At 70.8% G+C, this 56,595-nt stretch carries 55 protein-coding genes (2 of these 55 running past the window's edge); 27 read left to right on the forward strand and 28 right to left on the reverse strand.

Annotated features, from left to right (window positions below; genetic code table 11):
• Both ACQEVI_RS02645 and ACQEVI_RS02650 read left to right on the forward strand, forming a co-directional pair.
• Nucleotides 1–410 carry the 3' portion of a hypothetical protein gene (locus ACQEVI_RS02645; RefSeq protein ID WP_432894360.1) on the forward strand. The gene continues 193 nt to the left of window position 1, outside the view, so only the last 410 of its 603 coding nucleotides appear in the window; the start codon falls outside the window, past its left edge; the stop codon is at nt 408–410.
• 9 nt (nt 411–419) lie between these two features.
• A complete protein-coding gene (locus tag ACQEVI_RS02650; RefSeq protein ID WP_432894361.1) occupies nt 420–1,577 on the forward strand; it encodes a polyprenyl synthetase family protein in 1,158 nt (385 codons plus the stop codon).
• A gap of 48 nt (nt 1,578–1,625) precedes the next feature.
• Here the strand turns inward: ACQEVI_RS02650 and pknB are convergent, their stop codons facing one another.
• The gene (gene pknB, locus ACQEVI_RS02655; RefSeq protein ID WP_432894363.1) at nt 1,626–3,515 is read right to left on the reverse strand and encodes a Stk1 family PASTA domain-containing Ser/Thr kinase; all 1,890 of its coding nucleotides are present in this window, start codon (nt 3,513–3,515) and stop codon (nt 1,626–1,628) included.
• Nucleotides 3,516–3,631: 116 nt separating this feature from the next.
• On the opposite strand from pknB, the gene ACQEVI_RS02660 reads away from it, so the two are divergent.
• Nucleotides 3,632–3,997, forward strand: a complete 366-nt coding sequence (locus ACQEVI_RS02660; protein WP_432894365.1) for an Rv2175c family DNA-binding protein — start codon at nt 3,632–3,634, stop codon at nt 3,995–3,997.
• Nucleotides 3,998–4,005: 8 nt separating this feature from the next.
• On the opposite strand, the gene ACQEVI_RS02665 is transcribed toward ACQEVI_RS02660, so the two are convergent.
• Together ACQEVI_RS02665 and ACQEVI_RS02670 are read right to left on the reverse strand one after the other, a co-directional pair.
• Nucleotides 4,006–5,367 (reverse strand): class II 3-deoxy-7-phosphoheptulonate synthase, encoded by a 1,362-nt coding sequence (locus tag ACQEVI_RS02665; protein ID WP_432894367.1) that lies wholly within the window; start codon nt 5,365–5,367, stop codon nt 4,006–4,008.
• Between the two features lie 67 nt (nt 5,368–5,434).
• A complete protein-coding gene (locus ACQEVI_RS02670) occupies nt 5,435–6,661 on the reverse strand; it encodes a pyrophosphate--fructose-6-phosphate 1-phosphotransferase (RefSeq protein ID WP_432894369.1) in 1,227 nt (408 codons plus the stop codon).
• Between the two features lie 294 nt (nt 6,662–6,955).
• On the opposite strand from ACQEVI_RS02670, the gene ACQEVI_RS02675 reads away from it, so the two are divergent.
• The gene (locus tag ACQEVI_RS02675; protein WP_432894371.1) at nt 6,956–7,441 is read left to right on the forward strand and encodes a GNAT family N-acetyltransferase; all 486 of its coding nucleotides are present in this window, start codon (nt 6,956–6,958) and stop codon (nt 7,439–7,441) included.
• Nucleotides 7,442–7,544: 103 nt separating this feature from the next.
• On the opposite strand, the gene ACQEVI_RS02680 is transcribed toward ACQEVI_RS02675, so the two are convergent.
• Nucleotides 7,545–9,374 (reverse strand): AMP-dependent synthetase/ligase, encoded by a 1,830-nt coding sequence (locus ACQEVI_RS02680; RefSeq protein ID WP_432894373.1) that lies wholly within the window; start codon nt 9,372–9,374, stop codon nt 7,545–7,547.
• Nucleotides 9,375–9,539: 165 nt separating this feature from the next.
• On the opposite strand from ACQEVI_RS02680, the gene ACQEVI_RS02685 reads away from it, so the two are divergent.
• Nucleotides 9,540–10,484, forward strand: coding sequence for an ROK family glucokinase (locus ACQEVI_RS02685; RefSeq protein ID WP_116676022.1), 945 nt, complete (start codon nt 9,540–9,542; stop codon nt 10,482–10,484).
• Nucleotides 10,485–10,563: 79 nt separating this feature from the next.
• Here the strand turns inward: ACQEVI_RS02685 and ACQEVI_RS02690 are convergent, their stop codons facing one another.
• Nucleotides 10,564–11,217, reverse strand: a complete 654-nt coding sequence (locus tag ACQEVI_RS02690; RefSeq protein ID WP_432894375.1) for a hypothetical protein — start codon at nt 11,215–11,217, stop codon at nt 10,564–10,566.
• Nucleotides 11,218–11,274: 57 nt separating this feature from the next.
• Between ACQEVI_RS02690 and ACQEVI_RS02695 the strand changes: the two genes are divergently transcribed.
• Entirely contained in the window at nt 11,275–12,039 is a 765-nt protein-coding gene (locus ACQEVI_RS02695) for a lysophospholipid acyltransferase family protein (protein ID WP_432894377.1), read from the forward strand.
• Between the two features lie 22 nt (nt 12,040–12,061).
• Here ACQEVI_RS02695 and ACQEVI_RS02700 read toward each other — a convergent pair whose 3' ends face one another.
• Entirely contained in the window at nt 12,062–13,069 is a 1,008-nt protein-coding gene (locus ACQEVI_RS02700) for a LacI family DNA-binding transcriptional regulator (RefSeq protein WP_432894379.1), read from the reverse strand.
• A gap of 186 nt (nt 13,070–13,255) precedes the next feature.
• Here ACQEVI_RS02700 and ACQEVI_RS02705 point away from each other — a divergent pair, with 186 nt between their 5' ends.
• From ACQEVI_RS02705 to ACQEVI_RS02745, 9 genes are all read left to right on the forward strand, one after another.
• Nucleotides 13,256–14,533, forward strand: coding sequence for an extracellular solute-binding protein (locus ACQEVI_RS02705; protein ID WP_432894381.1), 1,278 nt, complete (start codon nt 13,256–13,258; stop codon nt 14,531–14,533).
• Nucleotides 14,534–14,535: 2 nt separating this feature from the next.
• Entirely contained in the window at nt 14,536–15,426 is an 891-nt protein-coding gene (locus ACQEVI_RS02710; RefSeq protein WP_432894383.1) for a carbohydrate ABC transporter permease, read from the forward strand.
• Nucleotides 15,427–15,440: 14 nt separating this feature from the next.
• Nucleotides 15,441–16,304 carry a carbohydrate ABC transporter permease gene (locus ACQEVI_RS02715; protein WP_432894385.1) on the forward strand — a complete coding sequence of 288 codons (864 nt, stop codon included), beginning with the start codon at nt 15,441–15,443 and terminating at the stop codon, nt 16,302–16,304.
• Nucleotides 16,305–16,327: 23 nt separating this feature from the next.
• Complete coding sequence (locus ACQEVI_RS02720; RefSeq protein WP_432894387.1) at nt 16,328–17,515, forward strand: glycoside hydrolase family 1 protein; 1,188 nt, start codon at nt 16,328–16,330, stop codon at nt 17,513–17,515.
• 36 nt (nt 17,516–17,551) lie between these two features.
• Nucleotides 17,552–19,096, forward strand: a complete 1,545-nt coding sequence (locus tag ACQEVI_RS02725) for a glucoamylase family protein (RefSeq protein WP_432894389.1) — start codon at nt 17,552–17,554, stop codon at nt 19,094–19,096.
• A complete protein-coding gene (locus ACQEVI_RS02730; RefSeq protein ID WP_432894391.1) occupies nt 19,093–20,727 on the forward strand; it encodes an alpha-amylase family glycosyl hydrolase in 1,635 nt (544 codons plus the stop codon). The genes ACQEVI_RS02725 and ACQEVI_RS02730 overlap by 4 nt, the downstream gene beginning before the upstream one ends.
• A 10-nt stretch (nt 20,728–20,737) precedes the next feature.
• Nucleotides 20,738–21,568, forward strand: coding sequence for a phosphoribosylaminoimidazolesuccinocarboxamide synthase (locus tag ACQEVI_RS02735; protein ID WP_432894393.1), 831 nt, complete (start codon nt 20,738–20,740; stop codon nt 21,566–21,568).
• A gap of 82 nt (nt 21,569–21,650) precedes the next feature.
• A complete protein-coding gene (locus ACQEVI_RS02740) occupies nt 21,651–23,441 on the forward strand; it encodes a DEDD exonuclease domain-containing protein (RefSeq protein WP_432894395.1) in 1,791 nt (596 codons plus the stop codon).
• Complete coding sequence (locus tag ACQEVI_RS02745) at nt 23,435–23,716, forward strand: Lrp/AsnC family transcriptional regulator (protein WP_116676031.1); 282 nt, start codon at nt 23,435–23,437, stop codon at nt 23,714–23,716. The genes ACQEVI_RS02740 and ACQEVI_RS02745 overlap by 7 nt, the downstream gene beginning before the upstream one ends.
• 11 nt (nt 23,717–23,727) lie before the next feature.
• Here ACQEVI_RS02745 and qcrB (ACQEVI_RS02750) read toward each other — a convergent pair whose 3' ends face one another.
• The 6 genes from qcrB (ACQEVI_RS02750) to ctaE all read right to left on the reverse strand — a co-directional run bounded on the left by qcrB (ACQEVI_RS02750) (nt 23,728) and on the right by ctaE (nt 30,735).
• Nucleotides 23,728–25,434, reverse strand: a complete 1,707-nt coding sequence (gene qcrB / locus ACQEVI_RS02750; protein WP_432894397.1) for a cytochrome bc1 complex cytochrome b subunit — start codon at nt 25,432–25,434, stop codon at nt 23,728–23,730.
• 191 nt (nt 25,435–25,625) lie between these two features.
• The gene (locus ACQEVI_RS02755; RefSeq protein ID WP_357507418.1) at nt 25,626–26,255 is read right to left on the reverse strand and encodes a superoxide dismutase; all 630 of its coding nucleotides are present in this window, start codon (nt 26,253–26,255) and stop codon (nt 25,626–25,628) included.
• A 165-nt stretch (nt 26,256–26,420) separates the two neighbouring features.
• Nucleotides 26,421–28,133: a cytochrome bc1 complex cytochrome b subunit gene (gene qcrB, locus ACQEVI_RS02760; RefSeq protein ID WP_432894400.1), complete on the reverse strand. Its 1,713-nt coding sequence runs from the start codon at nt 28,131–28,133 to the stop codon at nt 26,421–26,423.
• Nucleotides 28,130–29,200 carry a cytochrome bc1 complex Rieske iron-sulfur subunit gene (gene qcrA / locus ACQEVI_RS02765; RefSeq protein WP_432894401.1) on the reverse strand — a complete coding sequence of 357 codons (1,071 nt, stop codon included), beginning with the start codon at nt 29,198–29,200 and terminating at the stop codon, nt 28,130–28,132. Before qcrA ends, qcrB (ACQEVI_RS02760) begins: the two co-directional genes overlap by 4 nt.
• On the reverse strand, nt 29,197–29,976 hold the full coding sequence (qcrC, locus tag ACQEVI_RS02770; protein ID WP_432894403.1) for a cytochrome bc1 complex diheme cytochrome c subunit: 780 nt from the start codon (nt 29,974–29,976) through the stop codon (nt 29,197–29,199). Before qcrC ends, qcrA begins: the two co-directional genes overlap by 4 nt.
• Nucleotides 29,977–30,081: 105 nt before the next feature.
• Nucleotides 30,082–30,735 carry an aa3-type cytochrome oxidase subunit III gene (gene ctaE, locus ACQEVI_RS02775; protein ID WP_432894405.1) on the reverse strand — a complete coding sequence of 218 codons (654 nt, stop codon included), beginning with the start codon at nt 30,733–30,735 and terminating at the stop codon, nt 30,082–30,084.
• A gap of 178 nt (nt 30,736–30,913) precedes the next feature.
• Here ctaE and ACQEVI_RS02780 point away from each other — a divergent pair, with 178 nt between their 5' ends.
• The gene (locus tag ACQEVI_RS02780) at nt 30,914–31,399 is read left to right on the forward strand and encodes a hypothetical protein (protein ID WP_432894407.1); all 486 of its coding nucleotides are present in this window, start codon (nt 30,914–30,916) and stop codon (nt 31,397–31,399) included.
• A complete protein-coding gene (trpD, locus tag ACQEVI_RS02785; protein ID WP_432894409.1) occupies nt 31,396–32,451 on the forward strand; it encodes an anthranilate phosphoribosyltransferase in 1,056 nt (351 codons plus the stop codon). Before ACQEVI_RS02780 ends, trpD begins: the two co-directional genes overlap by 4 nt.
• A 110-nt stretch (nt 32,452–32,561) precedes the next feature.
• Here trpD and ACQEVI_RS02790 read toward each other — a convergent pair whose 3' ends face one another.
• From ACQEVI_RS02790 to ctaC, 3 genes are read right to left on the reverse strand one after another with little or no spacing between them, the layout of a single operon-like run.
• Nucleotides 32,562–32,963: a cytochrome c oxidase subunit 4 gene (locus ACQEVI_RS02790; RefSeq protein ID WP_432894411.1), complete on the reverse strand. Its 402-nt coding sequence runs from the start codon at nt 32,961–32,963 to the stop codon at nt 32,562–32,564.
• Nucleotides 32,960–34,777 carry an aa3-type cytochrome oxidase subunit I gene (gene ctaD / locus ACQEVI_RS02795; protein WP_432894413.1) on the reverse strand — a complete coding sequence of 606 codons (1,818 nt, stop codon included), beginning with the start codon at nt 34,775–34,777 and terminating at the stop codon, nt 32,960–32,962. The genes ACQEVI_RS02790 and ctaD overlap by 4 nt, the downstream gene beginning before the upstream one ends.
• A complete protein-coding gene (ctaC, locus tag ACQEVI_RS02800) occupies nt 34,777–35,688 on the reverse strand; it encodes an aa3-type cytochrome oxidase subunit II (protein ID WP_432894415.1) in 912 nt (303 codons plus the stop codon). Before ctaC ends, ctaD begins: the two co-directional genes overlap by 1 nt.
• Nucleotides 35,689–35,958: 270 nt before the next feature.
• Here ctaC and ACQEVI_RS02805 point away from each other — a divergent pair, with 270 nt between their 5' ends.
• Nucleotides 35,959–37,119, forward strand: a complete 1,161-nt coding sequence (locus tag ACQEVI_RS02805; protein WP_432894417.1) for a cysteine desulfurase family protein — start codon at nt 35,959–35,961, stop codon at nt 37,117–37,119.
• Entirely contained in the window at nt 37,119–37,352 is a 234-nt protein-coding gene (locus ACQEVI_RS02810) for a sulfurtransferase TusA family protein (RefSeq protein ID WP_432894419.1), read from the forward strand. The genes ACQEVI_RS02805 and ACQEVI_RS02810 overlap by 1 nt, the downstream gene beginning before the upstream one ends.
• A gap of 78 nt (nt 37,353–37,430) precedes the next feature.
• Here ACQEVI_RS02810 and erpA read toward each other — a convergent pair whose 3' ends face one another.
• Nucleotides 37,431–37,784 carry an iron-sulfur cluster insertion protein ErpA gene (gene erpA, locus ACQEVI_RS02815; RefSeq protein ID WP_108495706.1) on the reverse strand — a complete coding sequence of 118 codons (354 nt, stop codon included), beginning with the start codon at nt 37,782–37,784 and terminating at the stop codon, nt 37,431–37,433.
• 142 nt (nt 37,785–37,926) lie between these two features.
• Nucleotides 37,927–38,514, reverse strand: a complete 588-nt coding sequence (locus tag ACQEVI_RS02820; protein ID WP_432894421.1) for a hypothetical protein — start codon at nt 38,512–38,514, stop codon at nt 37,927–37,929.
• A 49-nt stretch (nt 38,515–38,563) separates the two neighbouring features.
• On the opposite strand from ACQEVI_RS02820, the gene nadA reads away from it, so the two are divergent.
• The 3 genes from nadA (at nt 38,564) to ACQEVI_RS02835 (ending at nt 41,016) form a co-directional block, all read left to right on the forward strand.
• Nucleotides 38,564–39,778, forward strand: coding sequence for a quinolinate synthase NadA (gene nadA, locus ACQEVI_RS02825; RefSeq protein WP_432905772.1), 1,215 nt, complete (start codon nt 38,564–38,566; stop codon nt 39,776–39,778).
• A 14-nt stretch (nt 39,779–39,792) separates the two neighbouring features.
• Complete coding sequence (locus tag ACQEVI_RS02830) at nt 39,793–40,386, forward strand: DJ-1/PfpI family protein (protein ID WP_432894423.1); 594 nt, start codon at nt 39,793–39,795, stop codon at nt 40,384–40,386.
• An 84-nt stretch (nt 40,387–40,470) separates the two neighbouring features.
• Nucleotides 40,471–41,016: an acyl-CoA thioesterase gene (locus ACQEVI_RS02835; RefSeq protein ID WP_432894425.1), complete on the forward strand. Its 546-nt coding sequence runs from the start codon at nt 40,471–40,473 to the stop codon at nt 41,014–41,016.
• Nucleotides 41,017–41,030: 14 nt separating this feature from the next.
• Here ACQEVI_RS02835 and ACQEVI_RS02840 read toward each other — a convergent pair whose 3' ends face one another.
• Nucleotides 41,031–42,410 (reverse strand): dipeptidase, encoded by a 1,380-nt coding sequence (locus ACQEVI_RS02840; protein WP_432894426.1) that lies wholly within the window; start codon nt 42,408–42,410, stop codon nt 41,031–41,033.
• A 56-nt stretch (nt 42,411–42,466) separates the two neighbouring features.
• Here ACQEVI_RS02840 and ACQEVI_RS02845 point away from each other — a divergent pair, with 56 nt between their 5' ends.
• Nucleotides 42,467–43,087, forward strand: coding sequence for a DUF3043 domain-containing protein (locus ACQEVI_RS02845; protein WP_432894428.1), 621 nt, complete (start codon nt 42,467–42,469; stop codon nt 43,085–43,087).
• A 98-nt stretch (nt 43,088–43,185) separates the two neighbouring features.
• Here ACQEVI_RS02845 and ACQEVI_RS02850 read toward each other — a convergent pair whose 3' ends face one another.
• From ACQEVI_RS02850 to ACQEVI_RS02865, 4 genes are all read right to left on the reverse strand, one after another.
• Nucleotides 43,186–44,199, reverse strand: coding sequence for an aldo/keto reductase family protein (locus tag ACQEVI_RS02850; protein ID WP_432894430.1), 1,014 nt, complete (start codon nt 44,197–44,199; stop codon nt 43,186–43,188).
• A gap of 47 nt (nt 44,200–44,246) precedes the next feature.
• Complete coding sequence (locus tag ACQEVI_RS02855) at nt 44,247–46,139, reverse strand: SigE family RNA polymerase sigma factor (RefSeq protein WP_432894432.1); 1,893 nt, start codon at nt 46,137–46,139, stop codon at nt 44,247–44,249.
• A gap of 70 nt (nt 46,140–46,209) precedes the next feature.
• Nucleotides 46,210–47,070, reverse strand: a complete 861-nt coding sequence (locus tag ACQEVI_RS02860) for a hypothetical protein (RefSeq protein WP_432894434.1) — start codon at nt 47,068–47,070, stop codon at nt 46,210–46,212.
• A 53-nt stretch (nt 47,071–47,123) separates the two neighbouring features.
• Complete coding sequence (locus ACQEVI_RS02865; RefSeq protein ID WP_432894436.1) at nt 47,124–47,813, reverse strand: YczE/YyaS/YitT family protein; 690 nt, start codon at nt 47,811–47,813, stop codon at nt 47,124–47,126.
• A 60-nt stretch (nt 47,814–47,873) separates the two neighbouring features.
• Between ACQEVI_RS02865 and ACQEVI_RS02870 the strand changes: the two genes are divergently transcribed.
• Nucleotides 47,874–49,391, forward strand: coding sequence for a PLP-dependent aminotransferase family protein (locus ACQEVI_RS02870; protein ID WP_432894438.1), 1,518 nt, complete (start codon nt 47,874–47,876; stop codon nt 49,389–49,391).
• Here the strand turns inward: ACQEVI_RS02870 and ACQEVI_RS02875 are convergent.
• The 5 genes from ACQEVI_RS02875 to ACQEVI_RS02895 all read right to left on the reverse strand — a co-directional run bounded on the left by ACQEVI_RS02875 (nt 49,376) and on the right by ACQEVI_RS02895 (nt 52,312).
• A complete protein-coding gene (locus tag ACQEVI_RS02875) occupies nt 49,376–50,161 on the reverse strand; it encodes a putative hydro-lyase (protein WP_432894440.1) in 786 nt (261 codons plus the stop codon). The genes ACQEVI_RS02870 and ACQEVI_RS02875 overlap by 16 nt on opposite strands.
• Nucleotides 50,162–50,230: 69 nt before the next feature.
• Entirely contained in the window at nt 50,231–50,440 is a 210-nt protein-coding gene (locus ACQEVI_RS02880) for a hypothetical protein (RefSeq protein ID WP_432894442.1), read from the reverse strand.
• Complete coding sequence (locus tag ACQEVI_RS02885) at nt 50,437–51,528, reverse strand: quinone-dependent dihydroorotate dehydrogenase (RefSeq protein WP_432894444.1); 1,092 nt, start codon at nt 51,526–51,528, stop codon at nt 50,437–50,439. The genes ACQEVI_RS02880 and ACQEVI_RS02885 overlap by 4 nt, the downstream gene beginning before the upstream one ends.
• The gene (locus ACQEVI_RS02890; RefSeq protein WP_432894446.1) at nt 51,525–51,956 is read right to left on the reverse strand and encodes a hypothetical protein; all 432 of its coding nucleotides are present in this window, start codon (nt 51,954–51,956) and stop codon (nt 51,525–51,527) included. The genes ACQEVI_RS02885 and ACQEVI_RS02890 overlap by 4 nt, the downstream gene beginning before the upstream one ends.
• Entirely contained in the window at nt 51,953–52,312 is a 360-nt protein-coding gene (locus ACQEVI_RS02895; protein ID WP_357456120.1) for a hypothetical protein, read from the reverse strand. Before ACQEVI_RS02895 ends, ACQEVI_RS02890 begins: the two co-directional genes overlap by 4 nt.
• Nucleotides 52,313–52,479: 167 nt before the next feature.
• Here ACQEVI_RS02895 and ACQEVI_RS02900 point away from each other — a divergent pair, with 167 nt between their 5' ends.
• On the forward strand, nt 52,480–54,042 hold the full coding sequence (locus tag ACQEVI_RS02900; RefSeq protein ID WP_432894448.1) for a leucyl aminopeptidase: 1,563 nt from the start codon (nt 52,480–52,482) through the stop codon (nt 54,040–54,042).
• Between the two features lie 84 nt (nt 54,043–54,126).
• Here ACQEVI_RS02900 and ACQEVI_RS02905 read toward each other — a convergent pair whose 3' ends face one another.
• Entirely contained in the window at nt 54,127–54,483 is a 357-nt protein-coding gene (locus ACQEVI_RS02905; protein ID WP_116676058.1) for an oxidoreductase, read from the reverse strand.
• 224 nt (nt 54,484–54,707) lie between these two features.
• Here ACQEVI_RS02905 and lpdA point away from each other — a divergent pair, with 224 nt between their 5' ends.
• Entirely contained in the window at nt 54,708–56,174 is a 1,467-nt protein-coding gene (lpdA, locus tag ACQEVI_RS02910; RefSeq protein ID WP_432894451.1) for a dihydrolipoyl dehydrogenase, read from the forward strand.
• 31 nt (nt 56,175–56,205) lie between these two features.
• Nucleotides 56,206–56,595, forward strand: partial view of a 2-oxoglutarate dehydrogenase, E2 component, dihydrolipoamide succinyltransferase gene (gene sucB / locus ACQEVI_RS02915; protein WP_432894453.1) — the 5' portion only. 1,440 nt of this gene lie beyond the right edge of the window; the window shows 390 of its 1,830 coding nt (coding positions 1–390); its start codon is at nt 56,206–56,208; its stop codon lies off the right edge, out of view.

Here is a 56,595-nt window from a genome sequence, read left to right on the forward strand (position 1 = left end):
CGTCGGCGGTCGCGACCTACGCCGAGGGATTCCCGAAGGACCTGTTCCCGATGCCGGAGGGCGCCACCCTGCTCGCCTCCTCGGCGAGTCCCGCACCTGCCCCGGCGAGCCCTGCTCCGAAGAGCACCGCGGGCTCGAAGGCCAAGCCGGTCCCGATGACGCAGGTGACGCTCAACCTGGCGTCGCGCCTGTCGACCGACAAGGTGGTCGCCCAGGCCGAGAAGATCCTGGTCGAGCAGGGTTTCAAGCAGATCGCGGCCCCGGAGTCGAGCGGCCTGACCGCTCAGACCGCCTTCCGGCGGGTCTCCAGCACGAAGGCGGGCGAGATCCAGGAGTCGCTGGTCGTGGGCGTGCTGGACGACGGGAATCGGCGCCTCGCCTCGATCAGCGGCACGGTCCGTACCCCATAGGCTGGTGCCGTGTCCGTATCACCCGCCCGTACCGGTGCCCTGAACCCCGCAGCCCTGCTCGACACGGAGAACCTCCGTGCCGACGTCGACGCCGCCGTGACCGCCCACCTCGGCCGGCTGGCTGCCGAGGTCAGCGCGATCAGCCCGAGCGCCGAGGCGATCGTCGAGGAAGCGGCGGGGCTGCTGATGGGCGGCAAGCGGCTGCGGGCGGCGTTCTGCTACTGGTCCTTCCGTGCCCATGGCGGCTCCGCCGATCCCGCCGACCTGGCCAGGGTCGCCACGGTCCGGGTGGGCGCCGCGCTCGAGCTCTTCCAGGCCGCGGCGCTGCTGCACGACGACGTGATGGACAACTCCGACACCCGCCGCGGCCGCCCGACCACGCACCGCGCGTTCGCCGCCAGGCATGCCTCCGCCGGCTGGTCCGGCGAGCCGGTGCGGTTCGGCGACGCCACGGCGATCCTGCTCGGGGACCTCGTGCTCCTCGCCGCGCAGCGCGAGCTCTCCGCGGCGCTCGCGCCGCTTCCGGCCGACGTCGCCGAGGCGGCCCGTGCCCGGTTCGACACCATGCAGAGCGAGGTGGTCGTGGGCCAGTACCTCGACGTGCTGGTCCAGGCGGAACCCTGGGGCGACGACCCCGCCTCGGACGAGGAGCGCGCCCGGAAGGTGCTGCGGGCCAAGTCCGCCAGCTACTCGGTGGCCGCGCCGCTCGCGCTGGGCGCGCTGCTGGCCGGCCGGGGAGCGCAGGCCGCGGCCGAGATCGAGGCGGCCGGCCTGCCCCTGGGCGAGGCCTTCCAGCTCCGTGACGACGTGCTCGGTGTCTTCGGCGACCCCGCGGTCACGGGCAAGCCCGCCGGTGACGACCTGCGCGAGGGCAAGCGCACGGTGATCGTGGCACGCACCCTCGCCCTGCTGCCCGACCCGGACGGGTCGGACGGGTCGGACGCCGCGACGCTGACCGCAGCGCTCGGCGACCCCGACCTCGCCGAGGGGGACGTCACCAGGGTCCGCGAGGTGATCGTCAGCTCGGGCGCGCTGGACGCCGTCGAGCACCTCATCGACGACCTCGCCGTCCGGGCACACGCCCTGCTGGGCCTCGCGGACCTGAGCGAGCCCGGCCGGAGCGTGCTGACCGACCTGGCCCACGCCGCCGTCGACCGGGCTGCGTGAACCGGGCTGGGCGAACCGATTGGGCGAACCGGCCTCCCCCGGGTCAGGTCACAGGGTCCAGATCGTGACCACGCCGCCCTGCTCCAGCTGCTCCCCCGCGGCCGGGTCGGACTCCAGGACGCCGCCGAACAGCTCGCCGAAGCCGCGCACCTCCACCTCGTAGCCGGCCTTCTCGAGCAGTCCCTCCGCCTCCTCGACCGTCATGCCGACGACGTCGGGGACGGTGCCCTCCGGGCCCATGCTGACGAACAGCGTGATGGTCGCGCCCTTCTCGGCGCCCTTGCCCTCGCCGGGGTCGGACCGGATCACCGTGCCGGCCGGCACCGTCTCGTCGAAGGCGTCCTCCCGTACGGCCTTGAACCCCTCGGCGCTCAGCGTGTCGGTGGCGTCGTCGATCTCCAGCCCCGCGACGTCGGGCACGGTGACCGGTGGTGGGCCGTCGGAGACGGTGAGCCGGACGCGCTCGTCCGTCGGCACCATGTCGCCGTCGCGGACCGAGGCCCAGATGACCTCGTTCCGCGGGCCGTCGTTCGTGTACTCGCGCGAGACCTCGACGTCGGTGAGGCCCACGCCCTTCAGGGCGGACCGCGCGTCGTCCTCCAGCATGCCGACGAGGCCCTCCGGCACCTCGGCGAGCTCCTGCCCGAGCGAGACCACCAGGCGTACCGGCTGGTCGCGGTGCCAGCGCTGCCCCTCGTCGGGCATCACCGAGATGACCTCACCCTCCGGCACGTCGGAGTCGTGCTGCTCGACGCTCGACGACTCCAGCCCGGCCGCGGTGAGTGCCTCCTCGGCAGCCTGCGCGCTGGCGCCCACCACGCCGTCGGGCACCACCGAATAGGCGCCCGGGCCGCTCTCCGTGTACCACCAGGCGCCCGCGAGGACGGCTACCAGCGCGAGGGCCAGCAGGATCTTGCCGCCTCGCCGGGGCTTCTCCACGGACGGCGGCGGAGGAGGCGGGGGCGACTGCTGGGCGACCCAGCGCCCGGCCGCCGGCCGCTCCACCACAGCGGTCCGCGCCGCCTTCACGGCGGCCGACGACGGCGGCGGCGCGGCGCTGGCGGGGATGTCCAGCACCTCGTTCGGGATCTGCTGGAACGTGTTCCGGAGGGCGTCGAGCGCGATCGCGGCGTCGCGCGGGCGGCGGTCCGGGTCGCGGGCGGTGAGCGCACGGACGAGCAGGTCCAGCGGGCGGCCCAGATGGCCCGCGAACGCGCTCACGGGCGGCACGTCGCTGTTGACGTGCGCGTACGCGACCTGGATGGGCCCCTCCCCCGCGTGCGGCAGCCGGCCGGTGAACATCTCGAAGGCGAGGATGCCCACGGCGTACACGTCGGCGCGCATGTCGACGTGCCCGGTCGAGATCGTCTCGGGAGCGAGGTAGGCGACGGTGCCCAGCACGGTGCCCGTCGTGGTGTTGGACACCTCGGAGATGGCGCGGGCCAGGCCGAAGTCCGCGACCTTCGGGCGGCCGGTGCCCGCCTCCAGCAGCACGTTCTCGGGCTTGATGTCCCGGTGCACTATCCCCTTGGTGTGCGCGGCGGCCAGCGCGGAGAGCACCACGTCGAGGACCGCGAACGAGCGGCGCAGCGTGAGCTCTCCGCTGCTGATCAGGTGGCGCAGGTTGGTACCCGGCACGTACTCCATGGTCAGGTAGCGCATGTCGCCGTCGGTGCCCTGGTCGTAGACCGCCACCACGCCGTGGTGCTGCAGGCCCGCCGCAGAGCGGGCCTCACGCTCGAAACGCTCCCGGAAGCTCGCGGCCTGCTCGCCGTCGGCCAGGTGGGGGTGCATCACCTTCAGAGCGATCTCACGGTTCAGGCGGCCGTCGTGCGCGCGGTACACCGTGGCCATGCCGCCACGCGCCACGCGCGCGACTATCTGGTACCGCCCGTCGACCAGGCGGCCGATGAGAGGGTCTGCCGTCACCTGAGCCACGGTGGGAGTGTACGGGTGACCACCCACGCCCGGACTGAAACTCTCATTGTGGACACCAGGCCGTTGCCGGATCGTTGCGGCGCCCCGGCCCGTGCCCCGTCGCATACCCTTCTACCGTGACAGATCTCGACGCCCTCGTTGGCGAATGGCTGAACCTTCCCGACCTCTCCGAGATCCTCGGCATCGAGGTCGGCAAGGCCCGCGGCCTGGTCCGTGACCGGCACGTCGTCGGTATCAAGCGTGGCGAGCGCACCATCTTCCAGGTGCCCGCCAAGTTCGTGCTGCCGGAGGTCGACGGCCGCCCCGGCGTCATCCCGACGCTGCGCGGCACCGTGATCGTGCTGGCCGACGCCGGGTTCACCGACGAGGAGATCCTCGAGTGGCTGTTCACACCGAACGACGAGCTCGGTGAGCAGCCGGTGGACGCCCTGATCAGCGGCAAGCGCGCAGCGGTGCGCCGGGTGGCACAGACCCTGCTCTGACCGTCTGGTCAGCCGCGCAGCATCTCCGCCACCTGGAACGCCAGCTCCAGCGACTGCTGGTGGTTCAGGCGCGGGTCCACGAGGGTCTCGTAGCGCAGCGCCAGGCCCGCGTCGGAGATCTCCTCGGCTCCGCCCAGCACCTCGGTGACGTCGTCGCCCGTGAGCTCCATGTGCAGCCCGCCCGGCACGGTGCCCAGCGTCTTGTGCACCTCGAAGAACCCGGCGACCTCGTCGAGCACGTCCGTCAGCCGGCGGGTCTTGTACCCACTGTCCGAGGTGATGGTGTTGCCGTGCATCGGGTCCGTCACCCACGTGACGTTCGCGCCGGACCAGGTCACAGCCTCGACGATGGTCGGCAGCACGTCGCGGACCCGCCCGGCGCCCATGCGCGTGATGAACGTGAGCCGTCCCGGCACGTTGTCCGGGTTCAGCCGTTCGGTGAGCGCCAGGGCGTCGTGCGGCGTCGTCCCCGGGCCGAGCTTCACGCCTATCGGGTTGGCGATGCGGGACATGAAGTCGACGTGGGCGCCGTCGAGCTGGCGGGTGCGTTCCCCGATCCAGAGGAAGTGCGCGCTGGTGTCGTAGGACCGTCCGGTGCGCTGGTCGGTGCGGGTCAGCGCGCGTTCGTAGTCGAGCACGAGGGCCTCGTGGCTCAGGAAGAACTCGACGGAGCGCAGAGCGTCGAAGTCAGCACCGCACGCGTGCATGAACCGGATGGCACGGTCGATCTCGTCCGCCGTCTTCTCGTACCGCGCGTAGGCGGGGTTGCGCATGAAGCCGCGGTTCCACTCGTGCACCTGGCGCAGGTCGGCGAAGCCACCCTGCGTGAAGGCCCGCACGACATTGGCCGTGGCGGCCGAGATCCGGTAGGCCTGCTCGAGCCGTTCCGGGTCGGGGATGCGGGCCTCCGGTGTGAACGGGAACCCGTTGATCATGTCGCCGCGGTAGGCGGGCAGGGTCACACCGTCGCGCGTCTCGGTGTCGCTGGAGCGCGGCTTGGCGTACTGCCCCGCCATGCGGCCCATCTTCACGACCGGCGTGCTCGCCCCGTGGGTGAGCACCACCGCCATCTGCAGGATGGTGCGGATCTTGTTGCGGATGCGGTCGGCGTTCGCCTCGGCGAACGTCTCCGCGCAGTCCCCACCCTGGAGCAGGAACGCCTCACCCCGACCGGCGGCGGCGAGCCGCTCGGTCAGGATGTCGGCCTGTGCGGGCACCACTATCGGCGCGGCCTGCGCCAGGCGGCCGGTGGCGGCCGCGAGCGCCGCCAGGTCCGGCCACGTGGGCTGCTGGAGCGCCGTGAGCGTGCGGTAGTGGTCGAGACCTGCCGGGTCTGCCGACCGTTCGGCCGGATCTGTGACAGTGCTCATCGGTTCGCCGGTCCGTTCGCTACCGAGTCCGCTACCAAGTCCGCTGCAAGGGGTGCCCGCACGGTGCTCAGTGCTCCGCCGGGGCGGCCGGCACGAGGGGCTGGCCGATGTCCGCGAGGAGCTCGCCGAACCACTCCTGCGAGACGTCGAACGCCTTGCCGCCGGCGATCCGCGGGAACGCGATCGCCTTGAGGCGGTCGCCGTCCTCCTCGTCGTGACCGATGACGCCGGACTCCCCGCGCAGCGCGCACTCCACCGCGTAGTCGGTCATCGACTTGATCAGGCGCAGGTCGTCGCTGTTCGCGGCCGCGGCGCGCGAGTAGTAGCCCGACTTCTGCACCATGGTCTTCTCGGCGCCCAGCTTCTCCGCGAACTGCTTCGCGAACCACTGGCCGGGGTTGATCGTGTCCAGCTTGACGTGGCCGAACGGGTCGCGCTCCACGGTCTCGCCCGCGGCCTCGAGCTGGGCCACGATCTCGTGCATGCCCGCACCCTCCGACAGGAAGATGTTGACGTTGCCGATCTCGTCCATGACGCCGCGCAGGCGCTTGGCCTCGCCCTCGAGGTCGATCTCCAGCTCGGGCAGGAACACGGCGTGCACGTCCCAGCGCTCGCGCGACAGGCCGAGGGCGGGCGCCCACTCCTGCTCGTCGAGCCACTCGCGGTACTTGCCGGCCGTCGCGGCCGTCAGCCAGCCGCAGTGGCGGCCCATGACCTCGTGCACGATCAGCATGCGCGGGCCCACACGGTTCTCACCGATGATGTTGGCCGCGAACTTCGCGCCCTCCTCGGCGGCGGTCCACGCGCCCAGCGACTGCTTGATCGGCACGACGTCGTTGTCGATCGTCTTCGGCAGGCCGACGACGGTGAGCTCGTAGCCGTTGTCGTGCAGGTAGGCGGCGAGGTCCGCGGCCGTCGTGTTGGTGTCGTCGCCACCGATGGTGTGCAGCACGTCCACGCCGTCGGCCTTGAGCTGCTCCGCGGCGACGTGCAGCGGGTCCTGCCCCTCCTTGACGAGGCCGCGCTTGACGGCGTCCTTGACGTTGGTGAGCTTGACGCGCGAGTTGCCGATCGGCGAACCGCCGAACCGGTGCAGGACGTGCGCCTGCTTGCGGGCCTCCTCGCCGATCTCGATCTTGTTGCCCGTCAGCAGGCCGTGGTAGCCGTGCAGGTAGGCGATGATCTCGATCTCGGGGTCGAGCTCGGTGTAACGCTCGATCAGGCCACCGACCGAGGACGACAGGCAGGGCGCGAAGCCGCCGGCGGTCAGCAGAGCCACACGACGAACAGCCATCTTCAGGAGCACCTCTCATCGGGAAAAGTTCACGGGCGCCGCTGCCGGCGATCGCCCGCGCGGCACCCTTCGTCGTCATCCTACTGACGGCTGCCGACAGTGCCCGGCACGTCCGGTGAATGAGCACGCCGCCCGAGGGACGGTCCCCCTGCCGCCGACCGACTTGCGTCTCGACTCGGGCCCGTAGTACATGAGAGAATTGTCCTGAGCCTCCCGGTTGCCTAATGGCCCGGGAGGCTTTCTGTTATGACGAACTCTCCTGAATCCGTGCCCGCACGGCTGACGATCCGGCCCGTGACTCCCGCCGATCGCCCGGTGCTGGAGCGGCTCTGGCTGCTGTTCCGGCACGACATGTCGGAGATCACCGGGGCGCTCCCCGACCCGACCGGCCAGTTCCGGCGCGAACGGCTTGACGTGACGTTCACCGACCCGGGTCGCAGCGGGATCCTCGCCCACCTGGAGTCCGACGACGCTCCACCGTCACCCGTCGGCTTCGCTCTGGTCCGGGGGCTGGACGGCCCGACCCGCGTGCTCAGCTCGTTCTTCGTGGTCCGCGGAGCACGAAGGAGCGGCGTCGGGCGGGAGCTCGCGGCGCACGCCCTGGCGAGCTTCCCGGGGCACTGGGAGATCGCGTTCCAGGACGCCAACCCGCCGGCGGTGCGGTTCTGGCGGGCGGTGGCCACCGACGCCGTCGGGCACGTGTGGACCGAGGAACACCGCGCGGTGCCCGGCCGGCCGGAGCTGCCGCCGGACACCTGGATCTCGTTCACCAGCGGCTGACGGAGAGGATGCGCCGAACCAGAGCGGGTGTCCGAGTGCACGCGGGATGACCACGCGCGCACTCGGACACCCGCTCTGGTTCGGCGCGACCGGCCGAGGAGCCTCAGCCGATGAGGTGCAGGCTCTCCTTGTTCTTGTCCGCGTACAGGCGCTCGACGTCCGCGTCGAAGTCCTTCAGGAACACCGACCGCTTCACGCTCTGCTTCGGCGTGAGGTACCCGTTCTCGATGGTCAGGTCGTCCGCCAGCACCGTGTACTTACGGATCGACTCGGCCTTCGAGACCGCCTTGTTGGCGCGCTGCACCGCCTCGTCCAGCGCGGCCAGGACGTCGGGGTCCTTGCGGGCCTCGTCCACGGACAGCGCGGGCTTGCCGTGCATCTTCAGCCAGCCCGGCAGTCCTTCCGCGTCGAGCGTCACGAGCGCACCGATGTACGGCTTGTTGTCTCCGACCACCACGCACTGGCTGACCAGGGCGTGCGACCGGATCCGGTCCTCGAGGTTCGAGGGCGCGACGTTCTTGCCGCCCGCGGTGACGATGATCTCCTTCTTGCGACCGGTGATCGTGAGGAAGCCGTCGTCGTCCAGCACCCCGAGGTCACCGGTGAGGAACCAGCCGTCCTCGGTGAACGACTCCGCGGTCGCGGCCTCGTTGTTGTGGTACCCGCGGAAGATGTGGTGGCCCTTGAGCAGGATCTCGCCGTCCGCCGCGATCTTGGCCCCGCAGCCCGGAAGCTGCTGGCCCACCGAGCCGATCTTCGTCGCCGTCGGACGGTTCACGCTGGTCGGTGCGGTGGACTCGGTGAGGCCGTAGCCCTCGAGCACCTTCAGGCCCAGGCCACGGTAGAAGTGGCCGAGGCGCTCGCCGAGCGGCCCGCCGCCCGAGACCGCGAACTTCGCCTGGCCGCCCAGCTTGGCCCGCAGCTTGGAGTACACCAGCGCGCTGGCGACCGAGTGCTGGAGCTTCAGGCCCAGGCTCGGGCCCGACGGCGTGTCGAGCGCCCGCGACCACGCGATACCCGTCGCGGTGGCCCAGTGGAAGATCTTCGCCTTGCCGCCGGCCGCGGCCGTCTGCTCGGCGGTGTTGTAGACCTTCTCGAAGACGCGCGGCACCGCGAGGATGAACGTCGGCCTGAACTCGCCGAGCCCGTCGACCAGCGTCGTCGTGTCACCCCAGTGCCCGGTGACCACGCCGCCCGCGACGGCGAGCACGTGGATGTAGCGCGCGAACACGTGCGCCATCGGGATGAACAGCAGGGTGCGTCCGCCCTGCGCAAACACCTCCGGCACCGACTCGACGGCGTTCACGGCGAGCGACGCGAAGTTGCGGTGCGTCAGCTCGGCGCCCTTGGGGCGGCCCGTGGTGCCCGACGTGTAGATGATCGTGGCGAGGTCGTCGAGGTCCGCGAGGGCCCGGCGACGGGCGATCTCGGTGTCGGGCACGTCTGCTCCGGCGGCCTCGAGTGCGTCCAGCGCGCCGTCGTCGATGACGAGCACGTCGGTCACGTGGGGGCAGTCGGCGCGCACCTCTTCGACGGTGGCCGCGTTGGCCGCGGTCTCCGTGAGGACGAGCTTCACGTCGGCGTCGGACAGGATCCACTCGACCTGTTCGGCCGACGAGGTCTCGTAGACCGGTACGGGCACCGCGCCGGCGGCCCAGGCCGCGAAGTCCAGCACGGCCCACTCGTACCGGGTGCGGGACATGATCCCGACCTTGTCACCGGGCTCGATACCGCGGGCCACGAGGCCCTTCGCCACCGCGACCACCTGGGCGTCGAACTGGCCGGCCGTGACGACGCGCCAGGGCTCGCCCTTGCCTGCGGGGACCTCCATCATCGGCTTGTCGGCACCGGCGCCGACACGATCCGCGAGTACATCGTTGAGGTTGGAGGTGGGGGGCAGCTCGATGAGAATCGGGCTGAAGATCTCGTCCATTCTGACTCCAGTGGCAGTACTGACCGTGCCTGCAAAGATACCGGGAAACGGACGCCGCGTGTTGCACTCCGGGCGGTCGCTACCCTGGTTCTGTGCACCTTTCGGTGCAGTCCCCTTCTCGACGGCCCGGGTGGCCGTCGTGCAAACGAGAGAACGTGAGGACGAATGCACGCCATCGGGGTCGACATCGGCGGCACGAAGATCGCTGTGGGAGTCGTCGACGAGGAGGGCAAGATCCTCGCCCAGGTACGCCGGGAGACCGACGCCGACGACGTCGCGCACATCGACAAGGCGATCGCCGACGCCTGCAACGAGCTCGTCCGCGAGCACGAGGTCGGCGCGATCGGGCTCGCCGCGGCGGGCTTCGTCAGCCCGGACCGGACGTCCGTGAACTTCGCCCCCAACATCGCGTGGCGGGAGTACCCGCTGGCCGCGAAGGTCGCCGAGCTGGTCGACGCCGACCTGCCCATCGTCGTGGAGAACGACGCGAACGCCGCGGGCTGGGCCGAGTTCCGGTTCGGCGCGGGCCGGGACGCCACCGACATGCTCATGCTCACGGTCGGCACCGGACTCGGCGGCGCCGTGATCTCCGAGCGGGAGCTCGTGCGCGGAAAATGGGGCATGGCCGCCGAGGTCGGGCACATGCGCGTGGTGCCGGAGGGGCACTACTGCGGCTGTGGACACGAGGGCTGCTGGGAGCAGTACGCATCGGGCAGCGCGCTGGAGCGCGACGCCCAGCACGCCGCGGTGGCGCGCGACGGACAGGCGAAGCGGCTGCTGGAGCTCGCGGGCGGCGACCCTGCGGGGATCCGCGGCAAGATGGTGACGCAGGCCGCCCAGGAGGGCGACGAGCTCGCGATCGAGCTGCTCGCCACGCTCGGGCGCTGGATCGGTGAGGGCTCGGCGTCGGTGGCGGCTCTGCTCGACCCGGAGCTCATCGTCATCGGCGGTGGCGTGGGCGCGGCCGGCGAGCTGCTGCTCGGTCCGGTCCGGCGGGGCTTCGAGGCCCAGCTGTCCGCGATGGGCCACCGGCCCGTGGCGAAGATCGAGCTGGCCGAGCACGGCAACGAGGCCGGCATCGTCGGCGCGGCGGACCTCGCCCGCCGCTGAGACCACCAGCCGACGTGTCAGAAGCTCAGTTCACCCGGGTGAACTGAGCTTCTGACACGTTCTACGGCGTGTTGCGCCGTCAGACGACGGCGCCCGGCCCGTCGTCGTCGGGGTCCCGCTGGTGAGGCATGCGCCAGATCAGCACGCCGAGCCCGGCCACGAACAGACCGAGGCCGATCTGCCCGGCCAGCGGCGGGATCGACACTGATGACATCGCCGCCGACACGATCATGCCGATCAGGGCCAGCACCGGAACACCCACGACGAAGCTCCAGGCCATCGTGAGCAGCGGGTCGCGCGACATCAGCGGCGGCGGCTCCGGCGGCGTGAAGTGGGACTCCGCCTCCTCGAGCGCCTCGATCTCCGGCGTCAGCGGCCAGTCGCGCGGGCCGGCGGGCAGGATCACGCGCGACCCGGTCGCCGGCTCGTCGGAGCGGTCGCCCGCACGATCGCCCGCACGATCCCCGGCGCCGTCGTCGGCGGTGCTCTCGTCATCCGGCCGCTCGCCAGCCGGCCGCTCGCTACCCGGCCGCTCGTCATCCGGCCGCGAAGTCTGAGAGGATTCGGCGGGCCTCGTAGGGTCGTCGGCCGCGCCGTCTGCCCGCGAGGCACCCAGGTCGCCGAGGGTTGCGACGATGTCGGCCCAGCGCGAGGCCACGTCGTCGTCGCCCAGCTCGCGTGGGGTCTCGCCGGGCACGTCGTCGTCTCGGTCGTCGGTGTTCGATGCGGCCATGCGCACACTCTATTGTCGTCGGGGGGCCCGCGGGGCCGGGTCTGGAGGAGGAAGATCTTGTTCTACTGGGTGATGCGGAACCTGCTGGTCGGCCCGTGGCTGCGCCTCGCGTACAAGCCGTGGGTCATCGGCGCCAAGAACGTGCCGCGAACAGGCCCGGCGATCATGGCGAGCAACCACCTCGCGGTGATCGACTCGTTCATCCTGCCGCTCCTGGTCCCGCGCCGGGTGACCTTCCTCGCCAAGTCCGACTACTTCACGGGCAAGGGCGTCAAGGGCAAGATCGTGGCCTGGTTCATGACGGGCATCGGCATGATCCCCGTGGACCGCTCCGGCGGCGCCGCGAGCGAGGCCGCACTGCGCACGGGGCTGCGCGTGCTGCGCGAGGGCAACCTGTTCGGCATCTACCCCGAGGGCACCCGCAGCCCCGACGGCCGCCTCTACAAGGCGAAGACCGGTGTCGCCCGGATGGCGCTGGAGTCGGGTGCCCCGGTCATCCCGGTCGCCATGGTCGACACCGACGTCGCCCAGCCGCCCGGCCGGGGCCTGCCCACGTTCATGCCGCTCGGCGCGGTGATCGGCGAGCCGCTCGACTTCAGCCGGTACAAGGGCATGGAGACCGACAAGTTCGTGCTGCGCGCGGTCGCCGACGAGATCGAGTACGCGATCCTGGCGCTGTCCGGCCAGGAGTACGTCGACGCGTACGCGGCCAGCGCCAAGGAGCGCATGGCCCGCGGCGAACCGCTGCCCCCCGCGTCCGAGGAGGGCCCCGGCGGCCTGCCCCTCCCGGAGGTCGAGAAGCCGCAGCGCCCCCAGCGCTGAACCTCTCTCTGTCGGGAGAGGGTCAGCGGGGTGGCGGAGCCGTCGACGAGCGCTCCACCAGGGTGGTGGCCAGCTCGGTGCGGAGCGTGTGGCCACTGGCCGTGCGGGCCCGGTGCACCAGGTCGACGGCAGTGGCGCCCATCTCCGCGAGCGGCTGGCGCACGGTGGTGAGCGCCGGGTCGATCCACGGCGCGATCGGCAGGTCGTCGAAGCCGACGAGCGAGACGTCGCGCGGCACCGAGAGCCCGGCCTCGCGCAGCGCGCGCAGCGCGCCGAGGGCCGTGTCGTCGCTGCTGGCGAAGATCGCCGTGGGCGGCTCGTCCAGGGCCATGAGCCGCTGGGCGCCCTCGTACCCCGACGTCACGCCGTAGGCACCGACGTACACGAGCTCGTCGTCCGTGGGGGCGCCGGCCCGGATCATCGCTGCGCGGTAGCCCGCGAGCCGCGCGATGGCGTTGTCCTGCTCGAGCGCGCCGGTGATCGTGGCGATGCGCCGGTGGCCGAGCCCCAGCAGGTGCGCCGTCGCCTCGAGCCCGCCCTGGAAGTTGGTGGCCCCGACACTGAGCATGCCCTCGGGCGGCCGCTGCCGCGGGTCGACGACGACGAGCGGCGTGCCCGTGTCCTCCAGCGCGCGGCGCGCGTCGGCGTCGGGCACCGCGACGATGCTGACCAGGCCGTCGGTGCCGCGCTCCAGCGCGTGCCGCACCCAGGCGCTGCAGTCGTCGGGGTCCGGCTCGACCGCCAGGACGACGTCGAGCCCGAACCGCCGGGCGCCCGCGACGGCGCCGCGGACCACCGCCTCGGACCACGTGCCCTCGAAGTCGACGATCCGCACGTCGATCATGCCCGTGGGCTTCGCCGACGGCGGGCGAACGACGTACCCGTGACGCTCCAGCACCTCCGTGACCCGCGCGCGGGTGGCGCCCGCGACGTCGGGCCGCGTGTTGAGGACCTTCGAGACCGTCGGGACCGACACGCCCGCCTCGGCCGCGACGACCGCGAGCGGGATGCGGGACTGGTCCTGTGCCATGGGTCCTCCGTCGGCCTGGGCGAGATCGAGTTTCCGAAATCAGGATCGTAGCCGACGTCGGGACATGCGCTGATATCCCGGCAGGCGCTGCCATTGACAGCGCAGCGACCCACGTCTAACCTCCCGTGGTCTTTCCGAGATTGAGCTTCGAAATTTCGGAACAGCGAGATCAACAAAGGAGTGATCGTGAACAGGACACCTCGCCTCGTCGCAGCGGCGACGGCGTCGACCCTCACGCTGGCCCTCGCCCTCACCGGGTGCGGCCGCAGCGACGAGGCCGGCACCACTGCAGACAGTGCCAGCAGCATCTCGGACGGTCCCGCCACCGGCACCGTCGAGGTCTGGGCGATGGGCACGGAGGGCGAGCTGCTGCCCGAGCTCGCCGAGCGGTTCGAGGCCGACAACCCCGACGTCACGGTGAACGTGACGCCCGTGCCGTGGGAGTCGTCGACCGAGAAGATCAACACCGCCATCGCGACCGGTGAGGTGCCCGACGTCATGCAGGTCGGCACCACCCTCGTGAGCGGCTTCGTGGAGCTCGGCGGGCTCGCGCCCACGCCGGACGACATCGACTCCGAGGCCTTCTTCCCGGGCGCGTGGGACACCACCGTCGTCGACGGGACGTCCTACGGCGTGCCCTGGTACGTCGAGTCGCGCGTCCTGTACTACCGCAAGGACCTCGCGGAGCAGGACGGCCTGGAGGCGCCGAAGACCTGGGCGGACCTCACGGACTTCGCCGCCGGGCTGCAGGACGCCGGTGCCGAGCACGGCATCGCGCTCCAGACGCGCGGCAACTCCACCGCCCTGATGTACCTGCCGTTCTACTGGCAGGCGGGCGGCGAGATCCTGGACGACGCGGGCGAGTTCACGCTCGACGACGACGCCCAGGTCAAGGCCCTGGAGTACTACTCCTCCTTCATGCGCGACGGGCTCGCCCCGCCGGTGCTCGTCGAGGAGGAGAAGGTGCAGAACTTCATCGACGGCGACCTCGGCTCGTTCGTCTCCGGGCCCTGGGAGCGCGCCAACCTGCTGACGACGGCGGGCGACGACTTCGCCGACTCGTTCGGCGTGGTGCCGCTGCCCGCGGACGAGGCGACCGGTTCGTTCATCGGTGGCTCCAACCTCGGCGTCCTGGCCGACGCCGCCAACCCCGACGCGGCCTGGAAGTTCGTCCAGTTCGCCACCGACCCCGCCACCCAGGTCGACTGGTTCGAGATCTCCAACGACCTGCCTGCCGTGCAGGAGTCGTGGGACGACCCGGCGCTGGCCGACGACGGGGCGGTCGCCGTCTACCAGGACGTGCTCGAGACCGCTCGCTCGACCCCGGCGATCCCGACCTGGGCCGAGATCGAGCACGAGCTCGACCTGATCATCGAGCAGGTCATCGCCGGCGACATCAGCCCCCAGGACGCGGCCACGCAGATGCAGGACGCCGCGACCACTATCGGGACGGGTCTGGACTGACCGTGGCCGTCTCCGCACGCCGCCGCCGCACGGGCCTCGCCGCCTGGGGCTTCGCGCTGCCGTTCACCGCGCTGTTCGCCGTGTTCATGCTGGTCCCGGTCGCATCGTCCCTGTACATGGCGTTCACCGACATGCAGGGCGCCGACCTCCGGACGCCGTGGGCCGTGAACTTCGTGGGGTTCGACAACTTCGCCGAGGCCCTCACGGACCCGAAGTTCCAGCAGGCTGCCGGCAACACGCTCTACTTCGTGGGCGTGGCCATGCCGCTGACCCTCGGGATCGCGCTGCTGCTGGCGGTCCTGCTCAACTCGGGCCTGGTGTGGTTCCGGTCGGTGTTCCGCGTCGGCTTCTACGCCCCCGTGGTGACCTCGATCGTCGCGGTGGCGGTCGTGTGGCGGTTCCTGCTGCAGCCCGACTTCGGGCTGGTGAACTCGGCGCTCGGCGTGGTCGGGATCGAGGGGCCGCGCTGGCTCACCGACGAGACCTGGGCCATGCCTGCCCTCATCGTGATGGCCACCTGGCGCAACGTCGGGTACTCGATGGTGATCCTGCTGGCCGGGCTGCAGGGCATCCCGCGTGACGTGTACGAGGCGTCGGCCATCGACGGCGCCGGCGCGGTGCGCCAGTTCCGGTCCATCACGGTCCCGCTGCTGCGCCCCACGCTGCTGTTCTGCGCGGTCATCACCGGCATCGGCTACCTGCAGTTCTTCGAGGAGCCGTTCGTGATGACGCAGGGCGGGCCGCTGGGCGCCACCAACTCGGTGGCCTACGAGGTCTTCAACCAGTTCGGGTTCGGCAACTACGGCCTGTCGGCCGCGATGAGCTACGTGCTGTTCGTGGCGATCGTCATCCTGTCGTACCTCCAGTTCCGCCTGCTCAGGACTGAGAAGTGATGAACGGAGAAGTGATGGCCGCAGCAGCGCTGGCACCCGATGCCCCGACCCGGCGCCGCCGTCCCACCCCGCGCGCCATGGTCCTCAACGTCGTGCTCCTGCTCGGCCTCGCCGCCTCGCTCGGGCCGCTGCTCTGGATGGTCGTGTCGTCGGTCAAGCCGGAGGGCGAGATCCGGCAGTTCCCGCCCACCCTGATCCCCGACCAGGTCACGTGGTCCAACTACACCGAGCTGTTCTCCTCGCTGAACTTCCCGCGGTACTTCCTCAACTCGGTGGTCGTCGCGCTGGTCGTGACGATCGGGTCCGTGTTGTTCAGCGCGATGGTGGGCTACGCCCTGGCCAAGCTCGACTTCCCCGGCAAGCGAACCCTGTTCGCGCTGGTGATGGGCACGCTGATGGTGCCGGGCATGGTCACGTTCGTGCCGCTGTTCGTACTCGTGGCCAACCTGGACCTCATCAACACGTACGCGGCGCTGATCCTGCCGTTCCTGGCGGCCCCGTTCGGGGTGTTCCTCATGCGGCAGTTCATGCTCGACGTCCCGGACGAGTTGCTCGACGCCGCGCGCGTCGACGGCGCGGGCGAGTTCCGCACCTTCTTCCGGATCGTGCTGCCGCAGGCCCGCCCGGCGCTGGCGACGCTCGGCATCCTCACGTTCCTCGGGTCCTGGAACAACTTCCTGTGGCCCCTGGTCGCCGTGCAGTCGGCCGACCGGTACACGCTGCCCGTCGCGCTGGCCCTCTACTCGACGGGCCAGAACACCGTGCAGTACGGCCTGCTGGTGGCCGGCGCGACCGTCATCGTGTTGCCCATCCTCATCGTCTTCCTGGTCCTGCAGCGGCACATCGTGCAGGGCATCTCCACCACCGGCCTCAAGTAGTCGTACCAGCAAGGAGTTTCTCCGTGACCGAAGAGAGCACGCTGCCCACCGCACCCGGCTTCCTGTGGGGCGCGTCGACCGCCGCGCACCAGATCGAGGGCGGCAACGTCAACAGCGACTGGTGGGCCAAGGAGCACGTCGCGGGGACCCTGTGCGCGGAGAGCTCCGGCGACGCCGTCGACAGCTACCACCGCTACCCCGAGGACGTCCGGCTGCTCGCGGACGCCGGTCTGAACGCGTACCGGTTCTCGATCGAGTGGGCGCGCATCGAGCCCGCCGAGGGCGAGATCTCGCGCGCCCAGCTCGCGCACTACCGGCGCATGATCGACACGTGCCTGGAGGCCGGCGTGACGCCGGTCGTGACGCTGCTGCACTTCACGCTGCCGCGCTGGTTCGCCGAGCGCGGCGGGTGGTTCGCGCCGGACGCCGTCGACACGTTCAGCCGCTACGTCGAGACGGCCACCTCGATCCTGGCCGACGTCGGGCACGTGGTCACGATCAACGAGCCCAACATCACCTCGATGATGCTCGGCGCCAGCCGCCGCACCAACCTCGACGCCGCGGGCCTGGCCGCCCCCGACGAGGCCGCCTCCGAGATCCAGGCCACCGCGCACCGGCGGGCCGTCGAGATCCTGCACGGCCTGGGGCACGTGCGGGCGGGCTGGACCATCGCCAACCAGGTGTTCCAGGCGGCGCCCGGCGCCGAGGCCGCGCGGGACGCCTACGCCTACCCGCGCGAGGACTTCTTCCTGGAGGTCGCGCGCGGCGACGACTTCGTGGGCGTGCAGAGCTACCTGCGCACCATCATCGGGGCCGACGGCGAGCCGGTGCCGTTCGGCGACGACGTCGAGAAGACGCTGACCGGCTGGGAGTACTACCCGCAGGCACTCGGCGAGGCGCTGGAGTACACGCACCGCATCACCGGCGGCGTGCCGATGATCATCACCGAGAACGGCATGGCCACCGCCGACGACGCCCGCCGCATCGACTACACCCGCGGCGCCCTGGAGGGCATGGCCCGCGCCATGGCCGACGGCAGCCGCGTCGAGGGCTACCTGCACTGGTCCCTGCTCGACAACTACGAGTGGATGAGCGGCTTCGCGCCGACGTTCGGCCTGATCGCCGTGGACCGCACGACGTTCGAGCGCACGCCCAAGCCGAGCCTCGCGTGGCTCGGCGACGTCGCGCGCACCGGAAAGCTGCCTGCCTGACCTGTCACGACTACGACGACGTAGAGGAGACACACCATGAAGCGATACCCCCGGAGACACAGCACCGTGATCGCGACGACCGCCGTCGCCGCACTGGCGTTCACCGCACTCCCGGCGAGCGCCACGGGCGTAGCGCCGGACCAGGGCTCGGACCGGCGCACGCTGCGCACCTGGGCCGCCGACACCTGGCGCTCGTTCGACGCGCTGGTGGTCGAGGAGACCGGTCTGCCCGACGACAACATCGACGGCGACCTCGACCCCGCCAGCCGCGGCGGGTACACCTCGCCCACGAACATCGGCGCCTACCTGTGGAGCACCGTGGTGGCGCGGGACCTCGGGCTCATCAGCCGCAGCGAGGCACGCGGCCGGATGGCGACCACGCTGGACACCGTCGCCGGGCTGGAGCAGCACGAGCCCAGCGGCATGTTCTACAACTGGTACGACCCGGCCACGGGCGCCAAGCTCACGACGTTCCCCACGAGCGGTGACCCGGTCAAGCCGTTCCTGTCCAGCGTGGACAACGGCTGGCTGGCCACCGGCCTGCTGCTGGCGAGCCGCGCCGAACCGTCGCTGGCCGAGAAGGCGGACGCCGTCCGCGAGCGCATGGACTTCGGCTGCTACTACGACCCGGCGCAGAACCAGATCCGTGGCGGGTTCTGGGACGCCGACCCGCAGGAGACGGCGCCGGTCACCGGTGACTACTGCGGGATGGGCGCCGACGTCTGGTACACGGGCCACCACTACGGCGCGTTCAACACCGAGCCGCGCATCGCGTCGTACCTCGGAATCGCCGAGGGGCAGATCCCGGCGAAGCACTACTTCGGCACGTACCGCACGTTCCCCGACAGCTGCGACTGGGACTGGACCGAGACGCGGCCGGTCGGCGAGTGGGCGCGGTACCTGGGGGTCGACGTCTTCGAGGGCGCGCTGCCCTACCGCGGCATGCGGGTGGTCCCGACCTGGGGCGGCAGCATGTTCGAGGCGCTGATGGTGCCGCTCTTCGTGCCCGAGGAGACGTGGGGGCCGCGCTCGTGGGGTCGCAACCACCCGCTGTACGTGCGCGGGCAGATCGAGCACGGGATGCGGGAGGCGGACTACGGGTACTGGGGCTTCTCGCCATCGAACGACCCGGCCGGCGGGTACCGCGAGTACGGCGTGGACCAGCTCGGACTCGACGGGCCGGGCTACACCTCCGACCAGGAGCGGACCGCCGTCGACCAGCCCTACGAGGGCTGCCGCGAGGGATCGCCCGCGCCCACGGGGTACGGCGACGGGGTCGTGACGCCGCACGCGTCGTTCCTCGCGCTGCGGTACGCGCCCCGGGAGGCGATGGCCAACCTGCGGGGCATCGCGCGGGACTTCGACGCCTACGGACCGGGCGGCTTCTACGACGCCGTCACGGTCCGCAGCGGCCAGGTCTCCCAGCGTTACCTGGCGCTGGACCAGGGCATGATCATGGCCGCGCTCGGCAACGAGCTGGCCGACGACGCGATGCGCCGCTACGTCGCGCCCGGCGAGCTGGAGCAGAAGGTCCGCCCGCTGATGCGGATGGAGAAGTTCTCCGTAGGGTGGGACCGGTGACCGCCGTGGACCTCGCCTCGCGCCTGGGGCGCACCGTGCTGTACCAGATCTATCCGCAGTCCTTCGCGGACGCGAACGGTGACGGGATCGGCGACCTCGCCGGCATCACCGAGCGGCTGGACTACCTCGCGTGGCTCGGGGTGGACGCGCTCTGGCTCAGCCCGTGCTTCGTCTCCCCCTTCGCCGACGCCGGGTACGACGTCGCGGACTTCTTCCAGGTGGCTCCGCGCTACGGCACGAACGAGGACATGGCCCGGCTGACCGAGGAGGCGGGCCGCCGCGGCATCTCCGTGCTGCTCGACCTCGTGGCGGGCCACACCTCCGACCAGCACCCGTGGTTCCGCGCGTCCGCCGACGACCCGGACGACCACCGCTTCGTCTGGAGCGACGTGCCGGTGGAGGGGTTCCAGCCCGGGCTGGGTGCCCGCGGCGGGTACTACCGGCCGAACTTCTTCCCCGTCCAGCCCGCGCTGAACTACGGCTACGCCCGCCCCGACCCGGCAGAGCCGTGGCGTCAGCCCGTCGACGCCCCGGGCCCGCTCGCCAACCGCGCCGCGCTGCGGCAGATCATGGCGCACTGGTTCGACCTCGGGGTCGCCGGGTTCCGCGTCGACATGGCGTCGTCGCTCGTCAAGGACGATCCGGGCCACGTGGAGACGGGCCGCCTGTGGCACGAGACGCGCGCCTGGCTGGACGACGCCTACCCCGGCCGCGTGCTGATCAGCGAGTGGGGCGACCCGCGGGTCGCCGTCCCGGCGGGCTTCCACGTGGACTTCTTCCTCCAGTTCGGAGGCGACGACGACGGGCTGCCGTTCCGCTCGCTGTGGAACAACGGCGCCGGGACCGTGAACCCGTCCTGGGGCGAGGTGCCCGCCTGGGCCGGCGCCGACGGCACGGGCGACGCCCGCACGTTCGCCGACGCCTGGCGAGCCGCGGCCGACGCCATCGCGGCGACCGGCCGCGGCGGTGTGGTCGGCCTGCCGACGTCGAACCACGACTTCACGCGGCTGGTGGCGGGCGCACGCGACGCCGAGCAGGCCCGGGTGGCCCACGTGCTGACGATGACATGGCCCGCCCTGCCGTCCGTCTACTACGGCGACGAGATCGGCATGCGGTACGTGCCGGGCACACCGACCCTGGAGGGCTCGCGCCTGAGCCCCACGTACGACCGCGCGGGGTCGCGCACCCCCATGCAGTGGGGCGACCTGCCCGCCGTCCCGTTCGGCCCGGGCAGCCCCGGGACCTCGACGTACCTGCCGCAGGACCCGGACCCGGACCGGCCCACCGTCGCCGGCCAGGTGGACGACCCCGACTCCCTGCTGCACCTGGTCCGCGACCTGATCGCCCTGCGGCACGACGACGACCGCCTCGACACCGCCTCGTCGATCGAGGTGCTCACCACCGCGTACCCCCTCGCCTACCTCCGGGGCGGCACGCTCGCGGTGGTGCTCAACCCGGGCCGGGCCGCGGTGAGCCTGCCGCTCGACGGCGCCGCGGGCGCGCGCCCGCTCGTCGCCCGGGGGCTCCGTGTCGAGGCGGGCGACGACGGATACGGCGTCGTGCACCTGGACGGGCACGGGTACGCCGTGCTCGACCTGGACACGCCTGAGCAGTCCCGGCTCGCGGGTTAACCTTGGCCGCGTGGAACTGATCCGTAAGGGCAAGGTTCGCGAGGTCTACGCGGACGGCGACGACGTAATCCTGGTGGCTTCCGACCGTGTGTCGGTGTACGACGTCGTCCTGCCGACGCCCGTACCCGACAAGGGCGCGATCCTCACGCAGATCTCGCTGTGGTGGTTCCGGCAGTTCGCCGACCTCGTGCCCAACCACGTGATCAACGAGGACGTCCCGGAGGAGTGGAAGGGCCGCGCCGTCCGCTGCAAGCGCCTGGAGATCGTCCCCGTCGAGTGCATCGTGCGCGGCTACCTCGCGGGCGGCGGGCTGGAGAGCTACCGCGAGTCGGGCAGCGTGTCCGGCGTCGCGTTCCCGCCTGGGCTGGTCGAGGCCGACCGGCTGCCGCAGCCCGTCTTCACGCCGTCGACCAAGGCCGACGAGGGCCACGACGAGTACATCTCCATCGAGGAGATCGCGAAGGACCTGGGCGAGGAGACGACGAACCTCCTGCGGGACCTGTCGCTGACGATCTACGAGCGCGGCGCCGAGATCGCACGCGAGCGCGGCGTACTCATCGCGGACACCAAGTTCGAGTTCGGCACCGACGCCGACGGCGTCCTGACCCTCGCCGACGAGGTGCTCACGCCGGACTCCTCGCGCTTCTGGAAGGCGAGCGAGTACGAGCCCGGCCGTGGGCAGTGGTCCTACGACAAGCAGTTCGTGCGCGACTGGTCCTCGACGCTCACGGACTGGGACCGCACCTACCCCGGCCCGGAGATCCCCGCCGACGTCGTCGCGGAGACCCGCGCCCGCTACATCGAGATCTACGAGCAGCTGACCGGCGAGACCTGGGTCTGACCACCGACCGGACCGTGCGGCCTTCCCGCACGACGGCGAGGCTCGAACAAGCGTGTCAGTGTCTCCCGCTAGCCTCTGCCCCGTGAGCATCAGCGCGTCGGCATACCAGGCAACCTTCGAGGAGCTCGGCACGCCGCTGCGGGACGTCACCTTCGTGGTGGTGGACCTCGAGACCACCGGTACGAACGCCACAGAGGGCGGCATCACCGAGATCGGCGCCGTGAAGGTACGTGGCGGCGAGGTGCTGGGCGAGTTCCAGTCGCTGGTGAACCCCGGCCAGCCGGTCCCCGCGTTCGTCGCGCGGCTGACAGGGATCACGAACGCCATGGTCGCCACCGCGCCGGACATCGCGCTGGTGCTGCCGAGCTTCCTGGAATGGGCGCGCGACACGGTGCTCGTGGCGCACAACGCGCCGTTCGACGTCGGCTTCCTCAAGGCCATGTGCGCGCGGCTCGACTACGAGTGGCCCGGATTCACCGTCGTCGACACGGTGCCGCTGGCCCGGCGCCTGGTCACCCGGGACGAGGCGCCCAACCACAAGCTGTCCACGCTCGCCAACCTGTTCCACGCCAGCGTCTCCCCCGACCACCGCGCGCTGGCCGACGCGCGGGCGACCGTCGACGTCCTGCACGCGCTGTTCGACCGCCTCGCGCCCATGGGCATCACGCACCTGGAGGACCTGGCCACGGCCGCCGACCCGGTGCCGCCCGAGGTCCGTCGCAAACGACACCTCGCCGACGAGCTGCCGGCGTCGCCCGGCGTGTACCTGTTCCGTGGGCCGGGCGACGAGGTCCTGTACGTCGGCACGTCCGTCAACATCCGCAAGCGGGTGCGCTCGTACTTCACCGCCGCCGAGAAGCGGAAGCGGATCACCGAGATGGTGCGCATCGCCGAACGGGTCACCCCGGTGGCGTGCGCGACGCCGCTGGAGGCACAGGTACGCGAGCTGCGGCTGATCACCGAGCACGCCCCGCGCTACAACCGGCGGTCGAAGTTCCCGGAGCGGCACTCCTGGGTACGGCTCACCGACGAGGCCTACCCGCGGCTCTCGGTGGTGGGCGGCGTGGTGGCCGGCGCCGTGCACATCGGCCCGTTCGCGTCCCGGCGCACCGCACAGGAAGCCGTCCATGCCCTGCACGACGCCCTGAACCTGCGGCAGTGCACCGCGCGCATCCCACTGGTCTCCAAGACTCCCGGGAGCCCGTGCGCCCTGGCGGGCATGGGCCGCTGCTCCGCCCCGTGCGTCGCGACGGAGGGCCCGGACACGGCCTACGAGCAGGTGGCCGACGCCGCCCGCCGCGCTCTCACCGGTGATCCGTCACCGGTGGTGCGCGCGCTCTCGGACCGGATCGCCGCGCTCGCGCACCAGGAGCGGTACGAGGAGGCGGGCGAGGTCACCCGGCGGCTGCGCGCGTTCGTCACCGGCGCACACCGGGCGCAGCGGCTGGATCCGCTGTCCCGCTGCGCCGAGCTCGTGGCGGCGCGCCCGTCCGGCATAGGCGACGCACCGGGCAAGCCAGGAGGCTGGGAGATCGTCGTGATCAAGCACGGCCGGCTCGCGGCCACCGACGTCTCGGGACCAGGGGTCAACCCCCTTCCGCTCGTCTCGGCGCTGCGCACCACCGCCGAGCACGTCGAACCCCCGATCTCTCCGGCGCCCGCGGCACACCCGGAGGAGACCGACCTCCTGATCGCCTGGCTCGACTCCCCCGGCGTGCGTCTCGTGCATCTCAGCGACACCTGGGCCTGTCCGGTGCGGGCGGCCGGGGCGCACGCCGAGCTGACATGGGCGTCGGACCGGGTGCGCACCGAGATCAGCGGCGTTCCGGAACCCGGGAACCCGCTGCACGTGGATACGATGACGGCATGCTGACCGCGATCGTCCTCATCGACGCCGAGACGTCCCGCATCCCCGAGGTCGCGCAGGAGGTCGCGAACATCGACGGAGTGAGCGAAGTCTTCTCCGTGACCGGCAAGACCGACCTGGTGGCCATCGTGCGCGTACCCGAGCACGAGCAGCTCGCCGGAGTCGTGTCCGACGCCGTGAACAAGGTGCCCGGCGTGCAGAACACCGAGACCCTCATCGCCTTCCGCGCCTTCTCGAAGGCGGACCTGGAGCAGGCATTCGCCCTGGGGCTCGACGACTGAACCGACGCCCGCTACTTCTTCGGCCGCCCGACGGCGCCCGCGCCGGTCGGCGCCTTCGCCTCGACCTCGCCGTGCTCAATCTTGTCGTGCTTGATCTCGTCGTGCTTGCCGTGCGAGTGCGCGGCCGCCAGCTCGGCGGGCGTGACCGGTGAGACGCGGTCCTCGTAGAAGAACCGGGACAGCCGCTGCCAACGACGGTCGGACCGGTAACCCTTGCGCCGCACGCCGCGTGCGTCCGTGAGCGGTGCGATCTCCAGCGGTGCGGGCGACTGGTAGTTGACGCGCAGCCAGCGCTCCTCCGCCTCGAGCGGGGTGTGCACCTCGACGTACTCGCCGTTGGCGAACCGCACTATGCGGCCCGACTCGTGCCCGTGCAGCACCAGCTCGCGATCCTTGCGCTGCAACCCGAGGCACACGCGTTTGGTCACCCAGAACGCGAACGCCGGGCCCACGAAGAGCAGCACGCGCAGTGCCCACGTGATCGCGAAGATATCGAGCGAGAAGTGCGTGGCGATGAGGTCGTTCGTCGCGGCCAGGGCACAGACCATGAACGCGACGAACAGCGCGACGCCCACACCTGTGCGCACCGGCCGGTTGCGCGGCCGGTCCAGCACATGGTGCTCGCGGTGGTCCCCGGTGACGCGGGCCTCGAGGAACGGCCAGGCGAACAGCAGCGTGAACAGGATGCCCGGCACGATCAGAGCCGGGATCAGCAGGTTCATGCTCAGCGTGTAGCCGCCGATCACCCACTCCCAGCCCGGACCCGGCATGAGCCGCAGGGCGCCGTCGACGAACAGGATGTACCAGTCCGGCTGCGTACCCGCCGAGACGGGCGACGGGTCGTAGGGGCCGTAGTTCCACACGTTGTTGATCGCCATCGTGGCGCCCATCAGGGTCAGCACACCGGCGATGATGAAGAAGTTGCCGGTCATCTTGGCGACGTAGACCGGCGCCGCCGGGTAGCCCACCACGTTCCTGTCCGTGCGGCCGGCACCGGGGTACTGGGTGTGCTTCTGCAGCACCATGAGGAACAGGTGCAAGCCGATCAGCGCGATCAGCAGACCCGGGATCACGAAGATATGGAGCGTGAACAGCCGCGGGACGATGTCGTCGCCCGGGAACTCGGCGCCGAAGACCAGGAACGACATGAAGGAGCCGATCACCGGGATCGACTTCACGACGCCGTCGATGATGCGCAGGCCGTTGCCGGACAGGACGTCGTCAGGCAGCGAGTAGCCGGTGAAACCGGCCGCCAGCGCCAGGATCAACATGATCAGGCCGACGATCCAGTTGATCTCGCGCGGCTTGCGGAACGCGCCGGTGAAGAAGATCCGGAACATGTGCAGCACGATCGAGCCCACGAAGATCAGGGCCGACCAGTGGTGGATCTGCCGCATGAGCAGACCGCCCCGCACCTCGAACGACATCTCCACGGTCGAGTGGAACGCCGCGGACATGAGCTGGCCGTGCATGTTCGCCGGGTGCTCACCCTCGTAGCGCACCAGGGCCATCGACGGCTCGAAGAACATCGTGAGGAAGAAGCCCGAGGCGATCAGCACGATGAACGAGAACAGGGCGATCTCGCCCAGCATGAAGGACCAGTGGTCCGGGAAGACCTTGCGCGCGAGCTCTTTCACCAGCACACCGATGGTGGTGCGCTGGTCCAGATAGTCGGCGGTCTTGCCGATCGCGGTGGTCGGACGTTGCGGCTCTGCCACGTCATCACCCCTGAGGTAGGAGATACGCGCCTATCGGTCCCTGCCTCACCAGTAGACACCGATCCGGGCGCAGCTTGCCACCTTGACGACGAAATAGCCGGGCGATCCGTGACACGACAGATCCGGCGCACCCACGGGGGTCTCCCCCCGGGGCGCGCCGGATCTGGTCGGGCGATCAGACGGTCGGACCGTCAGGCCGACGCGACGATGAGACCAGCGGTCTGCGTCTTGGCCCGGGCCAGGCGCTCGGAGACGTTGCTCCAGGACACCAGGTTCCACCAGGCCTTGATGTAGTCCGGGCGCACGTTCAGGTAGTCGATGTAGTAGGCGTGCTCCCAGCAGTCCAGCATGAGGACCGGGGTGAGCGCGAAGGGAATGTTGCCCTGCTGGTCGAACAGCTGGACGACGACCAGCTTCTGGCCGACGGAGTCCCAGGCCAGCACTGCCCAGCCGGAGCCCTGCACACCGGCAGCGACGGCGGTGAAGTGCGCCTTGAACTTCTCGAAGGAGCCGAAGTGCTCGTCGATCGCGCTCGCGATGTCGCCGGTCGGCTCGCCGCCGGCCTCGGGCGCCATGTTCGTCCAGAAGATCGAGTGGTTGATGTGACCACCGAGGTTGAACGCGAGGTCCTTCTCGATCTTGTTGACGTTTGCCAGGTTGCCCGTCTCGCGGGCCTCCTCGAGCTGCTCCAGGGCAGTGTTGGCGCCCTTGACGTACGTCGCGTGGTGCTTGGAGTGGTGCAGCTCCATGATCTTGCCCGAGATGTGCGGCTCGAGCGCGGCGTAGTCGTAGGTGAGGTCAGGGAGCGTGTAAACAGCCATTGCTGAGGTACCTCCAGGATCGGTCCGCACACCGGACGGTGCGCAGGGGAAGACGCCGTCCTGGTCGTGCGCCTGTGTGGTGCCCGCCGGGACGGCAATGGCCTGTGTCCCCGGCCGCATTCGCGGACCGGGAGACACAGGCCATCGCTTGGTGTCGCAGGTCGCTCAGTGCTCCCGCGAGGTGGTTCCTGCGCCGGCCTCGACGGCCTGGCGCTCGGATCCGTCGAGCTGGTCGTGCTCGCCGTGCGAGTGCGCGGCCTCGACCTCCGCCGGGCTGACAGGTGCGACGCGGTCCTCGTAGAAGAACCGGGACAGACCCTGCCAGCGCTTGTCGGAGCCGTAGCCCTTGCGCTTCACACCGCGCGCGTCGGTCTTCGGGGCGATCTCCAGCGGAGCCGGCGCCTCGTAGTTGACCCGCAGCCAGCGCTCCTGCTCGTCGAGCGGGGTGTGGACCTCGATGTACTCACCGTTCGCGAAGCGGACGATGCGGCCCGACTCGTGACCGTGCAGCACGAGCTCGCGGTCCTTGCGCTGCAGCCCCAGGCAGATGCGCTTCGTGACGAAGTAGGCGAACACCGGCCCCACGAAGAACAGGATGCGGAACACCCAGGTGATCGCGTTGATCGACAGCGCGAAGTGCGTGGCGATGAGGTCGTTCGACCCGGCCAGGGCCAGGATGATGAACGCCGCGAGGAACGCGACCCCGAGCCCGGTCCGCACCGGCTTGTTGCGCGGGCGGTCGAGCACGTGGTGCTCCTTGTCGTCACCGGTGGCGCGGGCCTCGAGGAACGGGTAGACGATCAGGAACGTGAACAGGATGCCCGGGATGACCACCGCGGGGACCAGGACGTTGAGCGGGAGCGTGTATCCGAAGATCACCCACTCCGTGCCCTGGCCGGGCATCAGTCGCAGCGAGCCCTCCAGGAACAGCATGTACCAGTCCGGCTGCGCGCCGGCGGACACCGGCGACGGGTCGAACGGACCGTAGTTCCAGACGTTGTTGATCGACATCGTGGCGCCCATGAGCACCAGCACGCCGGCGACGATGAAGAAGTTGCCCGTCATCTTCGCGACGTACACCGGCGCCGCCGGGTAACCCACCACGTTCTTGTCCGTGCGGCCGCCACCCGGGTACTGGGTGTGCTTCTGCAGCACCATCAGGAACAGGTGCAGTGCGATGAGGGCCAGCAGGATGCCGGGGACCACGAAGATGTGGAGCGTGAACAGGCGGGGCACGATGTGGTGGCCCGGGAACTCGCCGCCGAAGACGAAGTACGACAGGGGCGAGCCGATCAGCGGGATCGACTTGATCACGCCGTCGGTGATGCGCAGGCCGTTGCCGGACAGGACGTCGTCGGGCAGCGAGTAGCCGGTGAAGCCGGCCGCCAGGCCCAGGATCATCAGGACGATGCCGACGATCCAGTTGATCTCACGCGGCTTGCGGAACGCGCCGGTGAAGAACACGCGCATCATGTGCACCACGATCGAGGCCATGAAGATCAGGGCCGACCAGTGGTGGATCTGCCGCATGAGCAGACCGCCGCGCACCTCGAACGACATGTCGAGCGTCGAGGCGAACGCGACGGACATGAGCTGCCCGTGCATGTTGGCCGGGTGCTCGCCCTCGTAGGTCTCGAGCGCCATCGACGGCTCGAAGAACATCGTGAGGAAGAAGCCCGAGGCGATCAGGACGACGAACGAGAACAGGGCGATCTCGCCCAGCATGAAGGACCAGTGGTCCGGGAAGACCTTGCGCGCGAACTCCTTGACCATCACACCGATCGTGGTGCGCTGGTCGAGGTAGTCGGCCGCCTTGCCGACCGGCGTCGTCGGCTTGGCCGGTGCCTCGCGCTTGGTGTCGTGGGTCGCGGTGCTCACTTCAGACGCTCCCAGAAGCTCGGGCCGATGGGCTCGGCGAAGTCGTCCTGCGCGATGAGGTAGCCCTCGTCGTCGACGGTGATGGGCAGCTGCGGCAGCCGGCGGTTGGCCGGGCCGAAGACGACCTTGGCGCTGTCCGCGATGTCGAACGTCGACTGGTGGCACGGGCACAGGAGGTGGTGGGTCTGCTGCTCGTAGAGCGCCACCGGGCAGCCCACGTGCGTGCAGATCTTCGAGTAGGCGACGATGCCCTCGTGGGACCAGGTCGCGCCCTCGGGCGACTGGTCGGTCCGGAGGTCCTCCGGGTTGAGGCGCACCATCAGGACGACGGCCTTGGACTTCTCCGTGATCCACTCGTGCGTCTCGCGGAACTCCTCGGTGGTCTCCGGGACGACGTGGAACACGGAGCCCACGGTGACGTCGGAGGCCTTGATGGGACGACCCGACGGGTCGATCGCGAGGCGCATGCCCTGCTTCCACATCGTGTGCTTGAACTTCGAGATGTTCCAGTCGCCACCCACGGAGCCGATCAGCGGCACCGCAAGGGCAAGCGGGAAGAGCGCCAGTGCCCCGAAGAACGCGCCCTTGAGCACACCGCGGCGTCCGACGACGCCCGAGTCCTGGAGACCGTCGTTGAGGTCCTTGATCGCGTCCGCGCGGGTCTCCTCGGACGACGCGAGCGGGTGCCGCTCCTGGACCATCTCGCGGTCGCCCATGAGCGCCTTGGCCCAGTGGATGCCCGCGACGCCGATGCCGAGCAGCGACACCGCGAGGCCGAGGCCGATCAGCAGCGTCGACAGCCGGACGCCCGCCGTCGTGCCGTCCGGCGGGACCATCACGTAGGCGACGATCGAGCCGATGGTGCCGAGGATCGACAGCACGAACAGGAAGGTGACCGTCCGCTCCGCACGCTTCGCGGCGCTCGGGTCGGTGTCGGTGAGGCGGTGCTTGTGCTCCGGGACGCCCGGGTCGGCGAACCGGTCGGCGGGCCCGACCGCGGTGCCCGTCTCAGGGGCGACCGTCACGTCCTTGGACGTGTCGGCTGGGGGGTTCTGGTTGTCGCTCACGAGGACTTGGCTCCGATCCACACTGCGGCGCCGATGAGCAGACCCATACCGATCGCGAAGGCCCAGAGGCCTTCGGACACGGGCCCGAGGGCGCCGAGCGCGTTACCGCCCGCGGATCCCTCGCGCTGCTCGACGAGGAACGTGACGATGTCGCGCTTCTCCTCCGGCGTGATGTTCGCGTCGTTGAACACCGGCATCGACTGCGGGCCGGTGAGCATGGCCTGGTAGATGTTCCGCTCCGACGTCTCCCACAGCGCGGGGGCGAACTTGCCCTCCGAGAGTGCGCCGCCGGCGCCTACGGCGTTGTGGCACATGGCGCAGTTGGTGCGGAAGAGGGCCATGCCGTTGGAGGCGTCACCCTTTGCGGCGTCCACCTGCTCGTCCGTGGGAATCGCAGGACCGGCCCCCAGCGAAGCGACGTACCCGGCAAGGGCCGCGGTCTGCTCCTCGTCGAACTGCGGCGGCTTTGCCTCCGCCTGCGGGCCGTTCATCTGCATCGGCATGCGGCCGGTCGACACCTGGAAGTCGACGGAGGCCGCGCCGACGCCGACCAGGGAGGGCACGCCTTCGCTGCCCTCCGCGCTCGGGCCGTGGCACGTCGCGCAGTTGGCCTGGAACAGCTTCTTACCGGTCTCGATGTCCGCGGTGCTGACGGTCTCGGCGTTAGCCGTGCTCGGAGCCAGGGCGGCATAGATGCCACCCGTGGTCAGCAGCGCCAGCAGCAGGAGCACGACCGGAGCCAACCGGTGGTGCCTGCGGGCGGCGAGTGCCTTCACGAAAATGTCCTCGTCTCGCTTTGAGTGTTGAGCTTCTCTGTCTTGAACCTATGCCACCGCACGTGGCCTCGTCGCACTGGCGCCAGGGGCGCAGGCGCTACGAGGTCACCGCAGCAGGTAGATCACCGCGAACAGCGCGATCCACACCACGTCGACGAAGTGCCAGTAGTAGGACGTGACGATCGTGGTGGTGGCCTCGTGGTGACCGAAGCGCTTGGCGGCGAAGGAGCGGCCGAGCACGAAGAGGAAGGCGATCAGGCCGCCGGTCACGTGCAGGCCGTGGAAGCCGGTGGTCATGTAGAAGACCGACCCGTAGGCGCTGGACGAGATCGTCAGGCCCTGGTGCACCAGCTCGGTGTACTCGAAGATCTGACCGCCGATGAAGAAGGCGCCCATCACGTAGGTCATCGTGAGCCACTCGTGCATGCCCCACGTCCAGAACTGGTACAGCTTGCCGGAGCGCGAGGGCTTGAACTGCTCAGCCTTGAAGACCGCCCACTGGCAGGTGAAGGAGGACAGCACCAGGACGATCGTGTTGATCGTCGAGAAGGTGATGTTCAGCTTGTCCGCCTGCAGCGCCCACTCCTCGGCCGGCATGGTCTGCCGGACCGTGAAGTACATCGCGAAGAGCGCTGCGAAGAACATGAGCTCGCTCGCGAGCCAGACGATCGTTCCGACCGAGACCGGGTTCGGACGATTGACTGTCACGTGCTGGTGTGTGGGGGTGGCTGCAGCCGTTGCGGTCGACACGACAGCCATTATGGCCGACGTTCGACCGTCTCGAACGCCGAAGCACCTGCGACGCTCGCGTCGAATCTCACAAAGTCCTTCCAACGCGCTACCTGCGGCGTCTCTTGCTGACGCGATTCCACAGAGTGCCATGAAAAGAGCACGGACAAATCTGCCGCGGGAGCGGGGACTGTGCCACGATCGACGCATGACCGGCATGACGACGGATGTGACCAGCGCAGGTACGAGCGGTACCGAGTCAGGTATCGAGTCCGGCATCGAGCCCGGCGGAGCGACGTCCAGCCCGCGGGTCCTCCTGTACAGCGACGACCGCACCGTGCGTGAGCAGGTCCGGCTCGCCGTCGGACCGCGCCTGCACGCGGGCTCGCCCGATATCGAGTGGGTGGAGATCGCAACCCCCGCCGCGGTGGTGGACAAGGCTGACAACGAGACGTGGGACCTGCTCGTCCTCGACGGCGAGGCCGACCAGACCGGCGGCATGGGGCTGTGCCGCCAGCTCAAGAACGAGATCTACGAGTGCCCTCCGGTGCTCGTCCTCACGGGCCGGCCCGCGGACACCTGGCTGGCTTCGTGGTCCCTGGCCGACGGCGTGGTGTCCCGCCCGCTCGACGCCATCACGGTCCAGGAGGCAGTGGCGAAGCTCCTTGCCGTCCCCGGGGCGGGTACCGCGTGAACCTCGATGCACCCACCTGGTCCGGCCTGCTGTCCGAGCTCATCACCGGCACCGACCTGAGCCAGGCCGAAGCCGCGTGGGCGATGGACCAGGTGATGACCGGCGAGGTCTCCCCCGTCCAGCTCGGCGGCTTCCTCGTGGCGCTGCGCGCCAAGGGCGAGACCGTCGAGGAGCTCGCCGGCCTGACCGAGTCCATGGTCCGGCACGCGACCCGGATCGACGTGTCCGGCCCTTCGGTCGACATCGTCGGCACGGGTGGCGACCGCGCGCACACCGTGAACATCTCCACGATGGCGTCGGTGGTCATCGCGGGCACCGGCCTCCGCGTGGTGAAGCACGGCAACCGGGCGGCCTCGTCGTCGTCGGGCAGCGCGGACGTGCTCGAGGAGCTCGGCATCCGGCTGGACCACACCCCCGAGCGTGTGGCGCAGATCGCGCGCGAGGCAGGCATCACCTTCTGCTTCGCGATGGTGTTCCACCCGTCGATGCGCCACGCGGGAGTCACCCGCAGGGAGCTCGGCGTGCCGACGGCCTTCAACTTCCTGGGCCCGCTCACCAACCCGGCCCAGCCGCGTGCTGCCGCCGTCGGCTGTGCCGACGCACGGATGGCCCCGCTGATGGCCGGCGTGTTCGCGGAGCGTGGCAAGTCCGCGCTGGTGTTCCGCGGCGACGAAGGCCTGGACGAGCTCGCGGCCACCGCCGGCTCCACCGTGTGGGAGGTGGCAGGCGGCGCGGTCACGGAGCACCGGCTCGACCCCGCCGCCGACCTGGGGCTCACCCGCATCAAGGTCGAGGATCTGCGCGGCCAGGACGCCGCCTACAACGCGGCGGTCGCTCGCGCTGTCTTCGCCGGAGAGGACGGGCCGGTTCGCGAGACCGTGCTGCTCAACGCGGCGTCCGGCCTCGTCGCGGACGGCACCCTGCCGGGCACCGGGGCTGACTCAGGGACGCTCCTCGAGCGTCTCGCGGCCGGGATCGGCCTCGCGGCCCAGGCCGTGGACTCCGGAGCGGCGCAGGCCACGCTGGAGCGCTGGATAGCCGCCAGTCGCTGACAGCCGCACGTGCAGAGATAGAACCGAACTGGCGAGATAGAACTGGGGCCGTAGCGCTGATCAGCGCTACGGCCCCAGTTCTATCTCGCCAGTTCCATCTCGGCGAAGGCTCAGTGCGAGTGGATACCTCGGGAGTACTCGAAGACCCAGCCCACGAGCGCGATGATCGACAGGCAGAAGCCGATGTAGAGCACCCACCAGCCCACGGCCAGGCCGAGGAAGCAGATCGCGGCGGAACCGGCGATCGCCAGCGGCCACCAGCTCCAGGGCGCGTAGACGCCCTGGTCACCCGCGCCGTCCTCGATGTTGCCGTTCGGGTCGTCCTCGGGGCGAGCGTCGATGCGCCGGGCCGTCAGGGCCAGGTACGCGCCGATCATCGCCACGAGGCCGCCGACAAGCGGCATACCGAGGTAGCCGACGGGCTCGGTCCAGTCCGTCATGAAGCCGTAGACGATGCCGGCTCCGACGAACAAGGGCGTACCCCAGAGGAACAGCCTGCTCTCGATCTTCACTTGCTGGTCCCCTCGTCCGGCTGCTCGTCAACGATCGTGGTGCTGCTCTGGCCCGACTCGCCGCCGTCGCCGGCCGCGCGCTGCCTGGCCTGGGCGTCCTGACCGCGCCGGTCGGCCTCGCCGTAGACGTTGTCGAGCACGCCTCGGTTGTAGTCCGGGTGCTCCATGGCGACGACCTCAGGGTGGTGCAGGTCGAACGCCGGCGACTCCGAGCGGATGCGCGGGAGCGAGGCGAAGTTGTGCCGCGGCGGCGGGCAGGACGTGGCCCACTCCAGGGAGCGGCCGTAGCCCCACGGGTCGTCGACCGTGACCTTGGGCGCCTTGCGCCAGGTGACGTACACGTTCCAGAGGAACGGGAGGGTCGACGCCGCGAGGATGAACGCGCCGATCGTGGACACCTGGTTCTCCCAGGTGAAGCCCTCCTCGGGCATGTAGTCCGCGTACCGGCGCGGCATGCCCTCGACACCCAGCCAGTGCTGGATGAGGAACGTGGTGTGGAAGCCGACGAACAGCAGCCAGAAGTGCCACTTGCCCAGGCGCTCCGACAGCATGCGGCCGGTCATCTTCGGCCACCAGAAGTAGAAGCCGGCGAACATCGCGAACACCACGGTGCCGAACACCACGTAGTGGAAGTGCGCCACCACGAAGTACGAGTCGGACAGCGAGAAGTCCAGGGCAGGGCTCGACAGGATGATGCCCGTCAGGCCACCGAAGAGGAAGGTCACGAGGAAGCCGATGGACCAGAGCATCGGCGTCTCGAAGGTGAGCTTCCCTCGCCACATCGTGCCTATCCAGTTGAAGAACTTCACACCGGTCGGCACCGCGATGAGCATCGTCATGAAGGCGAAGAACGGCAGCATGACGGCGCCGGTCACGTACATGTGGTGGGCCCACACCGTCACCGACAGCGCGGCGATGGCGATGGTCGCGTACACGAGGCCGTTGTAGCCGAAGATCGGCTTGCGGCTGAACACCGGCAGGATCTCGGACACGATGCCGAAGAACGGCAGCGCGATGATGTACACCTCGGGGTGCCCGAAGAACCAGAACAGGTGTTGCCAGAGGATGGCGCCACCGTTCTCCGGGTTGAAGATCTGCGCGCCGAGGCGACGGTCCGCGCCGAGCGCGAACAGGGCGGCCGCCAGGGGCGGGAAGGCCATCAGCACGAGGAGGCTGGTGATCAGCGTGTTCCACGTGAAGATCGGCATCCGGAACATGGTCATGCCCGGCGCGCGCATCGTGATGATCGTGGTGATGAAGTTGACCGCACCGAGGATCGTGCCGAAACCGGCCAGCGCGAGGCCGAAGACCCAGAGGTCACCACCTAGCCCTGGACTGTAGGTCGTGGTCGACAACGGCGCGTAGGCGAACCAGCCGAACGACGCGGCACCCTGCGGGGTCAGGAACCCGGCCACCGTGATGAGGCCGCCGAACAGGTACAGCCAGTAGGCGAACATGTTCAGGCGGGGGAACGCGACGTCGGGCGCACCGATCTGGAGCGGCATGATCACGTTCGCGAAGCCCGCGAAGAGCGGGGTGGCGAACAGCAGCAGCATGACGGTGCCGTGCATCGTGAACAGCTGGTTGTACTGCTCCTTGCTCTGCACAAGCTGGATACCCGGCTCGAAGAGCTCCGCACGGATCAGCAGGGCCATCAGGCCGCCGATGCAGAAGAACAGGAACGACGAGATCAGGTAGAGGTACCCGATCGTCTTGTGGTCAGTGGAGGTGATCCACTTGATGACGGTCCGGCCGAGCGTCTGTCGTCCGGGCGCCAGGCCCGGGATCAGCTCGGTCGTGGTTGCTGCGGCCATCAGTGCTCAGCCTCCGGTTCCTCGGTGTTGACGGGACCCTGCGTACGGGCGAGGTCCATGCCCAGTGCGCCGGTCTGGCCCTTGGCCGCGAGCTCCGCCATGTGTGCGTCGTACTCCTCCGCCGAGACGACCTTCACGTTGAAGAGCATGCCGGAGTGGAACTCGCCGCAGAGCTCGGCGCACTTTCCGGCGTAGGTGCCCTCACGCGTCGGCGTGACCTGGAACGTGTTGGTCCGCTGCGGGATCATGTCCTGCTTGTACAGGAACGCGGGGATCCAGAACGAGTGGATGACGTCGCGCGAGTCGAGCGTGAACTCCACCGTCTCGTTGACCGGCAGGTAGAGCGTCGGGAACGACGTCGAGGTGCCGACGGCGCCGTCGAGCTCGTCCTCCGCGGTGACGCCGCCGGGGTCCGCCTCGTGCTCGCCGTAGTCGTAGACATCGGCGTCGAGGTAGTTGAAGTCCCAGCTCCACTGCTTGCCGATGACCTGGATGTGCTCGGTCGCGGTGCCGTCGACCCGCTGGATCTCCGACACGTCACGGTCGGTGTACCAGAACAGCACGAGCACCATGATCAGCGGCACGGCCGTGTACATGAGCTCGAGCGGCAGGTGGTAGCGCGTCTGTATCGGGAGCTGGTGGTCTTCCTTGCGCTTCCGGTACGCCGCGATGCACCACAGGATCAGGCCCCACGTCACGATGCCCACGAGCAGGGCAGCGATCCACGAGCCCACCCAAAGATCGGTGATGCGCGCAGTCTGGTTAGTCACCTCCCCGTCGCTGTAGCCGGGCAGGTATCCGCGCTGGACGGATTCGCTTGCGCAGCCGGTAGCCACAACTGCGACAGCGACGGCTAGAGCCGACGTACGCAGGATGGCCCGACGGGTGCGGGTAGGTGCCTTCGAGTGCAAGGGAGGCCTTTCACGTCTCGTCCGGCGCGTCGCACCGGTTTCCTCCCGAGCTCCACGCAGAACCTTCGTCCTCGATGGGATGCAGCCTAGCGCGCTCCGGGGCCTGATGATGCCCGGAGGAGGGCCCGGGCGACGTGACGCACTCCGCACCCGAGGCGCCCATCCGGGCTGTTCAGGACACGCGCGCAGGTCGTGTCAGAACAATGGTGGCGGCGGGCCGGTCCGCGCGGGTGCGAGGATCAGGTGGACGACTCAGGAGCAGGAGGACGTGTGAGCCACGCCACCCCCGGTACGCCCGACCGGGTGCATCTCGACAACGGCGGTCGTGCCCCGTGGCACCCGCTCGCCCGCCAGGCGTTCGAGCAGGCGCTCGGCGACGGGTGGGCCGATCCGCGCCGGCTGCACGCCGAGGGCCGCCGCGCCGCTCGCCTGCTCGACGGCGCCCGCGAGGCGATCGCAGCGGTGCTGGGCGCACGGACCCAGGAGGTCCACCTCACGCCGAGCCACACGGCCTCGCTGCACACGGCCGTCGCCTCTGCGGCCGCCGGTCGACGGCGTGCGGGCACCGCGATCGTGACCGGTGCCGTCGAACGGTCGGCGCTGCTGCAGGCGGCCGCGCACGCGGCGGGCGGCGCACACCCGGCAGGCCCGGTCCCGGTCGACCGGCTGGGGCGGGTGGACGCCGACGCGATGATCGCCGCCGTCCGGGCGCCAGGCGTCGCCCTGGCCGCGCTGCAGCACGCGAACGGTGAGGTCGGCACGCTGCAGCCGGTCGAGGCGGTGCACGACGCCGCCCACGCGTCCGGCGTCCCGCTCCTGGTCGACGCGGGTGCGAGCGTCGGGCACGTGGCGGTGCCCGCGACCTGGGACCTCCTGGCCGCCGATCCCGCCGACTGGGGCGGGCCCGCCGGGGTCGGGGTGCTCGCCGTCCGGCAGCGGGTCCGCACCGCGTCGGCCGGGCCGGAGGACGAGGACCCCTGGGCACCGGGCGGCGTGAGCGTGCCGCTCGCGTTCGCCGCCGCGGTGGCGCTGCAGGCGGTCGAGGCGGACCGCGTAGAACAGGAGGCGCGGCGTCGGCAGCTCGTCGAGCGGCTGCGGGCAGAGGTGTCCCGCATCCCCGACGTCGAGGTGGTGGGCGATCCGGACGGCCGGCTCCCCCACGTCGCGACCTTCTCGTTCCTCTACGTGGACGGCGAGGCGCTCGTGACGGAGCTGGACCGGCACGGGTTCGCCGTCGGCTCCGGTTCGGCATGTACCTCGAGCACGCTGGAGCCCTCGCACGTGCTGGCGGCGATGGGCGTGCTCACGCACGGGAACGTGCGGATCGCCCTGGACCGGACCACTACCGCCGACGAGGTGAACCGCTTCTGCGCGGTGCTGCCCGGCGCCGTGGCTAGCGTGCGGGAGATGCTCGGCGTGGGCGGCCTCTGATGACCGGCACGCTGGTGGACGCGAGGGGGCTGCGGTGCCCGATACCGGTGATCCGGCTGGCAGCAGCCGCGAAGGGACTGCCGGCGGGCACCGAGCTGACCGTCCTGTCGACCGATCCCGCCGCGAAGCTGGACGTGCCCGCATGGTGCCGCATGCGCGGGCACGAGCACGTCTCGACCGAGGAGCACACGGGCGACTGGACCGGCTGGTCCGTCACGGTCCGCCTGGGCTGACCAGAACGAGAGCGGGCCGCTCACCGTGAAGGTGACCGGCCCGCTCTCGTGCGACGTCTTGCCGACGCAGGGCTCAGATCAGGAGAACGACCCACCACAGGCGCACGCGCTGCCTGCGTTCGGGTTGTCGATCGTGAAGCCCTGCTGCTCGATGGTGTCCTTGAAGTCGATGGTGGCGCCCTCGAGGTACGGCACGCTCATCTTGTCCACGACGACCTCGACGCCGTCGTAGTCACGCAGCGCGTCCCCGTCGAGCACACGCTCGTCGAAGTAGAGCTGATAGATCAGCCCGGAACAGCCGCCAGGCTGCACCGCCACACGGAGGCGCAGGTCGTCGCGGCCCTCCTGCTCGAGCAGGCTACGGACCTTGCCCGCGGCGACGTCGGTGACGTTGACGCCGTGGGTCCCGATGTCCGTGGTCGTGTCGGTCATGTCATCTCCCGATCGTGTTCGACATACCGGTAGTCGATGTCTCAGCGGTGCCAACCCATCGGGCCGTCCGTCTGTTCCCGTCGCCGGTCTGTTCTGACGATCGTACGCCCACGGACCGGCAGCGCCCATCACCGTCCGGCGTTCAGCGCGCCCAGCCGGGCGTCCAGGTCCTGGCGACCCGGGTGACGTCTCCGTCGGCCGCCTCGTGCACCCCGCTGAGGCCCGCGGTCGACCATTCGCGCCTGCTCACCTCGCTCCGGTCGGTGATCACGACGACGGGAACGGCATGCGGGGCGGCCGCCGCCGCGGCCTCGACAACCACGCCGCGGTGCAGCCCCTCGCCGTCGAGCCGCGTGACGTACGCCACGACGACGTCGGCCCGCGCGGCCGCGTCCGCGAGCACCGCACCTTCGCCACGGGGCAGGGCGGACGGCGCGGGGCCGGGCGCGCTGGGGCCAGGATGGGCGGGCCCGACGTCCTGCGGCCCGACGGCGGCCGGCGGGCCCACCGGGATCGCCGCGCCGGCCAGCAGGACTCCCCCGTGGCCCTGTCCGGCAGCGCCCTCCCCGGCCTGTGCCGTGCCGAACGTCGGACCGTCGGCGGGCATTCGCGCAGCGCCCGGCACCCGCACCTCGCGGGCCGCGGCGGTCGTGTGGGGCGCGGCGGTGCGCCACGCGGAGGCGAGTCGCTCGGCGTCGGGCAGGTTCTCGGCAAGCAGCAGCACGTGCACCGACGCATCGTGACACCGTCCTGTCTGGCTGTCACCACCGCGTGTCATGATGGTGACCGTGAGCACCCTGCTGGCTGAACACCCCGGTTTCTCCGAGCCTGCCCCGTCCCCGCTGCTGCTGCTCGGCCAGGGCCGTGACCTGGCCTCCGAGCGCGGCGTGGAGTGCGTGGGCGAGCTGCCCGCACCGAGCGACCCGAACCTCGTCGAGCGGGCCCGTGCGGCGCGCGCCGCCCTGGGCAGCCGGGCGTTCGTGCTCGGGCACCATTACCAGCGCGACGAGGTGATCGACTTCGCCGACGTCACCGGCGACTCCTTCAAGCTCGCGCGCGAGGCCGCCGCCCGTCCCGAGGCGGAGTTCATCCTGTTCTGCGGGGTGCACTTCATGGCCGAGAGCGCGGACATCCTCACCTCGGACCAGCAGCAGGTCGTGCTGCCCGACCTCGCGGCCGGCTGCTCCATGGCGGACATGGCGGCGATCGGCCAGGTCGAGGAGGCGTGGGCGGTGCTGCAGGACGTCGGCATCGCGGACTCGACGATCCCCGTCACCTACATGAACTCGTCGGCGGCCATCAAGGCGTTCACCGGCCGCCACGACGGCACCGTGTGCACCTCGTCCAACGCCGAGGTCGCGCTGCGCTGGGCGTTCGACCAGGTGGGCGGGATCGACGGCACCGGGAAGGTGCTGTTCCTCCCCGACCAGCACCTGGGCCGCAACACCGCGGTCCTCGCGCTCGGGATGTCGCTGGACGAGTGCGTGGTGTTCGACCCGCGCAAGCCGAACGGCGGGCTCACGGACCAGGAGCTGCGCGACGCCCGGATGATCCTGTGGCGCGGCCACTGCTCGGTGCACGGCCGCTTCTCGGTGCAGAACGTCACCGACATCCGCGCGGCGGTCCCCGGCGTCAACGTGCTGGTGCACCCGGAGTGCAAGAACGAGGTCGTCACGGCCGCCGACCACGTGGGCTCCACCGAGTACATCATCAAGCAGCTCGAGGCCGCCGAGCCCGGCTCCTCGTGGGCCATCGGCACCGAGCTGAACCTGGTGCGCCGGGTCGCCAAGGCACATCCGGACAAGAACGTGCACTACCTCGACTCGACGGTGTGCTTCTGCTCCACCATGAACCGGATCGACCTGCCCCACCTCGTGTGGGCGATGGAGTCGCTCGTGGAGGGACGCATGGTGAACCGGATCGTCGTGGACGCCGACGACGCCCACTGGGCCCGCGTGGCGCTCGACCAGATGCTGGCCCTCCCGGGAATCTGACACGGAGCGAGCACATGACCGGTAACGGCGGGTTGCGCATCGGGATCTTCGTCTTCGACGGGGCGGAGGAGCTCGACGTCGTCGGGCCCTTCGAGGTGTTCGCGGAGTGGGGCTCCCACTCGCAGGAGCTCCGGCCGTCGGTGAGCACGTTCTCCTGGGACGGCTCCGGCGTGCGGCTCGCGAAGGGTCTGCGGATCCTGCCGGCGCACGGCGCGGACGACGTCGGGCCGCTGCACGTGCTGATCTACCCGGGCGGCCTGGGAACGCGACCGCTGATCGCCCAGGCGGGGCACCTCGAGTGGCTGCGGCAGATCCGCAAGCAGACCCCGGTCATGGCGAGCGTCTGCACGGGCGCCCTCTCGTTCGCCGCCGCGGGCCTGCTGGCGGGACGGCCGGCCACCACGCACCGCGACTACTACGACGAGCTCGCCGAGCTCGACCCGAGCATCCTCGTGGACACGGAGGCCCGGTTCGTGGACGACGGTGACGTGGTCACCTCCGCGGGTGTCGCGGCGGGGATCGACATGGCCCTGCACCTGGTCGAACGACTGGAGTCCGCGGACGTCGCCTGGGCGGTGCGGCGCGAGATCCAGTACCAGGCCGACTGACCGGACAAGTACCCGGCGGACGTACCGAGGCGTCCGGTTGCACAGGTATCTGATACTGACGGTTCCCGGTATAACCTTCGTCGCATGGCTCGCATGTTCCAGCTCACCTGGACCGGACTCTTCCCGCGCAAGGCCCGCCCCGGGCAGACCCTGCTCGACCCGTCGGTCACCCGGATGCGCGTCGGGCTGCTCGACCTCGACTCGAACCTCCACGTCAACAACGGCACGTACCTGCAGATGATGGACGTGGCCCGGAACAACCAGATCGCCGACCTCGGCATGTTCCCGGTCGCCCGCCAGAAGGGCTGGGCGCCGGTGGTCGCGGCGTCGACCATGAAGTACCGCCGGTCCCTGCGGCCGTTCGAGCGGTTCGAGATCACCACCCGGGTCCTGGGCTGGGACGAGCGCATGTTCTACCTGGAGCAGGTGTTCACGCGGGACGACAAGCTGTACGCCCGCGGGATCGTGGCCAGCCGGTTCCTGGACCGCAAGGGCAACCGGATCTCCGCGATCGACGTCGTGCGGGACGCCATGGGCGAGAAGCTGCCCTCTCCCGAGCTCCCCGAGGACGTCGCGGCCTGGGCTCGCGCGCTGGACATCGCACCGCGCGAGCCCTCGACCACGAGCTAGAGCAAGGGCTGGAGCTAGAGCCCCTCGCCGACCTTCGTCAGCAGCAGGGCCTCCGCCAGGACCACCTTCCGCAGCTCGCCGAGGTGCACGGACTCGTTCGCGCCGTGCGCCCGCGAGTCCGGGTCCTCGACACCGGTCACCAGGATCGCGGCCTCCGGGAAGACCTCGAGCAGGTCCGCGATGAACGGGATCGACCCGCCCACGCCGACGTCGACCGGCGGTGTGCCCCACGCCTCGGCGAACGCGCCGCGCGCCGCGCGCATCGCCGCCGTGTCGCCGGCCGCGAGGAACGGCTTGCCCTGCTCGCCGGACCGCCACGTGACGTGCGCGCCGAACGGCGCGTGCTTCGCGACGTGCTCGGCGAGCGCCGCGTCGGCCGCCACCGGGTCCTGCCCGGGGGCGAGGCGTAGCGAGATCTTCGCCGTGCAGCTCGGGGCGATCGTGTTCGACGCCTCCGCCACCGACGTCACGTCCATCCCGATCACGGACAGCGCGGGCTTGGCCCACAGCCGCCCGGAGACGGTGCCGGTCCCGGCGAGCGAGACACCGTCGAGCAGCGACGAGTCCGCGCGGAACGCGGCCTCGGAGTAGTCGACCTCCGGCTCGGGCGCGGCGACCAGGCCGTCGATCGCCACGTCGCCCGCCTCGTCGTGGAACGTCGCCACGAGGCGGGACATCAGGGTGACGGCGTCCAGCACCGCACCACCGAACATGCCGGAGTGCACGGCGTGCTCGAGGACCTTCAGCTCGACCACGCCGTCGACCAGACCGCGCAGCGACGTCGTGAGCGCGGGGACGCCGACGCTCCAGTTCGTCGAGTCGGCCACGACGATGACGTCGGCCGCCAGCAGGTCGCGGTGCGTCTCCAGGAACGCACGGAACGACGGCGACCCCGACTCCTCCTCGCCCTCGAGGAAGACCGTGACGCCGACCGGCAGGTCTGCACCGTCGGGCAGGCCGAGCGCACGCAGCGCGCCCAGGTGGGCGATGATGCCCGCCTTGTCGTCGGCGGCACCCCTGCCGTAGAGCCGCTCGCCCACCTGGGTGGGCTCGAACGGCGCGGTGTCCCAGGTCGCGGGATCACCTGGCGGCTGCACGTCGTGGTGCGCGTACAGGAGCACGGTCGGCGCACCCTCGGGCGCCGGCCTGCGCGCGACGACGGCGGGTGCGCCCGGCGTGCCGTCGGGCCGCGGCGCGGACAGGATCTGGACGTCGGGCAGGCCCGCGTCCCGCAGGAGCTGCTCGGTGGCCGCGGCGCTCGCGGCGACGTGCGCCTGGTCGAACGCGGCGGCCGAGACGCTCGGGATGCGCACCAGCGCCTCGAGATCGGCCTGCAGGGCGGGGAACAGCTCGGCGACGCGGGCGCGGAGGGTCGCGGTTGTATCGGAAGTCACCGCCCCACGTTAACGGCTCGCAGCGGGGCACTGCCGCGACCGATTAGGCTGGGGCGGTGTTCTCCCGCAGCAAGACTCCGACACCCGACGGCGTGACCCCCGTGGGCGACTCCCCCGACAACGTGACGCCCGCGTCCGCGACGACGTCGGACAGCGCCTTGAAGAAGGGGCGCCCGACGCCCAAGCGCAACGTCGCGCAGGCCGCGAACAAGCGCCCCCTCGTCCCGAACGACCGCAAGGCCGCACGCAAGGCGCAGCGCGAGAAGTCGCGCGTCGACCGCGAGCGCGCCTACCAGGCGATGCAGACCGGCGACGAGAAGTACATGCCGGCCAAGGACAAGGGTCCCGTGCGCCGGTACGTGCGCGACTTCGTGGACGCACGCTGGAACCTCGGCGAGTTCTTCCTGCCGGTCGCGTTCATCTTCCTGTTCGCGACGTTCTTCACCTCGCAGTACCCGCAGCTCAGCATCATCGTGATGCTCGGTCTCTACGGGTTCCTGTTCCTGACGATCATCGACGCGTGGCTCCTGTGGCGGTCGCTGAAGAAGCGCCTGACCGCGAAGTTCGGCGACGTGCAGCGCGGTCTCCTGATGTACACGATCACGCGCGCCTACCAGCTGCGCCGTTCGCGCCTGCCGAAGCCGATGAGCAAGAAGCGCGGCAGCTACCCGGAGTAACTCGCTAGTCGGGCGCCGCACGTGTCAGACACACGGGTCACCAGGGTGACCTGTACGTCTGACACGTGCGGCGCCGTCTGACAACTCAGCGCGCTGAGTCAGGCCGGGCGCTTCTTCGGCATGCCCTCGAGGGTCTTCGTCGGGTCGCGCTCGATCACGCCGTCCAGCGCGTCGTCGATCTGCTTCATCAGCTCGGCGGGGATCGTCACACCCGACGCCTTGACGTTCTCGGCCACCTGCTCCGGACGCGACGCACCCACGAGCGCGGCGGCCACGTTGTCGTTCTGCAGCACCCACGCGACGGCGAGCTGCGCCATCGACAGGTCCAGCTCGGCGGCCACCGGCTTGAGGTTCTGCACGGCGGTCAGCGTCTCGTCGGTCATGAAGCGGCTGATCGTCTGCGCGCCGCCCTTCTCGTCGGTCGCACGCGAGCCGGCGGGAGCCGGCTGGCCCGGCAGGTACTTGCCCGAGAGCACGCCCTGCGCCATCGGCGACCAGACGATCTGCGAGACGCCGGCCTCCTTCGAGGCGGGAACCACCTCGTCCTCGATGACCCGCCACAGCATGGAGTACTGCGGCTGCGAGGAGATCAGCTGGAAGCCGAGCTCCTTGGCGAGCGCGGCGCCGTCGCGGATCTGATCGGCGGACCACTCCGAGACACCGATGTAGAGGGCCTTGCCCTGGCGCACGATGTCGGCGAACGCCTGCATCGTCTCCTCGAGCGGGGTCTCGACGTCGTACCGGTGCGCCTGGTACAGGTCGACGTAGTCGGTGCCGAGACGGGTCAGGGACCCGTTGATCGACTCCATGATGTGCTTGCGCGACAGGCCCACGTCGTTGGGGCCCTTGGGGCCGGTGGGCCAGTAGACCTTCGTGAAGATCTCCAGCGACTCGCGGCGCTCGCCCTTCAGCGCGTCGCCGAGCACCTGTTCCGCGGCCGTGTTGGCGTATGCGTCGGCGGTGTCGAAGGTGGTGATACCCGCGTCGAGGGCGGCGCGGACGCACGCCGTGGCGACGTCGTTCTCCACCTGCGAGGCGTGGGTGAGCCAGTTGCCGTAGGTGATCTCCGAGATCTTGAGACCACTGTTGCCGAGGTACCGATAGTTGACCATGCCGTCACCCTATGACAACCGTCGAATCGAATCGACCCCCTCTTTCATCACTCGATCCTGGCGCGGTGCAGAGTCGCCGTGCCGGCGTCCACGTCCTCCACCCGCCAGGCGACGAGGTCCCCCGCGATCCCGACCGAGGACACCTGGGCGCCCTGGTCCAGGACCTGGGGGCGTCCGTCGCCGAGCGCGTCGGCGACCAGGTACGCGGTGACCCCGTCACCACCCACCGTGCTCCACACCAGGTCGCCGGCAGACACGTCGATCGAGAGCACGGCGTCCCCAGCTGCTCCCGGTTCGAAGGCTCGCTCCCGCCCGGTCCTGCGGTCCAGCACGTGGACCGCAGGGCCGTCGTTCCACGCCACGAGCCGGTCGGACAACGCGAGCCGGGTTCCCCAGCCGGAAGTCCCCCCAGAGCCGGCCGGGGTGGCGGACCGGATGATCTCCGTGCGCCCGTCGTCCCGGAAGGAGGTGATGACGTGTTGCGTCACACCGTCCGCGTCTGTCGTCGCGGTCGTCGTGACCACCTCGTCGTCGTGGGTAGCGAACGTCCGCGCCCCCGTCGCGACGACCTGCTCGTCACCCTCGCCGTCCGCGTCCCTCGCCCAGATCTTGCTCACGGGCTCACCGTCCGGCCCCGCGCCGTTGGTCATCCAGACGACCCGGCCGGCGGTGAGCCCGACCCACGGGTCGCTGAGGAACTCGCCGTCCGCCGTGAGGTCCGACTCGAGGTGCTCCGCCACCGTGACCGGCGGCGACCCGGCTTCTCCGTCGTACACGCGAATCGCCCACACTCCCGGGTCGCCGTCGACCACGGGTGTCTCGACCCAGGCCAGCCGGTCGCCCTGGCGCACCACATCGAAGATCGGGGCGCCCAGACCGTCGACCGTTCCCGAACCCACGTACTCGCCGGCGTGCGCGATCCCGTCCTCCTGGATCTCCACGATCTCGACCACCGACGTGCCGGCGCCCTCGGGCGTTCCGGGCTCCCCCGAACCGGGGAAGGTCTTCACCATGAAGTACGAGCCGTCCTCGGCGAGCGTCGCCGTGGCGCTGTCGTCGCCCAGTACTGCGAACGTCTCGGGCAGCGGCTCCACCTCCGCGGCGGGAACGGTCGGGGCTGCGGTCAGGCCCGGCGCGGGCGCCGCGTCGTCGCGCCGTTCGAGCAGCCGATCGATACCCGTGACCTCCCGGAACCACTCGCTGCCCGGCAGGGCGACATCTCCCAGGCCCGGCACCCGCACCGGTCCCAGCAGGAACCACACCAGCAGCAGCGCGGCGACTCCCGACGTCGCGCCCTGTGCCACCCGACGGCGGCGCAGCGCCGCCCGGCTGCCACGAAGCACAGCGGCGGCGTCCACGGCCGGCGCGTCGACCATCTCCAGGTCGGCCCCCGCGACCATGCCGCGCAGACGTTCCAGCGCGCGGGCGTTGGTCGCCTTGACCGTGCCGACGCTCCGGCCGAGCTCCGCCGCGACGTCGGCCTCCGAGAGGTCCAGCAGGTGCCGGAGCACGACGACGCGCCGCTGCTGGGGTGCGAGCTGTGCGAGGGCCCGCACGAGCGCGTCCCGCAACGCCACCTCTCCGGACCCGTCCTGGGCGGCCCCTACCGGGATGTGGTCGTCGCCCGGTATCACCTCGCGCCGGACGCGCCGCCACGTGTCGATGCGCTGGTTCACCAGGATGCGCCGGGCGTACGCACGCGGTTCACGGTCTCGCACCCGGTCCCAGACGCGGTAGGTGCGCTCGAACGCGGTCTGCACCAGGTCCTCCGCGCGGTGGCTGTCGCCCGTCAGGAGGTAGGCGGTGCGGTAGAGGTACGGTCCGGCCGTCTCGACGAACGCGACGAAGTCGTCGTCACGCGATCGAGCCACGCGCACGGTGGCGCGCTCGGTGGCGCGCTCGGTGGCGCGCCCGGTCTCGTCTTCGGTGTCGATGCTCATACCCCCCACCACGTACCGCGAGGCTCGCAGGTTTATCGGCCGACCGCGACGGAGGCCGGCCTCCGTACCGTCAGAGCGGGAGGTCGGCGCCCGGTGTCGCGCCCCGGAGCCTGCGCAGCACACCCACGGCCAGCAGCGCCTGCCCGACGACGTAGGTCACGGCGACCGCCCGAAGGCTGACGGCGGCGCCGACCCCGCTCGCCATGGTCCCGACCAGCAACAGTCCCGCCGCCGCGACGTGGAGCAGTGCGCCGACGCCCGCGAGGCGGTCGGCCCGCCAGGCCACCACCGCCAGAAGGGACACCGCGGCAACCCAGGCCGAGCCCGCCACGACCGCGCCGACGACGTATTCGCCGAGGTCCACGTGCGCGACCCCGGCGACCAGGACCGCTGCTGCGGCCACGCCCGTGACCCAGCAGGTGACGTCCGCTGCCGAGCGCAGGGGTCCCGCACCCAGCCACCCGCGGAACGCGACGACCTGCACGACCAGAGCCAGCGCGAGGACCGCGCCGCTCACCATCGCCAGGTAGACGAGTCCCTCGAGCTCCATGCCGCTCGTCAACGCGTCCCACGCCCCGGGGAAGAGCGCGGTCGTGACGAACACGTCGCCTAGGTAGCCGAGCGCCAGCGCGACGAGCGTGAGGACGACGGGGCGCGGCCGCAGTGCCCCACCGGACGACGGCGCTGCCGCCCACAACGTCAGGGCCAGGAGCGGTAGCAGCAGCAGATGGGCCACGAGCGGCACCGTGAACCCGCCGTCGTCCCACGCGTCCACGTCACCCGTCACGCGGATCACGACCGCGACGAGCAGCAGGCCGCACGCGATCCGGGACACGGGCCCCGGCAGGACTGCGCGGACACCCGTGCGCTGGGCTTCGACGTCGTTGCTGGTCATGTCGGTGGTCATGTCGCTGGTCATGTCGCTGGTCATGTCGCAATGGTGGGTGCCCACCCGCGCGGGCGCCACCAAAGCAGAGGCCTTCGTCAGTGGTGCCCGGTCAGACCCGACGGCGCGAGCCACCGGGCGGAGACCTGCACCACCGGTCCGACGCCGAAGGCGAAGACGACCGTCGCCCAGCCGAACGTCCCGCCCAGCAGCACGCCGAGCAGCACGACGCCGACCTCGATGCCGGTCTTGACCAGCCAGACGGGCCAGCCGGTCTGCTGCACCAGCCCGGTCATCAGCCCGTCGCGCGGGCCGGGGCCGAACCTGGCCCCGACGTAGGCGGCCGTGCTCACCCCGAGCAGCACGATCCCGCCCAGGGCCAGAGCGATCCCGGCGGGCAGCCCCGGGGTGGGCAGCAGCCGCTCCAGCACCCACAGGGCCGGGTCGATCACCAGGCTGATCACGATGATGTTGGCGACCGTGCCGACACCCGGCCGCTGGCGCAGCGGGATCCAGGCGAGCATCACCAGCAGCCCGATCCCGAGCACCACCCATCCGTAGGCCAGACCCGTGCGGTCCACGATGCCCTGGTCCAGCACGGCCCACGGCATCGCTCCCTGGCCCGAGTGCAGCATCATCGCCGTGGCGACGCCGAAGCCCACGAGGCCCAGCAGCAGCTGGGCGACCCGGCGCGCGGGGTGCATCAGGACGACTGCGGGGCTCCGTTCCTCCGGTGCGGTCGCGGGGAGGACTCCGTGGTCGGCCGGGCGGCCGGTGGTCGTGGTCATGCACCCATGGTGCTTGTCATTGGCCTTGTGTTCCATGGCCAATCGGAGAAGAGTGGCCCCATGTCCGTCGCGAGTCCCACCGTGCTGCGTCAGCTCTCCCCCGCCACGACCGCCCGGCTGCTCGGCGCGTGGCATGCGGGCGGGCCCGCCTACCTGGCCCTCGCCGACGCGCTGCGGGCGGCGGTCCTGTCCGGGACGCTCGCCCCGCACACCCGCCTGCCGAGCGAGCGTGAGCTCGCGGCGGTCCTCGGCGTCTCGCGCACCACCACGTCCGGCGCCTACGCACGGCTTCGCGAGCTCGGGTTCGCGACGAGCCGTGTCGGGTCGGGCACCGTCACCACGCTGCCGCAGCGCGCCACCGGCCCCGTTCCGGGCCGACCGGCCGGCGGCGACGCCCCGGTGGCCGGCGAGACGCTGCGGGGCGCCGTGCGGGCGGTCGGCCTGTCCGGAACCGGACACCTGGACCTGTGGCAGGCGACGCCGCCCGCCCCGCCCGAGCTGCACGAGGCCTTCACCCGGGCGCTGGAGGGGCTACCTGCCTACCTGGACTCGGGCGGCTACGAGCCGTACGGCCTCGCGCCGCTGCGCGAGGCCGTCGCCGCGCGCTACCGCGAGCGCGGTGTGCCGACCACCGCCGACGAGATCCTGATCACCACCGGCGCGCAGCAGGCGATCGCCCTCCTCGCACACACCCACCTGCGCCCCGGTGACCGCGCGGTGGTGGAGTCCCCCACCTACTTCCACGCCATGGAGGCCATGCGCGACGCCGGAGGCCGGGTGGTGGGTGTGCCCGCGGGCCCCCTGGACGTCGACCTGCTCGCCTCGACGGTCCGTCGTGCCCGGCCACGGCTCGTGTACCTGGTGCCGGACTATCAGAACCCGACCGGTTCCGTGCTCTCCGCCGACGAACGTGCGGCCGTCCGGGAGATCGCGGACCGGTACGGAGTCACGGTCGTGGGCGACGAGACCCTCGTCGAGCTCGGGCTGTCGGACGCCGATACGCCGCCGCCGTTCGCCGGGGACGGCACGTCGCCGCACGTGGTGTCCGTGGGGTCGGCCTCGAAGGCGTTCTGGGGCGGGCTGCGCGTCGGCTGGGTCCGGGCGCATCCGCAGGTGATCGCCCAGCTCGCCCGTGCGCGGCAGTCCGCGGACATCGCGACGGCGGTGCTGGAGCAGCTGGCCGTGACGGAGCTGCTCGGGCGCCGTGCCGAGGTGATGGTCGGCCGGCGGCGCATGCTGCGCGAGCGTCGGGACCTGCTCGTCGGCCGTCTCCGGGAGTCGTTCCCCTGGGACGTGCCCACACCCCCGGGCGGGCTGTTCTGCTGGGTGGACCTCGGCCTGCCCGTCGCCCAGGCCTTCGCGGCAGCGGCGGCGGCCGAGGGCGCGCTCGTCGCCGCCGGACCGCTGTTCACGCCGGACAACGCGGGCGCCGCCTCGCACGTCCGGCTCACCTACACGCGGTCACCCGCCGAGCTGACCGAGGCCGTGCCGCGCCTGGTCCGCGCCTGGGGCCGCGTGGCGGGCCGTCGGCGTCGCGCTCACGGCACCACTCACGGCACCACTCACGGAACCACGTAGCTCGAGTTCCGGGCGTCGGTGATCGCCATGTGCCCGGGCGCGTGACCGATGGCGAACGACGGGCGCGACCGCATCACGGCGGCCTGTGGCGTCACCCCGCACGCCCAGAACACGGGGACCTCGCCGTCGCGGACCTCCACCGCGTCCCCGAAGTCCGGGGTCGCGAGGTCGGCGATGCCCAGCGCCGCCGGGTCGCCCACGTGCACCGGCGCGCCGTGCACGGCGGGGTACCGGGAGGTGATCCGGACGGCGTCCGCCACCTGGCTGGCCGGGACCGGCCGCATCGACACCACGAGCGGGCCCGACAGGGCTCCCGCCGGCCGGCACTCCCGGTTGGTGCGGTACATCGGCACGTTGGACCCGGCCTCGATGTGGCGCACGGGCACACCGCCGTCCAGCAGCGCGCTCTCGAAGGTGAAGCTGCAGCCCACCAGGAAGGTGACCAGGTCGTCGCGCCACAGGTGAGTGACGGAGGTGAGCTCCTCGACGAGCTCGCCGTCGCGGTACACGCGGTACGCGGGCAGGTCGGTCCGGAGGTCACCGGCGAAGATCGACGCCGCCGTCTCGCCCGGCTCGGTCACGTCCAGCACCGGGCACGGTTTCGGGTTGCGCTGGGCGAACAGCAGGAAGTCGTAGGCCTCGGCACGGGGCAGGGCGATCAGGTTGGCCTGGGTCCACCCGGCGGCCCAGCCCGACGTGGGGACGCGCAGCCCTGCGCGGAAAAGTGCCCTGGCCTGGCCCGGGGTGAGCTGTGCGGGGGTCTGCTCCATCGGCCCATCATGCCGTTCCCGCCCTCGTTCAGGACCCCCTGGAAGAGATCCGGATCCGTACCAGCAGGCTCATGGCGCCCGCAGCTCCACGCCCGGTGCGGCCTGGGTGCCGTCGTGCAGCAGGCGCACCTGCACCGCGCCGGCCTCGGCCAGCGCACGCCAGTGCTCGCCGAGCCACTGCTCGGCGTCGTACTGCGCCGTGAACACGGGGGTGACGGGTTCCTCCAGGCGACGCCCCTCGGCGTCGTCCAGGGCCCACTCCCACTGCGGACGGATCACTCCAGCCTCCCACTTGCGGTCGAGCCTGCCGAGCGGGTCAGCGCGCGGTTGATCCGCGACGCCCACAACGGTCCCTCGTAGACGAATGACGTGTAGCCCTGGGTCAGGTCGGCTCCTGCGCGCAGGTAGGCGCGGACGTCGTCGGCCCTGGTGATACCGCCGACGCCGATGATGACGGGGCCCGTGCCGAGCCGCTCGCGCAGCCGGGCGACCACCTCGATACCCCGGCCCAGCAGCGGCGGGCCGGACAGGCCGCCGGGGCCGCGGTCGTGGCCGATCGTCGTGTTGACGGCGACCACGCCGTCGAGCCCCAGCTCGAGCACGAGGTCGGCGACGGCGTCGATGTCGTCGTCCGCGAGGTCCGGGGCGATCTTCACCAGGAGCGGGATGCGCCGGCCCGCCGCGGCTGAACCGGTGGCGTTGGCCTCGTCGGCCGCTACGCGGACCGCCTGGAGGATGGGGCGCAGCGACTCCGTCGCCTGCAGGTCGCGCAGGCCGGGGGTGTTCGGTGAGGAGACGTTGACCACCAGGTAGTCCGCCCAGGGAGCCAGCAGGCGGGCCGACGTCGCGTAGTCCCCCGCGGCGTCCTCCGGCGGTGTCACCTTGGTCTTGCCGATGTTGGCGCCGACCACTATCGCGCGGCCCGCCGCGGTGCTCCGCAGCGCGCGCAGCCGGGCCGCCGCGGCCGCGGCACCCTCGTTGTTGAAGCCCATCCGGTTGCGCACACCGCGGACGTCGAGCTCGCGCCACATGCGCGGCTTCTCGTTGCCCGGCTGCGGCTGTGCGGTGACCGTGCCGATCTCGATGAACCCGAAGCCGAGCATCGTCAGGCCCCGGACCGCTCTCGCGTTCTTGTCGAAACCTCCCGCCAGGCCGAACGGCGCGGGCACCACGCGGCCGAACAGGCGCACGCTGCCCGGTCCGCCGGCGCGCTGGCCGAGGAAGGGGGCGACGGCGCCCTGCACGAGGTCACGCAGCACCGGCGTGCTGCCCGCGCGCTCGATCAGCGAGAACGCGAGCTCGTGCGCCTGTTCCGGGTCCATGCGACGGAAGGCGGCGTTGAACAACAACGAGTACGGCCAGCTCATGCAGTCCTCTCCTCGGATGCGCCGGGCGACGTCCGCCACAGCCACCACAACCCCACGAAAGGCAGGACAAGGGGCACGTAACCGTAGCCCTGGCCAAACCCGGACCAGACGGTCGACTCGCCGAACACGTGCTCGTCGGCGAGCGACAGCGCGCCGACGGTCAGGATGCCGACGGCCTCGATACCCACTGTGATCCACGCGACCGTCCGCCAGGCAGGCGTCCCGATCGCGAGGGCGAACGTCGCCACGACGTAGACGACGGCGGCGAGGGTCGACAGCGAGTACGCCACCGGTGCCTCACCGAACTTCACGACCAGCTCGTAGGACGAACGGCCGAGCGCCGCGAACGCCAGGATCCCGTAGACGGTCACCAGGACCCGGCCGAAGCCCTGCCCGGTCCGCCGTCGAGCCACCGCTCGCGCCATCATGCCCCCATCCAGATCTGCCACATGCGCCACTCCAGGAAGGCCACGGTCAGGGACGCCACCAGCAGGACCACCGAGCTCCACCTGGTGCGCTCGGCGAAGGCCCAGGCCGCGGCGACCGGGAGGATCACCAGGGTGGTGGCGTAGTAGCCCCAGAACAGCAGCGGGTCGTCCGCACCGGCGCCGGTGGCGCCCTGCACGATCGCCACGACGCCCTGGACCAGGACGACGCCCTCGATGACGGCACCGCCCCAGAGCTGGTTCAGGATGACCGCGCGGTCGCGCGCCACGAACCAGCCGGCCCACCCGGCCAGGACCACGCACAGCGCGACCACGAGGAGCAGGAGGGCAAGGATCACGTCCCGCAGACTACCGGGCGGCACCTACGAGGCGGCAATCGGATCGTGCGTGACCTGCGCCTCCATCCGTGCGCTGGGCTCACCCCCGAACCGGACGAACACCCCGGAAAGGCCCGGCGGACCAGGAGCAGGACAGGGGGTCAGAGGCGCGGGATACGATCGGGCTCGTGACCGACGTGACCCTCTCCAGCAAGAATCCCACCGCCGTGAAGGCCGAAGCGCTCGTGGTGGCGACCGCCCAGACGTCGGACGGCGTAGCCGTCGTGTCCGACCAGCTCCCCACGGATCTGCTGACCGAGCTCGAGTCGCTCGCGCCCCAGCTCGGCGTGACCGGTGCGCGCGACGAGGTCCGCAAGATCCCGGCCGGCCCGAAGCTCGCGGTCGACGTCCTGGTCCTGACGGGTCTGGGCGAGCGCGCCGAGGACGGCACCTTCGCCACCGAGACCCTGCGGCGCGCCGCGGGTGCGGCGACCCGCGAGCTGGCCGGCCTCAGGTCGGCGGCGATCGCGCTGCCGGCGTCCGACGACGACGAGATCACCGCCGTGACCGAAGGCGCCCTGCTGGGCGCCTACGCGTTCAACCGCTACCGCACCTCCGGCAGGTCCACCACCAAGGACACGGCCAAGGACAGCACCGGCAAGGACGGCGCGAAGCCGGCCAGGAACGGCAAGGACCCGGTCGCCGGCATCGAGATCCTGACGCCGCTGCACAAGAACGCGAAGGCCAAGGTCGCCGCCGAGCGCGCCGAGATCGTCGCCGCGGCGGTCCACGCCGCCCGCGACCTCGTCAACGCGGCGCCCAACGAGCTGTACCCGGCCACGTTCGCCGACGCTGCGAAGGCCGCCGCCAAGGACGTCCGCCACGTCAAGGTGACCGTCCTGGACGACAAGCAGCTCGCGTCCGGCGGCTACGGCGGGCTCACCGCCGTCGGCCAGGGTTCATCGCGCGGCCCGCGCCTCGTCAAGGTCGCCTACACGCCGGCCAAGCCGAACGGCAAGGTGGCGCTGGTCGGCAAGGGCATCACGTTCGACTCCGGCGGCATCTCGATCAAGCCGGCCGCCGGCATGGAGGCGATGAAGTCTGACATGGCGGGCGCCGCCGCCGTCCTGTCCACGGTGGTCGCCGCCGCGAAGCTGAACCTGCCGGTGGCCGTGACCGGCTACCTCTGCCTCGCCGAGAACATGCCGGGCGGCAACGCGCAGCGCCCGGCCGACGTCATCACCATCTACGGCGGCAAGACCGTCGAGGTGCTGAACACCGACGCCGAGGGCCGCATCGTCATGGCCGACGGCCTCGTGTCCGCGATCGAGGACGGCCACGACGTCGTGCTCGACATCGCCACCCTCACGGGCGCCCAGATGGTCGCGCTCGGCAACCGCACCTCCGCCGTCATGGGCACCGACGAGGTCCGCGACGAGGTCAAGGCCGCCGCCGACACCTCGGGCGAGCTGTTCTGGCCGATGCCGCTGCCGGAGGAGCTCAAGTCGAACATCAAGTCCAAGGTGGCCGACGTCGCCAACTCGGGCCCGCGCTGGGGCGGCATGCTCAACGCCGGCCTGTTCCTGCAGACGTTCGTGGGCGACCACCCGTGGGCCCACCTGGACATCGCGGGCCCGGCGTTCAACGAGGGCAGCGGGCACGGCTACACGCCGGGCGGCGGCACCGGCGTCGGCGTTCGGACGCTCCTGAGCTTCCTCGAGGGCCGCGCCGCGGCGACCCCGGCGAAGTAGCGTTTCGCGAAGAAGTAGAGCGCCTGTCCGAGCCCCCCGGCTTCACCCGGGGACGCTCGGACAGGCGCTCTACGTCACGAACCGCTACTTCGGCTTGCGCTGGGCGCTGTTCCAGTCGCGCATCCGCTGCGGGTAACCGGTGAACCGCACGTTGTACACCGGCACCCCGAGCTGGTTCGCGATCTCGAACGCGGCGCGCTCGTCCGGTACCCGGCGACGGGTCCACTCGCCCGTGGTCGCCACGAGCAGGATCGTGCTGGGGATGTCGGTGGTCGGGGGCTCCACATAGGCCTCGACGCCTACCCGCGACCCGATGAACTCACCGAGGTGCGCCAGGGTCTGACGGCGTGCGTCGTTGCCGCTCGGGCGTGATCCGCTACCGGAAGACGATGAGCGTCGCTGGAAGAAACGCGCGAGCGAGCTACGGGACTGGCGGGGCATGAACCGAGCCTACTAGCGAGACCCGCGCCGTCCTAGGCATCTCAGCACCATTCCAGGAAACCCACAGGTCCTGTTCACACGGCCGCCGTCAGGCCGGACATCCTCTTTTCACAGCCCGGGTTGCCCGTCAATGTCGCCACGGTCACACCCGCCGAGCCGGGTTCACGATTGGGGCCACGCCCGCTGAAGTGTCAAGATGGCATGCGGTGCTCACTATCCACCCGATGTGGGCGCCCACAGCGCCACCAGCGAAGTCAACGAGGAGCCAGCACGTGCCTACGCATGACAATCCGGCCACGTTCGACGTCGTCGTGCTCGGCGGGGGCAGCGGCGGCTACGCCACCGCGCTCCGTGCGGCACAGCTGGGCCTGAGCGTGGCCCTCGTCGAAGAGGGCAAGGTCGGCGGTACCTGCCTGCACGTGGGCTGCGTGCCCACCAAGGCGCTCCTGCACGCGGCCGAGGTGGCCGACACCGCCGCGCACGGAGCGCAGTTCGGTGTCCGCACGACGCTGGACGGCATCGACATGCCGGCCGTGCTCGCCTACAAGGACTCGGTGGTCGCCGGCCTGTACAAGGGCCTGCAGGGGCTCATCGCCTCCAGGAAGATCACCGTCGTCGAGGGGCACGGCACGCTCGCGGGCCCTGGCGTCGTCGAGGTCACCTCCGCGGACGGCGCCAAGAGCAGCTGGACCGGCACCCACGTGGTGCTCGCCACGGGCTCCTACGCCCGTAGCCTCCCTGGCCTCGAGCTCGGCGGCCGGGTCATCACCTCCGACGACGCGCTGAAGCTGGACACCGTGCCGAAGTCGGTGGTCGTGCTCGGCGGCGGCGTGATCGGCGTCGAGTTCGCGTCGGTCTGGAGGTCCTTCGGCGCCGACGTGCAGATCGTCGAGGCGCTCCCCCACCTCGTCCCCAACGAGGACGTCGCGCTCTCGAAGGCGCTGGAGCGCGCGTTCCGCAAGCGCGGCATCAAGTTCTCCCTGGGTGAGCGCTTCGCCCAGGTCAAGCAGTCGGAGGACGGCGTACAGGTCGAGCTCGAGTCGGGCACCGCGTTCGACGCCGACCTGCTGCTGGTCGCCGTCGGACGAGGTCCGCGCACCGCCGACCTCGGTTACGAGGCAGCCGGCGTCCGCCTCGACCGCGGCTTCGTCCTGACCGACGAGCTGCTCCGTACGGGCGTCACCACGCCGGCGGGTGGCCAGGTCTGGGCGGTCGGCGACATCGTGCCCGGCCTGCAGCTCGCCCACCGCGGGTTCGCCCAGGGCATCTTCGTGGCCGAGCAGATCGCGGGCCTGGCGCCCACGACCATCGACGAGGCAGCGATCCCGCGCGTCACCTACTGCGAGCCCGAGGTGGCGTCCGTCGGAGTCACCGAGGCGCGAGCCGCCGAGCTGTACGGGCCGGACCAGGTAGAGACCATCGAGTACAACCTCGCGGGCAACGGCAAGAGCAAGATCCTGGGCACCCAGGGCTTCGCGAAGCTCGTGCGCCGCAAGGACGGACCGGTGGTCGGGATGCACCTGATCGGCTCGCGTGTGGGCGAGCTGATCGGCGAGGGCCAGCTCATCGTCGGCTGGGAGGCGTTCCCTGAGGACGTCGCCTCGCTCGTCCACGCACATCCCACCCAGAACGAGGCACTCGGAGAGGCACACATGGCGCTGGCCGGCAAGCCTCTGCACGCCCACAACTGACCCCTTAACGACAAAGGAGACCTCACAGGTCATGTCTGAGAACGTGCAGCTGCCGGCCCTCGGCGAATCCGTTACCGAGGGCACTGTCACCCGCTGGCTCAAGGCTGTCGGCGACGAGGTCGCCGTCGACGAGCCGCTGCTCGAGGTGTCGACCGACAAGGTCGACACCGAGATCCCGTCGCCCGTCGCGGGCGTCCTCGAGCAGATTCTCGTCCAGGAGGACGACACGGTCGAGGTCGGCGCCACTCTCGCCGTCATCGGCGACGGCTCCGGTTCCGGCGCCGCACCGGCCGCTCCCGCGGCCGAGCCTGCCGCCGCCGAGGCTTCCGAGCCGACGCCGCAGGCAGCACCTGCTGAGGCCCCCGCTGCCGAGGCAGCGCCCGCCGAGGAACCCGCCGCCGAGGAGCCCGCCGCACCCGCT

Source organism: Promicromonospora sp. CA-289599 (assembly GCF_050936155.1).
GTDB lineage: Bacteria > Actinomycetota > Actinomycetes > Actinomycetales > Cellulomonadaceae > Promicromonospora.

Excerpts from the sequence above, each read along its gene's own strand:
- ACQEVI_RS02715 (WP_432894385.1), top strand. The coding sequence starts at position 15,441 with ATGGCCGCAGCAGCGCTGGCACCCGATGCCCCGACCCGGCGCCGCCGT.
- ACQEVI_RS02685 (WP_116676022.1), top strand. The coding sequence starts at position 9,540 with ATGCACGCCATCGGGGTCGACATCGGCGGCACGAAGATCGCTGTGGGA.
- ACQEVI_RS02670 (WP_432894369.1), bottom strand. The coding sequence starts at position 6,661 with ATGGCTGTTCGTCGTGTGGCTCTGCTGACCGCCGGCGGCTTCGCGCCC.
- lpdA (WP_432894451.1), top strand. The coding sequence starts at position 54,708 with ATGTGGGCGCCCACAGCGCCACCAGCGAAGTCAACGAGGAGCCAGCAC.
- ACQEVI_RS02855 (WP_432894432.1), bottom strand. The coding sequence starts at position 46,139 with ATGAGCATCGACACCGAAGACGAGACCGGGCGCGCCACCGAGCGCGCC.
- ACQEVI_RS02700 (WP_432894379.1), bottom strand. The coding sequence starts at position 13,069 with ATGGCACAGGACCAGTCCCGCATCCCGCTCGCGGTCGTCGCGGCCGAG.
- ACQEVI_RS02780 (WP_432894407.1), top strand. The coding sequence starts at position 30,914 with ATGACCGGCATGACGACGGATGTGACCAGCGCAGGTACGAGCGGTACC.
- ACQEVI_RS02690 (WP_432894375.1), bottom strand. The coding sequence starts at position 11,217 with ATGGCCGCATCGAACACCGACGACCGAGACGACGACGTGCCCGGCGAG.
- ACQEVI_RS02850 (WP_432894430.1), bottom strand. The coding sequence starts at position 44,199 with ATGGTCAACTATCGGTACCTCGGCAACAGTGGTCTCAAGATCTCGGAG.
- ACQEVI_RS02725 (WP_432894389.1), top strand. The coding sequence starts at position 17,552 with ATGAAGCGATACCCCCGGAGACACAGCACCGTGATCGCGACGACCGCC.
- erpA (WP_108495706.1), bottom strand. The coding sequence starts at position 37,784 with ATGACCGACACGACCACGGACATCGGGACCCACGGCGTCAACGTCACC.
- ACQEVI_RS02875 (WP_432894440.1), bottom strand. The coding sequence starts at position 50,161 with ATGGAGCAGACCCCCGCACAGCTCACCCCGGGCCAGGCCAGGGCACTT.
- ACQEVI_RS02905 (WP_116676058.1), bottom strand. The coding sequence starts at position 54,483 with ATGCCCCGCCAGTCCCGTAGCTCGCTCGCGCGTTTCTTCCAGCGACGC.
- ctaD (WP_432894413.1), bottom strand. The coding sequence starts at position 34,777 with ATGGCCGCAGCAACCACGACCGAGCTGATCCCGGGCCTGGCGCCCGGA.
- ACQEVI_RS02865 (WP_432894436.1), bottom strand. The coding sequence starts at position 47,813 with ATGACCACGACCACCGGCCGCCCGGCCGACCACGGAGTCCTCCCCGCG.
- ACQEVI_RS02885 (WP_432894444.1), bottom strand. The coding sequence starts at position 51,528 with ATGAGCTGGCCGTACTCGTTGTTGTTCAACGCCGCCTTCCGTCGCATG.
- ACQEVI_RS02860 (WP_432894434.1), bottom strand. The coding sequence starts at position 47,070 with ATGACCAGCGACATGACCAGCGACATGACCACCGACATGACCAGCAAC.
- ACQEVI_RS02810 (WP_432894419.1), top strand. The coding sequence starts at position 37,119 with ATGACCGGCACGCTGGTGGACGCGAGGGGGCTGCGGTGCCCGATACCG.
- ACQEVI_RS02830 (WP_432894423.1), top strand. The coding sequence starts at position 39,793 with ATGACCGGTAACGGCGGGTTGCGCATCGGGATCTTCGTCTTCGACGGG.
- ACQEVI_RS02755 (WP_357507418.1), bottom strand. The coding sequence starts at position 26,255 with ATGGCTGTTTACACGCTCCCTGACCTCACCTACGACTACGCCGCGCTC.
- ACQEVI_RS02870 (WP_432894438.1), top strand. The coding sequence starts at position 47,874 with ATGTCCGTCGCGAGTCCCACCGTGCTGCGTCAGCTCTCCCCCGCCACG.
- ACQEVI_RS02745 (WP_116676031.1), top strand. The coding sequence starts at position 23,435 with ATGCTGACCGCGATCGTCCTCATCGACGCCGAGACGTCCCGCATCCCC.
- ACQEVI_RS02835 (WP_432894425.1), top strand. The coding sequence starts at position 40,471 with ATGGCTCGCATGTTCCAGCTCACCTGGACCGGACTCTTCCCGCGCAAG.
- ctaE (WP_432894405.1), bottom strand. The coding sequence starts at position 30,735 with ATGGCTGTCGTGTCGACCGCAACGGCTGCAGCCACCCCCACACACCAG.
- ACQEVI_RS02890 (WP_432894446.1), bottom strand. The coding sequence starts at position 51,956 with ATGATGGCGCGAGCGGTGGCTCGACGGCGGACCGGGCAGGGCTTCGGC.
- nadA (WP_432905772.1), top strand. The coding sequence starts at position 38,564 with ATGGTGACCGTGAGCACCCTGCTGGCTGAACACCCCGGTTTCTCCGAG.
- ACQEVI_RS02680 (WP_432894373.1), bottom strand. The coding sequence starts at position 9,374 with ATGGACGAGATCTTCAGCCCGATTCTCATCGAGCTGCCCCCCACCTCC.
- ACQEVI_RS02665 (WP_432894367.1), bottom strand. The coding sequence starts at position 5,367 with ATGAGCACTGTCACAGATCCGGCCGAACGGTCGGCAGACCCGGCAGGT.